Genomic DNA, 55300 nt, shown 5'->3' on the forward strand with positions numbered 1-55300 from the left:
CCGGCCGAGCCGATCGGCTCGGCCGGGAACCGGCGCGCCGCACCGGCGGGTCGCGCCGCCACGTGTGTGGGTCCACGTCGACCGAGGGCGCGGTCGGTCGTGGGGCCGGGGTGGATCAGGCGAAGTCGGCGACGTGGTCGGCCGCCCAGCGGGCGTATGTGCGGGGGGTGGTGCCCGTGAGGCGGGTCAGGGCGGGGGTGATCTCGGGGCGTGTGTCGACGGTCTCCTCCATCAGGTCGAACAGGGCGTGGACGAAGTCGGCGTCCATGAACGCGGCCATCCCCTCGCGCACCGAGGCGGCGTCGGCCTCCTCGAGGACGAGCCGTCGGCCGAGCGCCTCCCCGAGCAGGCGCACCTGGTCGGTCTGGGTCAGCGCCTCGGGGCCGGTCAACAGGTAGGTGCGGCCCGCGTGTCCCTCGTCGGTGAGGACCCGGACGGCGGCGTCGGCGACATCGCGCTCGTGTACCGGCGCGGTGGTCGCGCCCGCGTAGGGGGCCTGCACCACGTCGCCGTGTGCCAACTGCATCGCGAATGCCAGCGAGTTGATCGCCGGGAAGAACAGCCGCAGGAACGTGTGCGCGATCCCGGTCGCGGCCACCGCCTGCTCGACCCGGGCGTGGTAGGCGGCGATCACGTTCGGCTGGACGGGCGCGCCGTCGACCACCGCGCCCGAGGACAGGAACACGATGCGGCGCACCCCGGCCCCGCGGGCGGCGTCGAGCAACGCGTCCGGGGCGGTTCCGTACGGCAGCGTCAGGAACAGCGCGGTCACCCCGTCGAACGCCTCGGTGAGCGTGGCGGGATCGGTGAAGTCGCCGCGGACCACCTCGGCCTCCGCCGGCAGCCCGGCCCGCTCGGGGTCGCGGCTCAGGGCGCGCACCGGGACCTTCGCCGCGGCCAGCGCCTCGACGGTCTGCCGGCCGAAGTGTCCGGTGGCTCCGGTGACCAGGATCATCGTCGTTCCCCTTTCGTGACGGGCGAGGACCTCGTTGGGGTCCTCGTCCCGCTCGACACCGAAGGTAGGACGCCATTAGGAACATTACGTTCCGCATGGTGCCGCCCGTCCCTCGCGGGCCTCCGGATCCCGGGGATGAAGCGCGCGCCCGCGGGGCACGCGACTTCGCGCCCGAGGACCTCGGCGGATGTCACACTCCCGAGGCGTCCGCGGTGCCCCGGGATCCCGGATCCTCCGGGTCGAGGTCGTCGGGTCGGTGGCGGGCTCTGATGTGGATGCGTTCGCCCTGGGGGCCGAGGATGCTCAGGAATTCGACGGAGTGTTCGTCGGCGTTGCCGAACCAGTGCGGGAGGTGGGTGTCGAATTCGGCGACCTCCCCGTCGGTGAGCACGAAGTCCCGGTCGCCGAGGACGATGCGCAGGCGGCCCCGCAACACGTAGAGCCAGTGGTAGCCCTCGTGGGAACGGGCGTCGGGTTCGCGGCCGTCGGTCAGGCCGGCGGGCAGGATCTGCTTGAACGCCTGCAGTCCGCCGGGTTTGCGGGTCAGCGGTACGACGGTCATGCCGTTGTGGGTGAGGGGCCGCGGATACACGCGGGGGTCGACGTCGTCCGGTGCGCCGATCAACGCGTCGACGGGCACCCGGTGGGCCCGGGCCAGGGGCAGCAGGAGTTCCAGGCCCGGTTTGCGGTGTCCGGACTCCAGGCGGGACAGCGTGCTGATCGGGATGCCGGTGGTCTCCGACAGGGCGGCCAGCGTGACGCCGCGACGCCGGCGCAGCGCGCGCAGCCGGGGTCCGACCGCGGCCAGGACCGCGTCGAAGTCTTCGCTCATGAGACCACTGTCTCCGCGCTTTGCGGTTTCCGCAAAGAACGTTGCTCGATTGCCGTCCCGGGCGCACCTTGGCTTCGTCAGCGAGGAGCAACGAGAGGACCGGGCGCCATGGACGCGAAACGCTGGGACGAGATGTATCGCGGCCGCGAGCGGGTGTTCAGCGGCAACCCCAACGGGGTGCTCGTCGCCGAGACCGTCGACCTGTCGCCGGGGCGGGCGCTCGACGTCGGGTGCGGCGAAGGAGCCGACGCGCTGTGGTTGGCGCGGCGGGGGTGGCGGGTCGAGGCGGTCGACGTCTCCGAGGTCGCCCTGCGACGTGCCGCAGGTGGCGACGGCGACGGTCGGGTGACCTGGGTGCGGGCCGATGTCACCGCCGTGCCACCTCGGGTGGGGGCGTTCGACCTCGTGTCCGTCCAGTACTTCCCGCTTCGTCGCGGACCGGGCCACGCGGCGCTGCGTGGCCTGCTGGATGCCGTCGCCCCCGGTGGCACGCTGCTCTTCGCCACCCACGCTCCGGTGGATCTCGTCGCGGACGGGAAGGGCTTCGACCCCGCCGACTACTACCAGCCGGACGATGTCGCCCGGCTGCTCGATCCGGGCTGGGACGTCCTGATCAACGAGACCCGTCCCCGCGACGCCGCGACGCCCGCCGGTACACACCACACCCGCGACTCCGTCCTGCGGGCGGTGCGCGTTTCGTGAGCGGCGGAGGGCGACGACGCCGAAGCGGGCCGCACCGGCGTCCGCCGCCGGAGGGCCCGGTGTCACCGTACGTGCCGGTGCCCTCGCGGCGCGGGCGGGGCCGTGGTGGGGGTCAGAGGACTTCCCGCAGGCGGGTGGTGAACCCGGCGGGGTCGTCGACGAAGCCGGTGTGGTCGCCCGGGAAGAGCACGGGTTCGCTGCCGAGCGCGGAGGCGAGGGCTCGGGAGGTGCGGTCGCAGAGTTGTCCGGTGGAGCCCTCGCCGATGCCGACGATGACGCGCGTGGCCACCGTACGCAGTGCGGCGAGGTCCGGTCGCCAGTGTGTGGTGGCGCGCAACTCGTGCGCGAACCAACGAAGTTCGTCGGCCTCCTCGCGCGGGGTGCGGTCCGCGCCGAACATCGTCTCGAGCACGCCGTCGGGCAACACGATGTCGGCCTGGGCCAGGAACTTGGCCCAGGCGCCGGTGACATCGCCGCGCAGGCGGGTGGCGATGATGTCGTCGGTGCCGGCGTGCAGGCGCTCGCGGTCGTCCAGGAGTTCGACCAGCGGGGGTTCGTGGGCGACGACGGTGTGTACGCGGTCGGGCCGGGTCCGGGCCAGGGCCAGGGCGGTGACGGCTCCGCCGCTGGAGCCCAGGACGGTCGCCGGTCCGAGGTCGAGCCGGTCGATGAGCCGGGCCAGGTCGGCGGCGCGCAGATCCGGGGTGGAGTCCTGGTCGGGATCGTCGACGGGGCTGCGGTTGATGCCCCTGGGGTCGGCGGTGAGCACGGTGTGATCGGCGGCGAGCAGGTCGGCCAGTGGCGCGAAGGCGTCCGCGTCCATCGGGGCGCCGACGAGCGCGATCAGGGGGCCGGTGCCGCGTACCTCGTAATACAGGCGGGCGTCGGGGACCTCGAGGGTGCCGGTGGTGACGGAAACGTTCGTGGTCATGAGTCCTCCTCGGGCGGCGAGGCGGTCGTTCCGCCTCCTCACCATGACGACGAACGGGAACGGGCCCGATCGACACGGGCGTCGAGAATTCTTCCGCAGCGGGGTCTTCGGGCGTGCCGGCCGGGGTGCGCGTGCCGGCAGTCCGGCGGGTCCGCGAATCGTTCGAACGACACCGGTCCGCCCTAGGGACGGCGGGCCAGCAGGTGGGTGTCGAGGAAGCCTCGTTCGGAGGCCGGGTCGTGGAGCAGGCGGGCGAACGGGACGAGGCCGGCCTCGGCCAGCAGCCCGGCGAAGCGGTCCGCCGGCCAGCTGTAGGCGGGTGCCACCTTGTGGTCGAAGCGGATCGGCTCCGGCCCGTCGGTCCCGAAGAACGAGACCAGGAGCAGACCGCCCGGTGCCAGGACCCGTACCTGCTCGGCGAGCAGCGCGGGTAGTTCGCCGGGCGGGGTGTGGATCATCGAGTAGTGGGCCAGTATGCCGCCGAGCGCGGCGTCCTCGACCGGCAGCGCCTCCATCCGCGCCTCGTCGAACCGCAGCGTCGGATGCGCTCGCCGGGCGTGCTCGACCATGCCCGGGGAGAGGTCGAGCCCGAAGGCGTCCAGTCCCAGCTCGTGCAGCATGGCCGTCAGATGTCCGGGCCCGCACCCGACGTCGGCCGCCCGAGGGTTGCCCGTCCCGCGCACCAACTCGGCGAAGGTGCCGATCATGTTCCGCGAGAACGGCTGTGTCTCCAACCGATCGGCGAACATCGACGCGTACAACTCGACGACGCCGTCGTAGGCCGTCCTGGTCTCGTCCTGGTGCCCCGTCACGGAAAGGCAAGCTAGCATCCCCGCACGCCGCTCCGGACGAAGGGACAACGAGGACACGGCGGTTGGGCGCGCACGGGCGGTTCCGCCGGCTCGGCGGGGGTGGAAGGTCGACTCGGAACTGCCGGGTACGGCCCGCTTCGCGGGCGCGACGCGGTTCGTGCGTCCGCGACCGGGCCCGCGACGGGCCGCTCCCGGCGCCGCGCGAGCCGTGCACCGCGCTTCGGTGGTTTTGCCCGGAGTGGAATCGCGATCGCGGGGAAGCAGTCGACCGCGACGCCGACGTCCGGGGCCGCGTGAGCATCCGCCCGGTGACTCGAGTCGCCCGGGGAGCGCGCCCCCCGCGTCCCCCGGGCGACTCGTTCGGGCGGGGCCACGAAACCGGAGGGTGAGGAGCCCGGCGGGGATCGCGCCGTCGAGTGGGGCCGGCTGCGGTTAGGATCCGGCGGGAAGGGCGGTGGGGCTTTCGTGGCGATGGTCTATGCGGACGGGGTGCTCCGGGTCGAGCGGGTGGGGCCGCCCTCGGTGGTGCGGTTGGCGGGGGAGGTCGACGCGGACAACTGTGTGCACGTGCGTTCCGTGTTGGACGCCCAGCGGGTCGGCTGCGCGGGGGATGTATGTGTGGACGCGGCGTTCCTGGAGTTCATCGACGTGGCGGGTGTACGGACCCTGGTGGAGACGGCGGGGCGCATGCCGTCGGGTCTGTCGGTGGTCGTGCGCTCGGCCCCGGTGGAGTTGTGCGACCTGGTGTCGCTCGCGGGTTGGGACGGGGCGCCCGGGCTGGTGCTCGAGAGGACGGTGCGGCGATGACCGTTTCCGGACCGGACACCTTCCGTGACACATTCCGACACGATGCCCTTCTCTATGCCGGTCTCGACGACTTCGTCGACCGCACGGCCGCGTTCGTCCGCGCGGGTCTCGAAGCGGACGAGGCCGTCGCCGTCGCGGTGATCGAGCCCCGCGCCGGTGCCCTGCGCAAGGAACTGGCCGCCGACGCCGAGCACATCACCTGGATCGACATGGAACGTGTGGGCCGCAACCCCGCGCGGATCATCCCTGCCTGGCGCCAATGGACCCACGACCAGGGCCCCCGGGCGTTCCGCGGGATCGGCGAACCCGTCTGGGCGGGCCGCTCCGAGGCCGAACTCGTCGAGTGCCGCCACCACGAATCCCTGCTCAACCTGGCGTTCGACGGCGTGCCGTGGCGACTCCTGTGTCCGTACGACGTCACCACCCTCGACCCCTCGGTCATCGACGCCGTCCGACACTCCCACCCCCGGGTCCTGGACGCCGGAGCCGAGTACCGGCACGCCCACCCGGGTTCGGACCACTACGCCGCCACACTGAGCGGGCCGCCGCTTCCGGACGTCCCCGAGCACGCCGAACACCTCGCCTTCGCGGCCGGGGAACTGGCCCGCGTACGCGCCTTCGTCCGCGGTCGACTGGGCGAGGCTCCTCGGGCGTACGTCGGGCACGTCCTGTTGGTCGTCACCGAGATCGCCGGCAACAGCATCGTCCACGGCGGCGGACACGGCGAGGTCGACCTGTGGGACGAGGGCACGACCCTGGTCTGCGAGATCCGCGACACGGGCAGGGTCGACGACCCGCTGGCCGGACGCCACATCCCGCACCCGGACGTCGAGGGCGGACGCGGCCTGTGGATCGCCAACCAACTCTGCGACCTGGTCCAGATCCGCTCCACCGACTCCGGTACGACCGTGCGGCTGCGCCTGAACCACGACCGGTAGCGGGCGCGCCCGGGCGGGGGGCGTGACCTCCGACACACTCGAATGGGTGTACCAGTCAACGATCCGGGTAGGGGGCCCGTGCCGCATTCGACAACCCCTGGGAGCCGAGATGACCTTGTCCACGGTGAGCGTGTCGACCTCCGCCGACTCCGCGAGTGCCGCGCCGGAGGGTGGGGCGGTCGACGGTCTCCCGAGGATCGAGGACCCGACGGCGGTGGGCGCGGTCGACGCGCGCGCGATGTCGAAGGTGTTGTTCGTGCGGCTGAGGGCGCTGGAGGAGGGCACGCACGAATACCAATACGTGCGCAACACCCTGGTCGAGCTGAACCTGCCGCTCGTGCGGTACGTCGCCGGTCGGTTCCGGTCGCGTTCCGAGACCACCGAGGAGATGGTCCAGACCGGGACGATCGGACTGATCAAGGCCATCGACCGGTTCGATCCCGCACGGGGGGTCGAGTTCCCCACCTTCGCGATCCCGACCATCTCCGGCGAGATCAAGCGCTTCTTCCGCGACACGTCGTGGTCGGTCCACGTGCCGCGCCGGCTCCAGGAACTGCGCCTGGAACTGGCCCGGGCCCGCGAGGCGTTCACGACCGAACACGACCGCGAGCCCGGCCCCGCCGAACTCGCGGAGCGGCTGGGCGTGAGCGTGGAGGAGGTCGACGAGGGCCTGATCGCCTCCGCCGCCTACTCGACCGTGTCCCTCGACGCCCCCGCTCCCGACGACGAGGGGTCCACGCCGGCCCTGGCCGCCCGGGCGGTGTTCGTCGAGCCCGGCTATGGGATGACGGAGAACCTGGTCGCCCTGAAGCCGCTGATCGCCGCGCTCGGCCCGCGCGATCGGGAGATCCTGTCCCTGCGCTTCGGCGAGGAGTTGACCCAGTCCGAGATCGGCGAGCGCCTCGGCATCTCCCAGATGCACGTCTCCCGGCTGATCAGCCGCACCGTCGCGACCCTGCGCGCCCAACTCCTGGCCGACTAGGTCGACCGACGCCCGCACCGTTGCCGACCGGCCGCGGTCCCGGCGTATTCCAGGGGTCGGTGGGTGGGTCAGAGGTGTGTGGCCGTGTGGATCAGGCCGGCGAGGGCGAGTGAGCGGCTGTGGGCCGGCCAGGCGATGTGGGTGACGACCGGGGGCGCGTCGACCAGCGGGACGGCGGTGTGCTCGGCCCACAACCAGGCGCGGGCGGATTCGGGGAAGACGGCGACGGTGCGGCCGAGGGCGATCAGCTGGGCCAGTTGCGTCTGGTCGCGGATCTCCGGGCCCGGGCCGGGCGCGTACGTGCCGTGCCGGGGCCAGCGGGCGAGCGGGAGGTCGGGGATGTCGCCGACGTCGGCCAGGGACAGGGACTTGCGCGCGGCGAGGGGGTGTCCGGCGGGCAGGATGGCGATCTGCCCCTCGGTCATCAGCTCCTCGCTGTCGAACCCGGCCAGGGAGTTGAACGGCGCGTGCATCAGCGCCACGTCGGCGCGGCCGTCGCGCAGCAGCTCCGCCTGCTCGCACAGCCCGCTCGGCAAGACCTCGATCTCGGCGGCGTCCGGCTCGGCCGCGTAGGCGTCGAGGAGCTTGTGCAGCAACTCGTGGGACGCGCCGGCCTTCACCGCCAGCACCAGCCGGTTGCGCCGGCCGCCCGGCCGGTCGGCGCCACCGGCACGCCGCGTGCGGCGCGCGGCGGCGGTGGTCGCGTCGAGGGCGGCGCGGCCCTCGTGCAGCAACATCTCGCCGGCTCCGGTCAGCGCGACGCCCCGGCGGTTGCGCTGCAACAGACGGACGCCGAGGCGCCGTTCGAGCTGCTGGATGGCCCGGGACAGCGGCGGCTGGGCCATCCCGAGGCGTTCGGCGGCGCGGCCGAAGTGCAGTTCCTCCGCGACCGCGACGAAATACCTCAGCTCGCGGGTCTCCAGGGTGTCCATGGTCCCAACGTACCTCGGTGATACCCACCGGGTATGACAGGGCACTGGATCGGTATTGGCCGCGCCACCGGCCCACGAGCGAGCATCGACGGCATGAGCGAAACCACCAAGACCCCCTCCCCGACACTGCCCGGCGGTACGTGGACCCTCGGCGATCTCACCGTCGGCCGCTTCGGCTACGGCGCCATGCAGCTCGCCGGCCCCGGCGTGATGGGCCCGCCCGCCGACCACGCGGGCGCGCTCGCCGTCCTGCGCGAGGCGGCCGCCCTCGGGATCACCCACATCGACACGGCCGGCGCCTACGGACCGCGGGTCACCAACCGGCTGATCCGTGCGGCGCTGCACCCCTATGCCGAATCCCTGCACATCGTGACCAAGGTCGGCGCGGTCCGCGACGAGCAGGGCGGCTGGCCCCCGGCCCGTCGGCCCGAGGAGCTGCGCCGCGCCGTCCACGAAAACCTCGAGGACCTCGGCCTCGACACGCTCGACGTGGTCCTCCTCCGGCTCGGCGACGCCCAGGGCCCGCGCCCCGGCTCGCTCGCCGAGCCCTTCGCGACCCTGATCGAACTCCGACGCCAGGGCCTGATCCGCCACCTCGGAGTAAGCAACGCGACGCCGGAACAGGTCGCCGAGGCGCGGGCGATGGCCCCGATCGTGGCCGTGCAGAACATGTACAACCTCGCCCACCGCCAGGACGACGCGCTGATCGACGAACTCGCCGACCAGGGCATCGCCTACGTGCCCTTCTTCCCCCTCGGCGGCTTCACCCCACTACAGTCCACGACGCTGTCCACCGTGGCCGACGCCCTGAACACGACCCCCACGTCGATCGCCCTCGCCTGGCTGCTGCGACGCTCACCGAACATCCTCCTCATCCCCGGCACCTCCTCGCTGCCCCACCTCCACGAGAACATCACGGGCGCGGCCCTCACCCTCTCCGCCGAAGACCTCACCGAACTGGACGGGATCGACCGCCGCCGGTGACGACGGCCCGATTCCTCGGCGGCGGGAGTGGGGAATCGGCCGGGTGGGGTGGCTATTGTCGGTGGCATGGGTGACTTGGTGGGGGCGCGGGTCGAGGTCGACGGGCGGGCCACGACGGTGGATCGGCTGCACGCCGTTGCCGTGGGGGGCTATGGGCACTTCACCGCGATGCAGGTGCGTGGTGGGCGGGTGCGTGGGCTGGCGGATCACCTTCGGCGGCTCGACGCGGCCAATCGGGAGTTGTTCGGCAGCGCCCTGGACGGGGATCTGGTTCGGCGGTACATCCGGCACGCGCTGGCCGACGACGTTCTCGACGCGTCGGTGCGGGTGCACGTGTTCGCCGCGGACGAGGACGGGGCGGTCGCGGTGCTGGTCACCGTGCGCCCGCCGGGGGACATGTCGGGCGCGCCGCAGGCGTTGCGGTCCGTTCCGTACCTGCGGTCCGTGGCGCACATCAAGCGGGTCGGGGACTTCGGGCAGGCCCACTATCGGCGACTGGTCGCCCGCGAGGGCTTCGACGAGGCGCTCCTGACCGGTCCGGACGGGGTCGTCGCGGAGGGCGCGATCACCAACATCGTCTTCCACGACGGCACTTCGCTGGTCTGGCCGAACGCGCCGGTCCTGGAGGGCATCACCATGCAGTTGCTCGAACGGGCGCTCTCCACAGGTCCGTTGCCCTCCCGGCGCGGCCCGGTCCATCTGTCCGAGGTGGGTTCGTTCCGGGCCGCGTTCGTGACGAACTCGCGCGGCATCGCGCCGGTCCGGCTGATCGACGACGTGCGGATCCCGGTCGACACCGCGCTGACGGCGACGCTGGCCGAACTGTACGGGTCGGTCGGGTGGGACCGGATCTGACCACCCGTCGGCGGTTGGACTACTCCCAGACCGTGGCTTCGAAGGTGACCGCGGAGCGGGTGGGCACACTGGTGATGCGCAGGTAGGCGGTGTGGCCTTCGTCGGTCTGGAAGCACAGGCGCGTGCCCTGGGACAGTTCGCCGCTCGTGTAGGTGCCGCGTTTGGCGATCGCCTGGGCGCAGTCGTCCCTGGTCGGTTCGGGGCCGTCGGGCGAGACGATGGCCACGACGTTGCCCGACTTGATCGGGCCGAGGGCCAGGTCCGGGAGGTTGAACCCGACCCACGCGTCGGCACCCTTCGATCCGGGTTGGCCGAACGGCGACGAGGTGTCCAGGTCGACGTTCTCGGCGCCCGGCTTGAGGGTGACCTTCATCGGTCCGGCGAGCTTCTTCGCGGGCGCGTTCGCCGCGGGCGCGGTCGCCGGGTCGGTCGCGGGTTTGCCCGCGGGCGACCCGTTCCCGCCGCTCGACGCGGGGGTGTTGATCGGGGCGCTGTTGTTCGTCGACCGCGACTTGTCGTCGTCGGAATCCGATTTCGTGGCCACTTGGACCGTCACGATGATCCCCACCACGGGGATCACGATCCCCACGACCCACCAGGCCCACTTCGGCTGATCGCTCACAATACCCCCGTATGTACGTCGTCCGAGCGCGGCGAGCCTACCATCGGCTTTCGGCCGAGGGGCCGGCCCGAACGCGCGGGGTGCGAAGCGGCCGGCGCGACACGCGGCCCACATCCTCATGCAACCAATGGTTGCGTATTTCCGGAGGCGTCGGCTAAGCTGACGTGCAACCAAACGTTGCAGAAGGTGGCGGACATGGAATTCGGAACGATCGAGCGGGAGATCCACATCGACGCCTCACCCGAGGTCGTCTTCGACGTGGTGAGCAGCCCCGAGCACCTGCGCGAGTGGTGGCCGGACGAGGCGGAGTTCCCGGCCGTGCCCGGGGGAGAGGGGCGGATCGGCTTCGGGAACTGCGCGGAGGGCGACGGCACCTGGATGCGGTTCACGGTCGTGGAGGCCGTGCCGCCGCGGCTGTTCTCCTTCCGGTGGACCCACCCGGAAGGGGAGCCGGCCGCCTCGGGCAACTCGAACCTGGTCGTCTTCGCCCTCGAACCCGCCGGCACGGGGACGCTCCTGCGGATGACCGAGAGCGGCTTCCGCGAGCGCGGCTGGGACGAGGCGAAGATCGCCGCCGAGTACGCCGAACACACCACCGGCTGGGACCACTACCTGCCCCGGCTGCCGACGTATGCCGCGAAAGTCGGAGCGGGCGCATGAGCGTGGTGGTGGACGACGACCTCTGGTCGGCGGTCGGCGACCCGATCCGGCGCCGCATGCTCGACCTGTTGCTGAACGATGGCGGCGGGACGGCGACCAGCCTGAGCGAGCACCTCCCGGTGACCCGCCAGGCGGTGGCCAAGCACCTCGTCGTCCTCGACCGGGTCGGCCTGGTACACGCCACCACCGCGGGCCGCGAGCGGCTGTTCCGCGTCGATCAGGCCCAACTCGCCCGCGCCGTTGCCCAACTCGCCGATGTCGGCGCCGGCTGGGACGCCCGCCTGCGGCGCATCAAGCGCATCGCCGAGACGATCCGGCGCGCCGGGGAATCGACCGACAAGACCGGAAAGCAGTAGAGAGGAACACCGACATGGCAGACATCCTTCACCGCATCGGCGTCGAGCACGCCTCGCCGGAGCAGGTGTACGAGGCGCTCACCACAGTGGCCGGCCTGTCCGGCTGGTGGACCGAGAAGACATCGGGGGAGACCGACCTCGGCGGCGTGATCGAATTCCGCTTCGGGCCGGGCGGATTCGACATGAAGGTCGTCGAACTCGACCCGGGACGGCTCGTGCGCTGGGAGGTCGTCGACGGGCCGGAGGAGTGGGTCGGCACCTTTGTGGAGTGGAACCTCCGCAAGGAAGGCGACTTCACCATCGTGCTGTTCAGGCACGAGGGCTGGCGTGAGCCGGTCGAGTTCATGCACCACTGCGGCACCAAGTGGGCCGTCTTCCTGATGAGCCTCAAGCAACTCCTGGAGACCGGGGAGGGTGCCCCCGAGCCGCGCGACGTGCGGATCGGCGACTGGCACTGACCGACCGGTCGGCGCCGGCCCCGCTCCGGACCCGGGCCGGCGCCGATCACGGCGCCGGCCCGGCGAATCAGCCGGCGACCGTCGCGACCGCCTTGTCCACCGGCACGTTCCCGCCGATCAGTTCCAGCGTCAGCCCGGCCGTTTCGGGGGTGTCGAGCAGGGCGGCGAGTACGGCCGCCACGTCGTCGCGGGTGACGGGCCCGCGCCCGGTGGACGCGGCCAGTGCCACCGTGCCGGTGCCCGGTTCGTCGGTCAGCCGTCCCGGCCGCAGGACCGTCCAGTCGAGTCCGGCCCGCGACCGTACATCGGCGTCCGCCGCGCCCTTGGCCCGCAGGTAGGCGGCGAAGACCGGGTCGGTGCCCTCCGGGGGTTCCCCGTCCGTGCCCATGGCGGACACGACGACGAAGCGCCGTACGCCGGCCGCCTCGGCCGCGTCCGCGAACAGCGCGCACGCCGCACGGTCGACCGTGTCCTTGCGGGCCGCCCCGCTGCCCGGCCCCGCTCCGGCGGCGAATACGGCCGCGTCCGCGCCCGCCAGGTGCCCGGCGACGTCGGCGACCGGCGCCGACTCCAGGTCGCACACGACGGGCTCGGCACCCGCCGCCGACACGTCGCCCGCCTGCTCCGGCCGGCGAATGATCCCCGCGACCTCGTCTCCACGCCCGTGCAGCAGCCGGGCGAGCCGCAGCGCGATTCGGCCGTGACCACCCGCGATGACAATACGCATGAGCACGACCATACGCCCCGGCGACGATCGGCACGCGGCACCACGCGCCGCCGCCCGCGCCCCGTGCGGATCGGCGGGGTCGTACCCCTTCGCCGTCACGCCGGCGGGGCCCGGACCGGTCGCCCCCGGCACCTGCGGACCCGAAGCAGGGCATAGGGTCGCGAATGCGAGCCGGCAGCGGCTCCACACTCGTCGTCCCACGTCATCGAGGAGCCGGCCGGCCATGAGCCCGAAACCGCCGACCCCGCCACCGGCCGACCGCGGCGAACTGCCCCCGGGGCAGCGGCGGGTGCGCGGTTGGCCGGTCTCCCACTACGGCCCGGTCCTGGTGTTCCGCCCCGACCGCTGGGACCTGCGGATCTTCGGCGCCACCGCCGACGGTCGCGAACGGGCCTGGAACTGGGCGGAGTTCATCGCCCACCCGGCGCTGCCGCGGATCACCGTGGTCGCGGATCTGCACTGCGCCCAAGGCGTCACCTCGACCGACCACGAGTGGTTCGGCATCCCCGCGGCGAGCCTGCTGGAGCTGGTCCCGCCCGCGGCGGCGGTCACCCACGTGATGGCGTGGGCGGAGTACGGTTACAGCGCCAACCTGCGCCTGGCCGACTTCGCCGCGCCCACCACGGTGTTGGCCACCCATCGCGGCGGCGAGGCCCTGACCGCCGAACACGGCTTCCCGTTGCGGCTGGTGGTGCCGCACCTGTACGGCTACAAGAGCGCGAAGTGGCTCCGAGCCGTCGAGTATCCGACCGAGGAGCGCCGCGGCTTCTGGGAGGAACGCGGTTACCACACCCTCGGGGACCCCTGGCGCGAGCAGCGGTACGCCCACCAGGAGGCCGGGTCGAACGAGGGCCCCGACCACGGCGGCTGACGCCCGCGAGCCCCGGTGCCCGGCGGCGCCGGCCCGTCGGGTTCAGTCCCTGCGCCACAGTTCGTCGTAGCGCTCCGCCGAGGGCGGCCGGCCGGGGAGCGGGAAGTCGGTGTTGTCCGGGCGGGCGCGCAGGCCGTCGAGGACCAGGGCGACCAGCCGCTCCCGGGCGTGGGCGTCCGCCGGCGTCGGTACGGGCGGGCGTCGGGAGAACTGCTCGATCACCAGGAAGACGTCGATGGTGGTGGCGTCGGCCCGCAGTACGCCCGCGGCGTGGGCGCGGGCCACGACCTCGTCGGCCAACCGGTCCGAGACGCGGCCCGCCTCGGCCATCTCCGGGGTGAAGCGGACCGTCCCGGCGATCGGCGCGAGCGAACCCGGGCCGAAATCGACACACTCGCGTACATAACCGGCCAGTCCCTCCCAGGGGTCCTCGGCGGCGAGCGCGGTCCGCGCGGCCTCCGAATACTGCTCGGCCGCCGACACCGTGAGTTTCTGGAGCAGTTCCTCCTTGGTGCCGTACCGCCGGTACAGCGTGGCGATGCCCACGCCCGCCCGCTCGGCGACGGCGGACACCGGGGCGTCGGCGCCCTGGCTCGTGAAGACCTCGCGCGCCGCGGCCAGCAGCCGCCGGTCGTTGCGCGCCGCCTCGGCCTGGCGGCCACGCTTGCGCGGCCGTTCGCTCGTGCTCATGGTCACCAGGATATCCATTGCGGAGTGGATCGCTCCGTTATAGTTTAACGGAGCATTCCACTCCGTTATTTTTCCCGGCGGCCGGTCCACGCCCCGTGCGTGGTCCGTCCCGCCGTTTCGGTCGCCGAGGAGGCGGAACCATGAAGGCCGCAATCGCCAGGGAGTTCGGCGGACCCGAGGTCCTGCACATCGCCGAGATCCCCACCCCGCACGCGGGGCCGGGCCGGGTGCGCGTCAGGGTGCGCGCGGCCGGCGTCATGCCCTTCGACACCGCCCTGCGCGCCGGGCGGTTCCCGCCCGCGATGACGCCCGGGTTCCCGGCCGAACCGATCGTGCCCGGCAACGAGTTCGCGGGCGTGGTCGACGAGGTCGGCGAGGGGGTCGCGGGGCTCCCACCCGGAACGGAGGTGCTCGGCTTCGCGACCACGGGGGCGTACGCCGAGTTCATCGTCGTCCCCGCCGACCAGGTCACCCGCAAGCCTCCCGGCATGCCCTGGGAGATCGCCGCGGGACTGTCCGGCAACGGGCAGGGCGCGCACCTGGCGCTGCGGCAACTCTCGGTCGGGCCGGGGGACATCGTGCTGATCAACGGGGCCGCGGGCGGTCTCGGCACCATCGCCGTGCAACTCGCGAAGGCGTGGGGAGCCGCGACCGTCATCGGCACGGCGAGCGAGCCGAACCACGACTATCTGCGCTCCCTGGGCGCGGTCCCGGTGACCTACGGCCCGGGCCTGGTCGAGCGGGTACGGGCGATCGCCCCGGACGGCGTCGACGCGGCACTCGACGCGGCGGGTCCCGAAGCGCTCCGCGACTCCGTCGAACTCACCGGGGACCGCGACCGGGTGCTCACCATGATCTCCGACGAGGCCGCCCGCGAACTCGGCCTGCGCGAGTGGAGCGGCGCGCGCAGCGGCGAACTGCTCGGCGAACTGGCCGACGCGTGGAGCGGGGGCGGGTTCGTCGTGCACCTGCGCGCGACGTACGCGCTGGCCGACGCGGCGCGGGCGCATCGCGCCGTCGAGACCGGCCACGGCCGCGGCAAGGTCGTACTCGCGGTGGACCTGCCGTGACGACGGTGCGCGACGCGGCGCCGGAGGGCGGGACGCGCGGTCGTGACCTCTTCGACGACCGGCGGTTCCGACTCCTCTTCCTGGCGCGCTCGATCTCCGTACTGGCCGCCGCCTTCGGCCCCGTGGCGCTGGCCTTCGGTGTCCTGGACCTGCCGGGCGCGAGTGCCACGACGCTGACGGTCGTGCTGACCGCGCAGACGGTGCCGCAGATCGCCCTGATGTTGTTCGGCGGGGTCGTCGCCGACCGGATCTCCCGCACCCGGCTGATGCTGACGGCGGAACTGGCCTCCGCCGCGGCGTTCTTCGGCCTCGCGACGATGTTCGTCACCGGACACGCGCCGGTGTGGGGCATCGCGCTCCTCGCCGCCGCCACCGGCATCGCACTCGCGCTCTACTACCCGGCGCTCACCGGCGTGGTGCCCGAGATCGTCCGGGACGAGCACCTTCAGACGGCGAACGGCGTGCTGCGCCTGGGCGTCAACAGCGCGCGCCTGCTGGGCATGGCGGCGGCGGGCGGCGCGGTGGCGCTGCTGGGGGCCGGGTGGGCGTTGGCGGTGAACGGTGTCGGGCTCGTGGTGTCCGCGGCACTGCTCGCCGCCCTGCGCCCGACCCCCGGGACGGGTCGGAGGCGGACCTCCATGATGAGCGATCTCCGGGAGGGCCGACGGGAGTTCGCGTCCCGCCGCTGGTTGTGGGTGATCGTCCTCCAGTTCTCCTTCGTGATCGCCGCGATGCAGGCCGCCTTCGGTGTCCTCGGTCCTGTGGTCGCGAAGGCCGATCTCGGCGGAGCCCCGGCCTGGTCGGCGATCCTGGTCGGACAGGGCCTCGGCACACTCGCGGGTGTCTTCCTGGCCATCCGTCTCCGTCCCCGCCGCCCCCTGCTGGTGGCCACGTCGATGGTCTTCGCGGTGGCCCTGCCGATCACCCTTCTGGGCATCGGCGCCCCGGTATACGTCGTCGCCCTCGGCGCGTTCGTCACCGGCGCGGCCTTCGACGTCTTCGGCGTGATGTGGGAGACCACGATGCAGCGGGAGATACCGCGCGAGGCGCTGTCGCGCGTGGCGGCGTACGACGGGCTCGGCTCGTTCATGTTCGGGCCGCTGGGCCTCGTCGCCGCCGCCCCCCTCGCGGACGCCGTCGGCGCGCATCACGCGCTGCTGCTGTGCGCGGCGCTGATCGTGCTGGTGACGGTGGGAGCACTGGCCGTCCCCGAGGTGCGAAACCTCCGCGCCCCGACACATGTGGTCGACAGCCGGGCCCTCACGTCGGGGTGACCAGGACCTTCAGGGCGCTGCGCTCGTCCATGGCCCGGTATCCGTCGGCGATCGATTCGAGCGTGATCGCGCTGTCGAACACCGGTGAGGGGTCGAGGGTGCCGTCGAGCACGCGCGGCAACAACTCGGGGATGTAGGACCGGACGGGCGCGATGCCGCCCCGCAGGGTGAGGTTGTTCATGAACAGCGCGCCGACGTCCAGTCCCTCGCCGCTGCCGTGCGGGGCGCCCACCCATCCGATCGCGCCGCCCGGGCGCGTGACGCCGACGGCGGTACGCATCGCCTCCGCGCTGCCGACGGCCTCGATCGCCGCGTGCACACCGTGCCCGCCCGTCGCCTCGCGCACCGCCGTCACGGCCGCCTCACCGCGTTCGGTGATCGTGTCGGCGGCGCCGAACTCGCGGGCGAGGCGCAGGCGGTCCGGGTGTCGGCCCAGCGCGATCACGTGCTCCGCGCCGAGCAGTCGGGCGGCCAGGACGGCGCACAGCCCGACCGCGCCGTCGCCGACCACGGCCACCGTCGCACCGGGTCGCGCGCCGGCGCTCACCGCCGCGTGGTGGCCGGTACCCATGACGTCGGTCAACGCCAGCAGGCCGCGCAGCAGTCGCTCGTCCGAGGCGGCCCCGGCGGGCACCTTGACCAGGGTCCCGTCGGCGAACGGCACCCGGACGCCCTCGCCCTGGCCGCCGTCGGACCCGACCGCGCCCCACATCCCGCCGTTCGTACAGGAGGTGGGCAGGCGCTCGGTACAGAACACGCAGGCCCCGTCGGACCAGGTGAACGGCGCGAGGACCAGATCGCCGGGGCGCACCGAGCGCACCCGGGAGCCGGTCGCCACGACGGTGCCGACGAATTCGTGCCCGATGCGCTGTCCGGGCACCCGGGCGGACTGCCCCCGGTAGGCCCACAGGTCGCTGCCGCACACGCATGCGCGCAGAACGTGGACCACGGCGTCGTCGGGCTGTTCCACGCGCGGGTCGGGTACGTCCTCGACCCGGATGTCATAGGGGCCGTGAATGGTGGTGGCGCGCATGTGTCGTGTCCTTGTCCCCGGCGTCGGTGGGCCGGTCGGCGGTGAGGGTGACGAGGTCGAAGTCGGCGACCGGTCGGGCGTTTTGGTTGACGATCTCGACATGCCAACGCACTTCGCCGTGCCGGGCACCGGGGCGGGGGGTGATCCGCCGGGCGGTCAGGGTGACGGTGAGTGCGTCGCCCGGGCGCACCGGGGCCAGGAAGCGCAGGTTCTCCAGGGCGCGGTTGGCCAGGACGGGTCCGGGTTCGGGTGGGACGAACATGCCGGCCGCGAGGGACAGCACCAGGTAGCCGTGCGCGACGATTCCGCGAAACAGCGGATGCCCGGCCGCGCCGGCCTCGTCGGTGTGCAGGTAGTAACGATCGCCGGTGAGTTCGGCGAAACGGTCGATGTCGTCCCGGGTGACCGTGCGCGGGCCGACCGTCACGGCGTCGCCGGCGCGCACCTCGCCGAGCCGGCGGCGCAGGGGGTGTGTGGGGCCGTACACGCGCGGGGCGCCCGGCTCCCATCGGTCGGTGACCGCCGCCAGGTGCCCGGGCGAGGCCAGGACGTGCGTTCCGCTCGGTCGGCGAAGGAACGCACCGAGGTCGTCCGGGTCGTACGGAGCGCTCGGCTCGGCGGACGGCGCGTGCGGGTCGACGATCTCGACGCGGCTGTGCGTCGGCGTCAGCGCGCGGACCAGGTCGCGGGCCGTCGCGGGATCCTCGGTGACCACCCACCCGTGCAGGTCGCGACCGCCGAGGGTGAGCACGTCGCGGATGTCGGCCGAGGAGCGGTACGGCAGCAGCGTGCCGACCGGCCCGAACGCCTCCACCTCGTGCACCTCGCGGCGTCCGGGGTCGTCGGCGACCAGCAGCACCGGCGGCAGGTAGGCGCCGAACCGCCCCTCGTCGGCCACCGCGGCGATCCGCCCCGGCGTGCCGCGAATCGTCCGGGTCGCCCCGCGCAGCCGGGCGACACCGACCAGGACACGCCGTCGATGCGAAGCGTCGATCAGCGGCCCCATGCCCGCCCCGGGCGTGTCCGGGTCACCCGGTCGCACCTCGTCCAGGGCGGCGGCCACCGCCTCGGCCACCACGTCCACCAGCGGCGCCGGCACGAAGGCCCGCCGCACCGCCGCCCTCGTCTGCCCCGTGTACGCCGTTATCGCGGCCACCAGCCGATCCACGAACACCGCGAAGGCCGCCGTGCCCGGTACCCCGTCGACGCCGAGGACCGCGCAGTCCAGGGCGTCGGTGGCGAAGTCCTCGCGCGGCGCGGCCCGGAGCGTCGCGAGCCGACCGCGCACCCGCCGGGCGGTGGCCGACGTCCCGGTGAAGCCGAGCAGGTCGTGCGCGGTGAGATGGTCGGCCAGGCGGGTCGGCCCGGATACGAACTGGAGCGCCCCGTCCGGGATTTCCCCACTCTCGACGATCCCTCGGACCAGGTGGGCCACCACCTGCGCGGTGCGGTGCGACGGCCGGACGACGACCGGCACGCCCGCGACGAACGTGTCGGCGAAGGCGCCGAGCAGGCCGGTCGCGGGCAGGCTGAAGCCGCCGATCCGCACCGCGACACCGGGCGGCGCGTCGAGCACCGACCGGCTCGCCGAACCCCGTGCCCCGGGGCCGTCGTCCACCAGGAGCCGCCCGTCCGCCGTGGCACCGCCGTCGGCCAGTCGTCGGGTGATCGCCGCGGCGCGCCGCCGCATCGCCTCCAGCCCGCCGTCGATGTCCCGTACGGCGTCGGCCGACGAGGTGCCCAGGTGGGCGAGGAGGCGTACGAACTCCTCCCGCCGGCCCGCGAGAAGGCGGGCCAGTCGGTGCAGCGACCGGGCCCGCTCGGCGAAGTCGGTGCCGCGCAGCGCGGGGATGCCCACCGTCCGGGCGTACGCGAAGGCCGGGGCGGCGTCGATCCCGGTCGTGGTGACCCGGAAGACCTCGTGTCCGTGCACCGCGTGTCGGCGCGCGATCCCGCGGTCGGCGGGCGGCTGCCGGCGGCCGCACAGGTAGTGCGGCACCGGGCCGCTCATGATCGGCCCCCTTCGCCGGGCGCGCACAGGGCGGGTCGCCGTGCCGCGGGATCCGCCGGTTCGGGCGCTCCGACGTCGTTCGGCGTGAATCCGGCCCGCGCCGCAGATCGGAACACGGAAGGTGACAGCGAGTAGGTCGCCTTGAAAGTGCGCTGGAAATGACTGAGGTCCCGATAACCGACCCGCAGGCAGATGTCGGCCACCGGCAGATCGCTTTCCAGCAGGAGTGAACGCGCGAGTTCCATCCGGAGTTCCGTGACGAAATCGATGAATCTGTGACCGGTTCGTTTCTTGAAGGTCCGCGAGAAGTGGTATTTGCTCATGTGCGCGGCCCGGGCGGCCAGTCCGAGGGTCAGTTCGTTGTCGGCGAATTTCTCCCGGATGAAGGACACGGCGGAGTCGACCTGTTCCGCCACCGGGTCGGCCGCGGGGAGTTCGGCGGCGGGTGTGTTCGGCGCGTCCGCACGCAACCGGCCGGTGAACCAGAGCAGTTCCTCGACGAAGCCGCTCAGCGTGCCGGGCGGCGGCTCGGCCCGTGCCGCACGCCGCCGCGGGACGGCGGCCGGAGGGCCGGGTACGGTCAGCGCGCTGGGGATGACCACCGCGTCCAACGCGGCCAGCACGACCCGGAGATGGTCCACCGCGTGGGTCCCGCGCGCGGCACCCACCGAGACCAGGCCCACCGGTTTGCGCCGCACCGGGCCGCCGGCCAGGTGGTCGAGGGCGAGTTTGATCTCGCCGGAAAAGGAGTTGTTGCGTACGGCGGTCAACAACACCAGCGCGTGGGCGCCGGCCGCCGAGGCGCGAAGTCGCTCGCGGGGTACGGCGTCACGGCCGGCCGGCCCGACCCGAAGCCACTCGGGTCGACGGCCGGCGACCGTGCCGATCATGGTGTCCAGGCCCGGAAGGAGCCGTGTTCCGTCGAAGGAATGCTCCGGAGTGTCACTGACGATGAGAACGGCAGGAGGAATCGTTAATGCGAACCGCTGAACCATGATCGAGCTCCCCGTGGATCGTGTCTCGAGAAGACTAGGGAGACGCGCGTCAAGGCCGTGTGAGCGTTGTCCGCGGCCCAGTCGGTTGTTCCTTACGCCGACGATACGAATCGGCCGGTCGGCGCGTCGGTCGAATGGGCGGGACGGGAAACGGCCGAAATCCCGATCGTTGCCGAAAATTCGGTGGACCGTCATGCCGGGAATCGTGGTGCGGCGGCCGGCAGGAAACCCACCGACTCGAAGTAGTCGAGATGGGCGTCGATCAGCCCGCCGTCGAGCGGCGGGCACCCGACGCCGGTCTCGTCCGCCTCGGCCGGATCGCCCCGCGGGTCGGCGACGGGCGGTCGAGCGGTTCCGTCGAGCAGCGCCCGGTACGACGTCAGCAGCAGGCTCGCCCGGGTGAGCGCGCCGTCGTGCCCGTGCCGCGCGTCCCACAGCCGCGCGCACCACTCGTCGGGCGGTACCACGGCGAGGGGGAAGCGCCGCGCCACGTGTTCGAGCAGCGTGCGCAGCGGCATCGCGGCGGAGTTGAGCAGATAACGCACGGGTGCGCCGGACGGGATGTCGGGGTGCCGACGCACGATGGCACGCGCCACATGGTCCACGGGTGTGAAGGACACCCGGGAGGCGGCGGCGTCGGGCACCGCCCCCAGGAGCACCACCGCGCGTACGAGATTCCAGATGGCGTCGTCGAGTTGGCACGCGCCCGTGACCGAGTGGCCGCCGATCCGCCCGGGGCGGTACACGGCGACCGGCACACCCCGCTCGCCGGCCTGGTGCACCAGCCGCTCCGCGACCCATTTGCTCGTGACGTAGCCGGTCGCTCCCGGCCCGGACGGCGGGGGTCGCCCGGCGGGATCGGCCGGGTCGCCGGACAGCGCGGCGGTGGAGACGAAGTGCACCGGCTTGACGTGGTCCGCACAGGCCAGCCGCAACACCTCGGCGGTACCGCGCACATTGGCGTCCCGCAACGGCGCGTAGCCCGCGACGTGCCCGACCCGCGCCCCGCAGTGCTGCACGACGTCGACACGTTCGGCGAGTCTGGACCACGATCGTGGGGCCAGACCCAGGCGCGGCCGGGTCAGGTCGCCCGCGACCGGGACGATCCGGGCGGCCGTGTCGGTGTCCCACAGCAGGTAGCGCCGCATCGTCTCCTGGAGGCGTCGGCGCGCGTGTTGCGGGCTGTCGGCGCGGACCAGGCACCACACGTCGTCGTCGGTGCGGTCCAGGAGTTCGCGCAGGAGGAAGGCGCCGAGGAAGCCGGTCCCGCCGGTGAGCAGGACCCGGCGGTCGGACGTGGGCCGTCGCGGGGCGGACGGGGCGGTCGGGACGATGTCCGGGTCCAGCAGCGCGTCCGCGCGCGGATCCGCGCCGCGTGCCGCCGGGCCGGTTCGGGTGGGGTCGGGGACGGCGTCGCGGATCACGCGAGGCCGCCCGCGCGTTCGCGGCGGTCGGCCGGATTCGGCGCCGTCGAGCCCGCGGCCGCTTCGCCGACGCCGACGAAGGGCATCGTGCGATCCCGGCGGCCGAGTCGGAGCAGGGTGTCCCCGGGGCCCGCGTCGATCAGTCCGGGCACGCCCAACTCGCGCACCGTGCGCAGCGCCTCGTGCCAGCGGACCGGCAACACCAGTCCCCGCGCCAGCCGTTCGCGCACCTCGTCCGGGTCGGTGTGCGCCCGTGCGTCGATCGCCGAGACGAACCGCGCGGTGCCCGGGCGAAAACGCACGGCCGCCAGCCGGGCGCGCCAATCCGGGACCGCGTCCATCATGAGCGGACTGTGGAAACCCCCGGCGATGGGCAACGGCTCCGCGCGCAGGCACAGTTCGGCGGCCAGCCGCACCGTCTCGCGCACGGCCGCCGGGTCGCCGGACAACACCACCTGGCGCGCGCTGTTCAGGCCGGCGATCTCCAGGAGGCCGCCGCGCTCGGCCAGTACGCGGCGGCGCAGCCACTCGATGTCGGCCGGCCCGGCGCCCACCACGGCGACCATGGCGCCCGGCCGGCGGAGGTTCTGCGCCCGGCACAGCGCGCCCCGTGCGAGCGCCAGGTCGAACGCGTCGCGGGTGTCCAGGAATCCGGCGCACGCGGCGGCGGTCAGTTCGCCGAGGCTGTGTCCGACCGTCACCGCCGGCCGGGCGGCCGGTCCGAAGGCGGCCTCGACGGCGGCGATGCCCGCGGCGCACATGGCCGGCTGGTTGACGGCCGTGTCGGCCAGGTCCAAGGCGCCCGGGTCGGCCGCGTCGAAGGTGTCGAGCAGCCGGGCCACGAGCGGGTGCCGGCGGTGCGTGCGCAGGGCCCCGGCGAGGACGGCGGCCTTGCCGCCCTGGCCGGGGAAGGCGATGCCGAAAGTGGTGGTCACGCGGATACCCGCCCCTCTTGGAGTACGTCCGTCGGATCCGGCGCGGGCCCGGCCGCCCGGTCCAGGAACAGCCGGGTCAGCGCCGGGTCGTCGGCGATCGCGGCCAGCCGTTCCCGCCCTCGATCGGGGCGCAGCCGGGCGAGCGCGAGGGCGTCGGCGTAGCGGTCGGCGAGCAACCGGTCCCGGTGCCGGGCGAAGCGCCGCAACGCCGCCCGCAGGAGCGGTTCGTCCCGCAGGTCGGCGCCCACGCAGGCGGCGAGCAGGGCGGCCTGCCGAAAGGCCGAGGTGATGCCGTCGGCGGTGATCGAGTCCTTGTGGTGGCCGGCGTCGCCGACCAGGGCCCAGCCCGGTCCGGACGCGCCGCGGAAGAAGTTGAGTTGGGTGCCGCAGCCGAAGAGCCGCTCCACCCGGGTACCGGCCCGGGCCCGTTCGGACAACTCGGGCGCGGCCGCGGCGAGGCCGGCGAGGTAGCCGGCCTCGGGGCGGGCCCGCAGGGACGCGTACGCGGCCTGCGGGCGGTAGACGCCGATCAGCGTGCGACCGTCGTTGGTCGGCACGCAGCCCACCCAGTGTCCGCGCACGGCGTACGCCTCGAACCGGTCCGCGGGCACCCCCTCCCAGTAGCCGTAGTAGACGCAACTGAGCACGGGGTTCTCCCGGGTCACCGGGGCCCGGACCGCGTCCGCCACGACGGACCGCATGCCGTCCGCGCCGACGACGAGCGCGGCGGCGTCGGTGCCGGTGTTCGCCCCGGCGCGCCAGCGCACGCCGACGGCCCGGTCGCCGTCGAAGAGCACGTCCGTCACCGCGCAGTGCTCGCGGAACTCCACGCCCGCGGCGATCGCGGCCTCGGCGAGCACGGTGTCGAGCAGATACCGGCGCGGTGCGTAGGCCGCGTCGATGCCCCGGATCGGGGTCGGCGCGCCCGCCAGGGTCACCTCTCCCAGGCGGTGCGTCGCGGCCGTGATCGGCGGGCAGCCGGTGGCCGTGACCCGATCGAGTACACCCCACGCGTCGAGCAGGGCCACGCCCGGCTGGTGGATGTACAGGGTGGACAGGGTGTCGCGCGGAAACCGGGCCCGTTCCAGCATCAGGACGCGGTATCCGGCGCGGGCGAACAGCATGGCCGTCGGCGCGCCCGCGCAGCGGGCACCGACGACGATCACGTCGTACATCGCGAACTCCTCGCTCCCGAACGCCACGTGTCGGGCCGCTCGGGGGTCGGGTGGGCGGTCACAGGAGCAACCCGCCGTCCACCCCGATCACTTGGCCGTTGATGTAGCGGGCCCGGTCCGAGGCCAGGAACGAGACCAGGTCGGCGACCTCCTCGGGGGTGCCCGGGCGACGCAGCGGGACGCGGTCGACGATGGATGCCCGGGCGGCGTCCGGCAGTTCGGCGGTCAGGTCGGTGCCGATCAGGCCGGGGGCGACCACGTTGGAGCGCACGCCGAAGCGGCCGAGTTCCCGGGCCAGCGAGGTGGTGAAGCCGACGATGCCCGCCTTGGACGCGGCGTAGTTGCTCTGTCCGGCGCTGCCGTGCGCGGCGGCGATCGAGGACAGCGTGAGGATGCAGCCGGCGCCGTGCCGCATCAGCGCGAGGGCGGCGGCGCGGCAGACGTGATAGGTGCCGTCCAGGTTGGTGCGGATCACCTCGTCCCAGTCGTCGTCGGACATCCGCGCCAGCGGCCCGTCGCGCACGATGCCGGCACACGTGACCAGGGTCGACAGCGGTCCCGGGAGCGCGTCGGCGACGGCGACGAGGGCGCGGGCCTCGTGCGGGTCGCGGACGTCGGCCCGGTGGGCCACGACGGTGGCGCCGGCCGCGCCGGCCTCGGCGACGACCTCCGCCGCGGCGTCCGGTCGGGATCGGTGGCAGAAGACGACGTCGAAGCCGTCCTCGGCCAACCGCTTCACCACGGCCCGGCCGATGCCGCGTGATCCGCCGGTCACCACCGCGACCGGTCGGGTGGTGCGCGCCATGTCAGGCCGTCCCGAGTCGGGCCGACAGGACCGCGTGTACGGCGTTCACCGAGGTGAGTTCGGCGAATTCGGCCTCGGCGAGCCGGACCCCGTAGCGCTTCTCCAACTGCACCACGAGTTCCATGGTGGTGAGCGAGTCGATGCCCAGGTCGACGGCGAACTCGGCGTCGTAGGGCAGTAGTTCGTCGGTGAGTTCGAGTTCTTCGACGAAGAAGTCGCGCAGTTCCTCGCGGGTGGGCGCGGGCTTGGTCATGGTCGGTGTCCCTTCGTGGTGGTCGATGTCGTGGGGGTGTGGACCGGGAGCGGGCGGCGCCCGGGGTCGCCGGCGGGGGTGACGAGGGTGACGGACAGGTGGCCGTGGGCGGAGGCGGCGACGACCGCGGTGCGTTCGCCACGGCCGTCGGGCGCGGCGAGTCGGCCGACGACGCGGCGCACCGGCGTGAGGCAACCGCCGCCGCTCGCCGCGGGTACGGCCGTGATCCCGCCGCCCCGGGCGTGTTCGGGCAACCCCGCGGCGACGGCCGCGCCGATCGCGGAGTCGTCGAGCACGGCGTCGATGTGGCGCGGCGGCGGGCCGTCGTGGACGAGTTCCCGCCACAGCGCCGCCAGTACGGTCCGCACGTGGTCGGGGCCGGGCACGAACGCGCTGTGCGTCGCGCAGTATCCGTGCACGGTCGCGCCGTCGACCGGTGCGTCCTCGGGTTCGCAGACCAGGATCGCGGCGCCGATGTCGGCCGGGGCGAAGGCGGTCGGGGTGCTCGATCGTTGTGCGGGCGAGGGCGGTTCCTCCACCGCGCCGGCCAGGACGACCGACGCGCGGCCCGCGGCGAGCGCGCGTGCGGCGCTCTGGAGGGCGTCCAGCCCCGCCACGGCCGGTGAGTTGGTGGTCAGGTCGAAGCCGCGCAATCGGTGCTCGGGTGCCAGGCGGGCGGCGAACATGCTCATCGCCATGTACGGGACATGGGCGGGGGACAGTTCCGCGGCGCCGAGGTCGATGATCGTGCGGTCGAACTCCTCGATCAGCGCCGCCCCGGCGTTGTTGGTTCCCACCATCGCCGCCCTGCGGTCCGCGGGCGTCCCGGTGAACGACGCACCGGTGTCGATCGCCGCCGCTCGGGCGGCGGCGAGCAGGTAGAGGCAACCGGCGGGCAACCGGCGATAGCCGCGTCCGGGAAGGGCGTCGGCGACCCGGAACCACCCCGGTGCGGGGACGGGTCGTGGCCCCAGCGCCCGATCGGGCCGGTCCACGCCGGGCGCGATCATCCCCAGGCCGGTGACGCGCATCCTCGCCGGGCCGCTCATGTCGTCCCTCCCGGTCCGGTGAGCGCGAAGGAGGAGTTGTTGCCGCCGAAGGCACACGTGTTCGCCAATACGGCGGGCCGTTCGAGCCGCAGTGGGCCCTCCAGGGGGAGCCACACCGCGCAGTCCGGGTCCTGCTCCAGCGGGGCGTTCGCGGGGATCCGCGCCCGGGACACCACCAGCGCGGCGGTCAGGCACGCGAAGATCCCGGCGGCGGCGGAGGTGTGCCCGATCATCGCCTTGAGCGCGAACAGCGGGAGGCGGTCGGTTCCGGGCCCGAACACCTGCCGCAGTGCGCGGCTTTCCACCGCGTCGTTGAGCGCGGTGCCGGTGGCGTGCGGCAGGACGCAGCCCACCTGGTCCGGGCGCAGACCCGCGTCGGCCAGGGCCTCGCGCATCGCGCGGACGAGTTGCGCCGCGTCCGGGTCGGGCGCGGTCGGGTGCCGGGCGTCGCAACTCCACGCCACCCCGGCGAGTTCGGCGTAGGCGCGGGCCCCGCGCCGCCGGGCGTGGGTCGTCGATTCCAGTACGACCATCGCGGCGCCGTCGCCGAACATGGTGCCCGCCCGATCCCGGGCGAAGGGACGGCAGCGCTGCGGGTCGGCCGCGCCGAGCCGGTCGAAGCCGCCCATGCCGACCCGGGTGACCCCGTCCGCGGCGCCGACCAGGACCACCGAGGCCTCACCCGAGCGGATCAGGTCCGAGGCGATGCCTAGCGCGTAGCCGCCCGCCGAACAGGCGTTGCCCACCCCGATATTGCCCCGCCGCGAGCCGATGGCCGTGCCCACCGCGGCGCCGGCGACCGCGAGCGGCGTCCACCTCGGCCGGCCGGCCCCGCCGGCGCCGCGCCGCTCCTCCTGCACGCTCGCGTTGCCCATCTCGGAGCCCATCACCACGGCCACGTCGGCACGGTCGGGCCCGGCGATCCCGGCGTCGTCGAGCGCTTCGAGCGCGGCGGCCACCGCCATCCGAGGCACCGCCCCGAGCGGGACGCCCGCATGCCGTCGCGGGTGCTCGGGGACGGCGGCGCCGGGTACCCGGTACATCCGGGTCGCCCGCATGTTCAGGTGCGGCAGGTCGACCTCGCGGGGCGCGGCGCCGCCGGCGAGCAGCGCGTTCCAGTACGGGCCGACGCCGGCGCCCAGGCAGGAGACGGCGCCGAGGCCGGTCAGCACGGGCCGGCGCCCGTCAGACCCGGATGTCATGCCGATCACCTCCCGGGTGACCCGATTCCGGGCGGGTGAGCAGGAGGGCCGCCACGCCGCCGGGATCGCCCTCGGTCCGCGCACCGGTGTGCTCGTCGCCCGCGACGGCCTGCACCGCGTCGTCCGCCGACCGGTCGAACCGGGCCGCCGCGGCCGCGCATTGCAGCACGCCCAGCGCGCCGGAGCACCGGCCGAGCCGGGCGGTCAGGTCGAGCCCCCCGGGTCCGGGGGCGACCCACAGTCCGAGCGGGCGGTCGTACGCCTTCGTCGCCTGCCGGACCGCGTCGTCGCGGCGGGCCGCCCGCCCGTAGCCGGTGATCACCGCGCGCGGTCGTACCCCCCGGGCGCGGGCGTGTTCGGGCTTCTCGACGATCAGGCAGGCCGCGCCGTCCAGCCACGATCGGGCGCCGTGTTCGCGGTGCAGTCGGGCCACCGGGGCGGTGTCGGGTTCCACGCCGACCACGACGGCGGCCTCGGCGCGGCCGGCGGCGAGCAGCGTCGCGGCCCAGAACACCGCGTCCAGGCCGCTCGTCGTGCCACTGCACAGGGTGATGTTGGGTCCGCGCAGGCTGTGTTCGAGGGCCACCCAGCCGGCGGTGACGTTGCTCGACATGTGCGGGACCCGGATCGGGCTCAGGCCGGTCACGGTCTCCGCGGCGATGGTGTCGGTGAAGTCGCAGACGGTGTCCAGGTTGCCGAAGTTGCTGCTGACGACGACGGCGGTGGCCGCCGGGTCGGGGAGCGCCGCGCCGGCCAGGGCTCGGCGGACCGCGTGCAGGGCCAGGCGGGAGGCGCGGTCCTTGTGCCGCATGCCCGGACCGGCGCGCCCGGCGTCCGGATCGTGCTCGGCGCCGGTCGCGGTCGGCTCCAGCAGGTCGTACTCGTCGCGCAGGCCGGAGACCGCGAGGCCGCAACCGGTGATCACGGGTGACGTCTCGGGGGGCGTGCCGTCGGGCGGCACGGCCCATCGCCCCGCCGGCGTGCCGGGCATCACGTCGCCTTCCCCACGACGGCGACGGCGTTGATCCCGCCGAGGCCGATCGCGTGGATCTGGGCGGTGGTGAAGTCGCCGAGGGCCGGCCCGCCCGCGACCAGGCGCAGGTCCCGGGCCTCGGGGATCGGCCGGCGCAGGTCGGTGATCGGCGGAAGTACTCCCGATTGCAGGGCGAGCACCGCGACGACCAGGCTCATCAGCCCGGAGCCGCCGCAGGTGTGTCCGAGGCCGGACTTGATCGAGGTGACCAGTGGACCGGGCCGCACCGGCCCGAACACCTCGCCCAGGACCCGGGACTCGACCACGTCGTTGTGGTGGGTACCGCTGCCGTGCACGACGACCAGGTCGACGTCCTCGGGTCGGATCGCGGCCCGCCGGTGGGCCTCGCGCACGGCCGAGGTCACGCTCGCCGGGTCGGGCACCGTCGGATGGGTGGCGTCGCAGTTCATCGCGACGCCGCGCACCCGGGCGTGCGCGGGTCGGTGGTGGGTACCGGCACGGCGTACGACGACGGCCACCGCGCCCTCGCCCATGACCATGCCCCGGCGGTCCCGATCGAACGGGCGCACCGACCGCGGCGCCGGGTGCTGCACGCGGTCGAGCCCACCGAAGGCGCTCTCGGTGAGCGAGTCGGTGCCGGCCACCACGACGGTCTCGGCCGCGCCGAGCGCGATCAGGTCGGTGGCCATGCCCAGGGCGTACAGGGAGGCGGCGCACGCGCTCGCCACGGTGTGGGTTCGGACGGTGCCGAACGCGTCGCGCATGATCCGGGCGAAGTGCAGGTCGGCGGGCCGGAGTTCGCTGCCGTCGCGCCACCACAGCTCGGCCGAGCGCGACTCGCGCAGGGTGGTGCCGACAAGCACCGGGATGTCCGCGATCCCGCCGAATCGCGAGCCGCCCGGATCCCCGTCCGTATCCGCCGCATCGGCCGGTCCCGCATCGGCCGGTCCCGCATCGGCCAGTCCCGCGTCCGCGAGCGCCGCGGCCACCGCCGCGCGCAGCCAGCGGCTCGCCCGGCCGGGCTCGTCGCGGCCCGGCACGGCCCGATCGTCGATCTCGTACGCGTTCTGCACCCGGAACGCGGCGCGGTCGAAGGCGCGCAGCGGAGCGACCCCGCTCTCGCCGCGGCACAGTGCCTCGTGGATCGCCCGAGGTTCGTCCGCCAGGCAGGACACCGCGCCCATGCCGACGATGTCCCAGGTCATCGTGCCTCCTCGGGGGTGCGCAGTCGATGGCGGGCGAGTTTGCCGGTGGAGGTGGTCGGGAGCGTGTCGATCGGTTCGATCCGCGAGGGGCGCCGGTGCGGCGGCAAGCCGTCGCGGATGGCGCGCAGGGCACTTCGGCGCACCTCCTCCGGCGCGGCGCCGGGTAGCGAAACGACGTAGGCGACGGCCTGTTGCAGACCGGCCGGGTCGCGGTCGGCGACGACGGCGCAGTCGGCGATGCCGTCGGTCGCCTTCAGCAGCGCCTCGATCTCCGCCGGCGCGACCTTGTGGCCGCCGATGTTGAGCAGGTCGTCCGTACGGCATACGTGCCGGAAGTCCCCGTCGGGCGTGCGGTACACGACGTCCCCCGGGTAGACACCGCCGTCGGCGAACGTGCCCGCCTGGGCCTCGGGTCGATCGATGTAGCCGAGCGCGGCGGACGCGGACACGATGTGCAGCCGGCCGTGCGTCCCGGTCGGCACCGGTCGCCCGTGGTCGTCCCGGACGGTCGCCGTCACGCCCGACACCGGGACACCGGTGGAGTCGCGCGGCGGGGCGCCGGCCGCGGTGGCCAGCACGATGTGCAGGACCTCGGTCGCGCCGAAGCCGTTGACCAGCGGGAACCCGAAGCCCTCGGTCGCCCGGCGGGCGAGATCGGCGGGCAGGTGCTCGCCGGCGGCGACCGCGAGGCGGACGCGGGAGGTGTCCGGCGCGGCTCCTCGCGTGGCGACCGCGCTCAGCAGGGATTCGTACACCCTCGGCACGGCGCACAACACGGTCGGCCGGTACCGGTGGATCGCGGTGATCACGGTGAACGCGTCGACCGGACCGGCGAGCAGCGCCGAGCAGGCGCCCGCCGCGAGGGGGAACAGCAGCGAATTGCCGAAGCCGTAGCCGAAGGAGAGCTTCGCGGTGGACAGTACGGTGTCCGCCTCGGTCAGTGCGAGCACGCCGCCGAATCCGGTCAGCACGGCGCGAATCCCGCTCATGGAGTGCCGGACGCCACGCGGGCGGCCGGTGCTGCCCGAGGTGTACTGCACCAGTACCTCGGATCCCTCCGCGAATGCCGCCGGAGCACCGGGCTCGACGAACTCGGCGGCACTGTCGCGCAGTTCATGGCGGAGGGCGACGGGACCCAGGGCCGCCGACAGTGCGTCGCGGCGTTCGCGCGAAAGGTCGAGGTCCGCGTATTCGGCGGCGCAGTCCCGGGCGATGAACGCGAGTTCGGCGTCACGGAGCATCGGGCCGAGCACGACCGGCACACATCCGTGCCACCACAGGCCCAGGACGGCCACGACCGCGTCCGCCGTGTCGTCGGAGACCACCAGCGCTCGGGCACCCGGGCGGATCCCGCCGGCGGCCAGCGTGCCGGCGTATTCGCTCGCCGCCTCGGCCAGTTCGGTGTAGGTCATGGTGCCGGCGCGGTCGACGAGGCTTGTGCGGTCGCCTCGGCCGGCGGCGATGTGCCGTAGCAGGAGCAGGTCGACGGGGTTCATCGGGAGGCTCCCCGGTCGGTGTGCGGGCCGGTGCGCGGGTCGGCGCCGGTGGCGATGCCATGGCCGACGCCGTGTCGTCGCAGTGCGGCGAGCACGTCGGTCAGACAGTCCAGTTCGGCCGCCTCCTCGACGGCGAACCGCACCCCGAAGGCGCGTTCGACGCGCGCGACGAATTCGGTCTTCCGGAGCGAGTCCATCTCCAACCGCGCGTGGAAGGCCGCGTCGGGCGCGATGAGTTCGGGCTCCGCCTCCAGGACGGTGGCGGCGATCGCGCGTACGGTCGCCTCGGGGGTGCTCGGGTGGGTCATGGGATCCTCCTGCGGGGGGCCGCTCGACGGCCGGACGACGGCCTGCGGCGCCTGTGGTGCGTGGGTCGACCGGTTCGGCAAGTCGCGGTATTTCTCCCGTAGTTGCCGTTTCAGCACCTTCCCCGTCACGCCGACGGGCAGGTCCGCGTCGTCGGTCGCGATGTCCAGGAAGGCCAGGTCGGGTTGGCCGGCCGCGGCAAGCGCGGTGTTGGCCCGGGCGAGCAGTGCGGCCGGGTCCGCGCCGTCCTCGCGCAGCCGGACCACCGCCACCGGCACGCTCGCGTCGTGATCGCCTCCCGCCACCACGGCGCAGTCGGCCGCCTCGGGCAGGGCGAGCAGGATCACCTCCTCCATCAGGACCGAGTGGCCCGGCGATTCGCGGGTGTGGATGGTGTCGACGACACGATCGACGTGGAAGTAGTGGTTCTCCGCGGTGCGGCGCACCAGGTCCCCGGAGAGGAACCAGCCGCCGAGGAAGCTGCGATGGTAGGTGTCCGAGTCGTTCCAATAGCCGGTGGTCACCGACTCGCCGCGGACACCGAGCAGGCCCACCTCGCCCACGTCCGCGTGGCTGCCGTCCGCCCGCAGGACGGCCACCTTCATCGCGGAGCCGGGCCTGCCGAGGTGGCGCGGGGACGACGGCGTGTCGCGTGTCGTGGAGCGGCGCAGTGCCGCCCAGCCCAGTTCGGACGAGCCGAGGATGTCGTTGAAGACCGAGCCCGGTACGGCGTTGCCCCCGATCGTGCGCCCGCCCATCCGGACCAGGCGACGCACGTGCGCCTCGTGCGCGGAGTCGCCCACGTTCACCCAGTCCGTCACGGACGCGAAGTTCGCCGGGTCCGGCTCCGAGACCGCGAGTTCGGCCAGCGTGTGGTTGAAGGCGAAGATCGTCGTCGGCCGGTGCGCGGCGGCGGCGCGGGCCAGTCCGGCCGCGCCGCGATCGGCGGAGGCGACCATCGGCAGACCGGCCGCCAGCGCGAAGAAGGTGATCGCGATCGCGGCCCCGTGGCTGAGCGGGGCCGCGCACAGCAGCAGCGAATCGTCGGGTTCGGGCTGGTTGGCGAGTCGGAACCGGGTGCCCGCGACGCTCTGCCGGTGGGTCCAGGTGACCAGCTTGGGCCGGCCGGTGGTACCCGACGAATGGCACAGGAACACCGGGTCGTTGTCGCCGTGCCGGAACCTCGCTCCGTCCGGCAGGGTGGAGTTGCCGGGGCCGGGTACGTCGGCGCGGGTGAACGTCCAGCGCAGGCCGCTCAGTTCCCGATGGCGGCCGGCGAGGAGGTCCAGGTGCGCGGGGTCGGTGTACAGGCCGACCGGGTCGGCGCGATCCAGCAGACCGAGCGCGAGCTCGGGCGGCATCCGGCCGTTGACGACGACCGCGATGGCGCCGATCCGGGCCAGGGCGGCCAGGTGTACGTGGTCCTCGAAGGAGTCGTCGAGGTAGACGGCGACCCGGTCGCGCGGTCGTACGCCTCGATCGAGGTAGTGGCACGCCCACGCCTCGGCGAGGGCGTCGAGTGCGGCGATGCCGAACTCCCGTTGGGGTGTTCCGTCGCCGACCACGAGCGGCGGATCCGATACGAGCAGGGGCGCGTCGGGGGCCCGGCTGTGCTCCAGCGCGATGCGCCAGAGGTTGCCACCCCCGAGGCGGGGGTCCCGGGCCAGGGCGATACGGGCCGGTCGTGGGAGCAGGGTGTGTCGGGCGGACAACAAGAGGATCCCCGATTCGCGGTGGGAGGACGGGAAGTACGCACGCACGCCGACCGGACGGGCGGGGCGGCGGTGCGGGAACGGGTCCAGTGCACCCGCGGTGTGCGGCCGGGGGCAACGGGTTGCGCCTGTGGGACGGGGGGTTGAGCAACATCCACCGCATGTGGGGGAGCGGCCTTCCGGTTGCGCAATCCAGCCGATGGCCACGGCGGTTCACCGGCGCGTGTGATGGACGCGCCGATGGTGCGCGGCCCGGTGGTCGGGCCGATGAGTGGCATGGAAACCGGCCCGGTCGGCGGACCGCGCGGCGCGCCCGCCCGGTCGGCACACCGCGGCACGTACCTGCCCGGTCGGCACAAACCGCGACACGAAGGGGCTTCGCCATGGGGATGCCGGAAATGTTCGCCGTCGGGACCGCCGACACCGCCCGGGAGTCGTCCTGGCTCGTGCCGAGCGGCATCCGGGTGCGCCGATCGTCGATGTACGCGGGACCCGCGCGCCCCGCGCTCGCGGCGCTGGAGGAACGGCTCGATCGGCGTCGCGGCCTGCTCGCCCACATCGGGGACGGAACGGTCGTGGGCTACGCCGACCCGCCGATCGAGGTGACCGCCCGCGGTTCCCGGCTGGCCGTACGGGCGCTGAACGCCCGCGGCCGGGTGCTGCTCCCCGCGCTGTCCCGGGCGACGGCCGGCCTCCTGCACGATCGGGAGGTCCGCGCGGACGGGGTGTACGGGATCGTGCCGAGTCCGGACGAGGCGACCGCCGAGGAGGACCGCACCCGCCGGGCCGGCGTCTTCACCGTGCTCCGGGCCCTGGTGGACACGATGCGCTCGCCCGCCGACCCGTGCCTGGGCCTGTACGGCGCCTTCGGCTACGACCTGATCCTGGGCATCGAGGGCATCACCGTCGCACACCAGCGCGATCCCGCCGACCGCGTGCTCGTCCTGCACCTCCCGGACGAGGTACTCGTGGTGGACGCGCGCAACGGCTCGGCGATCCGGCACCGGTACGAGTTCCAGGACGGTCGCGCGCACACCGACGGACTGCCCCGGACCACCCCCGACGCCGCCTTCCGACCCGGCGGCCCGGTCGCCGAGGACGACCACGCTCCCGGCGAGTACGCCCGGGTCGTCGAGCGGGCCCGGGCGGCCTTTCACGCCGGGGACCTGTTCGAGGTCGTACCCGGCCGGGAGTTCCGCCGCCCCGCGACCGCGCCGCCGTCCGCGGTGTACCGGCGGCTGTACGCCCGCAATCCGGCCCCGTACGCGCTGTTGATGAATCTCGGCGAGCGCGAGCACCTGATCGGGGCGTCACCCGAGCGGTTCGTCGCGGTCCACGAGGGAGGCGACACCGCGCACGGCCGGCACCTCGTCGTGGAGTCCGCCCCGATCAGCGGCACGATCGCGCGCGGCCGCGACGCGCTGGAGGACGCGGTCCGGGTCCGCCGGCTCCTGGAATCCGAGAAGGAGGAGTCCGAACTCACCATGTGCACCGACGTGGACCGCAACGACAAGGCGAAGGTGTGCGTACCCGGGAGCATCAGGGTCACCGCGCGGCGCCGCGTCGAGTTCCACGCCACGCTGATCCACACCGTCGACCGGGTCGAGGGCCGGTTGAGACCCGAACTCGACGCCCTGGACGCGTTCCTGGCCCACCTGTGGGCGGTCACCGTCACCGGCGCGCCGAAGCGGGCCGCGGTGCAATACCTCGAACGCGCGGAGAGGTCGCCTCGGCGCTGGTACGGCGGAGCCGTCGGCCGGATCCGCTTCGACGGCGGGCTGGACACCGCGCTCACCCTGCGCACGATCCAGATCCGTCGCGGAACCGCCGTCGTCCGCACCGGAGCGACGCTGCTGTGCGCGTCCGACCCCCGGGCGGAGGAGGCCGAGACCGAACTCAAGGCCCGAGCGCTGCTGGCCGTCCTGGACGAGGAGCGGCCCGAGGTTCCGGACGGGGAGCGGACACTCGAGGCTCGGCTTCCCGCCGCGGTACCGGTCCCGCCGGCTCCCCGGCCCAGGGTCCTGATGGTCGACCACCAGGACTCGTTCGTGCACTGCCTGGCCGACTACTTCCGCCAGTGCGGCGCCGACGTGGCCACGTTCAGGCCGCCGCACCACCTCGCCGTCCTGGAGCGCACCCGGCCGGACCTGCTGGTGTTGTCGCCCGGTCCGGGGCGTCCGGGCGACTTCGGCATCGGCGAGACCCTGGCCGCGGCCGAGGCGTTCGACACCCCGGTCTTCGGGGTGTGTCTCGGACTGCAGGGCCTCGTCGAATACCTGGGCGGCACGCTCGACGTCCTGGACCGCCCCGCCCACGGGCGATCCTCGCGCGTGCGGGTCACCGATCCCGGCAGCAGGCTGCTCGCCGGCCTCCCGGACACGTTCGAAGTCGGCCGCTACCACTCCCTGTACGCGGCGGCGAGGAACCCGCCGCCGCGACTGCGGGTCTGCGCCACCACGGACGACGGCATCGCGATGGTCGTCGAGCACACCGAACGCCCGCTCGCCGCCGTGCAGTTCCACCCCGAATCGATCATGACGGCCCAGGCCGCCGTCGGCCGCACCGTCATCGCCAACGCCCTGACCCACCTGGCCCGCCGGCCGAACCGCGCCACCGCCCCGACCGCGCCCACACCCATCCGCATCCGCCCGACCGGCTGAACCACGACCCGACCACCGAGACTCGATCCGCATCACGATCGGCGGAAGAATCACCGATTGCCGGTTCCGTAGCGTGAAGACCTGTTACAGAATGCAAGGCGTCGCCCGTTCGCCGGCCCGGCGACGTGGGGAAGACGAGGTGGCCGGAACCGGACACCGGAAGGAACGAAGCCCCCGATGACACCGCTGATCCTCGGTCGCCGCGCCGCACCCCCGGCCCGCGCGGCGGATCCGCTGCCCGAGCACCACTACGACGACGCCGTCTGCGCGAACGTCGTGCCCGACGGCCGACTCCTGATCCACGTCGTCGACGCGCGCACGATCGCCGCGTACAGCGAGACGCGGGAACCCCTCGGGCGGAAGAAGGACGACTGACCCGTCCCGGGCCGCCGACCCCGAGAACGAAAGTGTCACCGCGGACCCGCTACCGCGCCGCGCGGGACCGGGGGACCCGGCGGGGCCGGCCCCGCCGGAGAGTGGAGGCCGTGCGCCGAATCGGGCACGACTCGGGCTCGTCGAGGTCGGCGGTGAAGTCGCCGTCGGGGTCGCGGATTTCGCCGATGGTGGTGTCCGTTCCCGGTTTCGGGTGTGCGCTTCGCGGTCGAAGTGGTGACTTTGGTACGACTGAGTGATCGTCGATGCGGGTACACGCCGTCGACCGGCAGTCGGGGGCGCGTCCGGTCCGGTGCGGGCGCGGTCCGGCCGGTTTTCCACCTGCAGGGAGAGAGTCGTGACGTTCACACCCGACCCCGAATCACCGACCCCGGCCCATCACGAACCCGCCGTGCCCACCGCGCACTTCGAGACATGGGCGCCGCCCCCCGCGCCGCCCGCGCTGCCACCGCGAAACACCTCGCGGGCCAACCGGTCGAGGCGGGACCCGACTCCGCGGCAGGCCGCCCCGATGCCCGGGTACCCGATGCCGGACACCGGGATGCCGGCGGTGGGGGCACCCGGCGCCGCGGTCGAAGACCTGCTCCACGAACCCGTGCAGGGGCCTCCGGCCGACGCGGCGGAGCGGCTGTTGCGGCTGGTGGCGACCCATCGGTCGGTTCCCGACGTCGCCCGGATGGTCGCGATCCTGAGGGACTACTCGGAGGCCGCCGCCGACGACGCGTTGCGCGAAGCGGCGATGACGCGGCCGGTGCGCGATCTGGTGATGCTGGCCGATCTGCTGCGGGATCCCGCCCACACCGTGCGGACCGGGCGCCCCGTCACGTAACCCGAACGTCGTTGAGGCGTCGCCGATTCGCCGGGCGGAGATCGAGGCGAGGCGTTGTCGCGGCCGACCGGCGCAGTGCAACGGATGCCCGCCACGACCGGACTCGAACCGGCCGTGACGGGCATCGGGCCGTCGGGCGACCCGGGCGGTCGAGGCGCCCCGGGCGGCCCGGAAGCTCTCCGGGGGTCAGCCGAGCATGCGGGTGGTGCTCGACGGGCGGTTCTCCAGCATCGTGGCCTCCCACGGCTCGAAGGCGACCTGCTGCCCGGGTCGCCGGGCGTTCGGCAGGTCGATCCGTCGGGCGAGGAACGCCGCCGCGCACAGGGTGGTGACCGAGCCCGCGCCCAGGGCGATCAGGCCCGACGTCTCGAGCCACGCGGCGGCGTGCCGCCCCGCGGTCAGCTGCGGTACCACGGCGGTGGCGATGGTGGCGCATCCCGCTGCCAGGGCCGCGAGACGCGCGCCCCAGGCGGCGCGTACGGAGGTCAGTCCGGCCAGGAACAGACAGGTCAGAGCCACCGCCGCCAACCACGCCGCCGTGTACGGAGGCGTGCGGAACGTCGCGGGAATCGCGCTGCCCAACGCCACCCCGGAGACGGCCAGGCCCACCGCCGTGACCCACCGCAGGCCCGCCCCGCCGGCGGCGGACGAGGGCCGCGTCGCGGATTCGGGCGCGGACGCGGAGGTGCCTCCCGGCGCGTGCGGGTCGTACCGCGCGGCGGGGTGTCCGTCCCGCGCGGCGCGGGTGGGGTTCCGCAACAGGTCCGTCAGCAGTACCAGATCGCTCACCGGCCGGGTCAGCGCCGCTTCCCGCAACGCGTCGTCGGCGGCCGTTCCCGAACCGTCCGCCAGGATCGTGATCATCCGGGCGAGATCCGGGACCGACCGATGCGTCGCCGCGATGCGGAGGAGCTTGTCCGCCGACTCGGTGTGGACCCCCTGCGCGTGGCCGGACGGTTCCTCGATCGGGTCGCCCGGTGCGGGGCGGTGTGCGACGGGCGGCGCCGAGCGTTCCGCGGCCGGGACCGGGGCCGGCGCGGAGGCGGGCCACGCGGGCGCCGGATCCTTCGGACCCGCCTCCGGGCGGGACGGAGGTTCGGTGGGCCGCGGCGGTGTGGCGGGGGCACCGGGTGGGGTGGCCCACGTCCCGAGACGCCCGGTGGGCGAGGCAGGTTCGTGATGCGTCGGTGTCGGTGTCGGTGATTCGGGATCGAATGGAAACATCACGACTCTCCTGAACGTGGAACCGGCGGAGCACGCCCGTACCGGACACGTCCCGGTGCCGGGCAACGGCGTGTACCCGCACCGGCGCCCGTTCAGACGCACGGTCCGCCGCCTCGAACCCCCGTGCGACGACGGTGCTCCACGCCGTCCCGCCGGCGATGAAGTGCCGGGAAGTCCCTCTCCTTTGCCGGGACGGGGCGGATAGCTTGCCGGGGCTCGTCAAGTGCCCGTCCTGTTCCGGAGGTTGCGCCATGTCCCACCCGCCCGTCGACCCGCGGCGCGGCAGCCCGTCGCGACGTCCCCCGCAGTACCGCTCGGGCGTCACCACGGTCGCGGGCACGCTCTGCATCCTGTACGGACTGATCGTGGGCGGCGCCGGCGCGGCCGGGACGGCCTGGGGGCTGAGCGACTTCGCCGACTGGGGGTGGGTGGCCCTGTTCGGCCCGTTCGTCATGGCGCTGGGCGTGGGCCTGGTGCGCAATGGACGGAAGTTCCTGGCGGGTGACCTCGACGCGGATTCCCGGTTGACCCGGTTGCTCATGATGCCCACGACCCTGGCCGGTATCGCGATCGGCGGCATGGTGGCCCAGGCCGACCTGTCCACCGGCGCGGCGCAGCGGCAACTGGCGGGCTTCGTCACGACTTTCGTGCTTTCGGTCGTGACGATCGTGCTGGTCGAAGCGGGGTAGGGCGCGTCGGCGGCCCTTCCCCGTCGGGGACGTGGCCTCCCGAGACGGACCCGAGTTCCCGTGGGCCGGTCCCGGGCGGCCGGCTCCGGACCCGGTCGGCGTGGTTCAGCGTGTGGTGTTCGGGGTCCAGCGGAGGGTCATGTCGGGCAGGTTCTCCATGTTGCGCGCACCGTCGTCGGTGTCGAGCACGGTGAAGCCGTGGCGCTCGTAGAACGCGCGGGCGTCGGTGTTCTGCCGAAAGACGTGCAGGGACACCCCCTCGGGACTGTGCCGTCGGACCTCGTCGAGCAGGAGGGTGCCGACGCCTCGGCGACGGATGTCCGGGCGGAGGTAGAGGTGTTCGAGCATGTCACCGTCCAGGGCCGCGTAGCCGGTGATCTCGTCGTCCCGGACCGCGACCCAGACGCGGCACTGCCGGAGCAGGACCTCCCGGACCCACCGGGTCACCTGTTCGTGACCGCGCTTTTGCGCGGGGAGATAGGGCATGGTCGCCGCGCGGGAGGCCATGTGGACGCGCGCGATCACCGCCGCATCCGCCTCGTCCGCGCATCGGATTCGAGTCTCGCCGTCGGCACTCACGCCGGGACCCTACCGGGCGAACCGAGAGCGTCGTAGCGGGTGTCAGCGCGGTACGCCGAGGCCGTCGAGGACGATGCCGACGGCCCGGTCGAACGCCTCGCCCTCGCCGAGGTTCGCGGCGTGGGCCAGGGCGCGCAGGAGGAGCGAGACGTCGTCGCCGGTGACCCCGGGGCGTGCGGCGCCGACGGCCTGGGCGCGGCGAAGCGCGCCGTCGAGAGCCGCGCGGAAGGCGTCGGCCGCCTCGGTGACGGGCCGGGACAGGCCCTTCCCGTCGTCGTCGTGCGGAGGCAGCAGGTCCATCAGGGTCATCTTCACCGGGCCGGCCGCCGCGAGGGTCTTCATCAGGGAGGCGAACGCCGGGCCCGGGTCCCGGTCGTCGGCGAGCCGCGACGCCTCGGCGGTCAACTTCTCCAGGTAGCGCACCGCGGTGGCCTCGATCAGGTCCTGCTTGGTGGCGAAGTTCCGGAAGACGGTGGCGATGCTGACCCCGGCCCGCCTGGCGACCTCGTCGGTGGCGGCGGCGGCCCCCTGCTCGGCGAACACCTGCTCGGCGGCCAGCAGGACCTTCTCCCTGTTGGCGGCTCCATCGCGGCGCATACCGGACCCCTTTGCAAGCGTAGTGAGCACTACGTATGATCCGTAGTGAAGACTTCGCTTAAGCGTATGTCGCCGTGCCCCGCACGCCAAACGCGCGTAGCGGGCCGCGTGAGGCGGCACGCCCGGAACCAGACGGCACCAAGGAGCACCATCCATGTCCATTACGGACGAGAACACCACTGTCGTGATCGTGGGCGCGGGTGTCGCCGGCCTCGCTCTCGGCAACTTCCTCCTGCGCGGCGGGATCGACTGCGTCGTACTGGAGCGGCACGGCCGCGAGTACGTCGAGCGGCGCCAACGCGCGGGGGTCGTCGACTCCCGGGCGGTGCGCGTGTTCCGCGAGTGGGGCCTGGCGGACCGGGTCGTCGGCGGCGTCCCCTTCGAGCCCGTGCTGAACTTCCGTATCGACGGCGAGACGCGCCCCTTCGAGTACATGACCGACGACCACGGCGACGGGCGCTTCTGCCCACAGCAGGTGCTCGTGCGCAACCTCGTCGACGTGTTCGTCGGCGACGGCGGCGACCTCCGCTTCGAAGCCGAGGACGTGCGGCTCGAAAACGTCACCGGCCCCCGACCACGCGTGCGCTACCGCGACAACGCGGGCGTGACCCGCACCATCGCCTGCGATTTCATCGCCGGCTGCGACGGAGACCGCGGCGTCAGCCGGGCGAGCATCCCCGAGGAGGAACTGACCCGCCACTCCCACGAGTACGGGTATGCCTGGCTGACCGTGCTGGCCGACGCCCCCGCCAACCACCAGTCCATGATGGCGATCCACGACCGGGGATTCGCCGGACAGTTCGCCCGCGGCCCGCAGGCGAGCCGCTTCTATCTCCAGTGCCCCCTGGACACCTCCGTCGAGGAATGGACGGACGACCGGGTCTGGGAGGAGATCGAGGCGCGTTTCGGCGAACCGGTCGCCGTGAAGGGACGCATCTCGAGCAAGACGCTGGTGCCGCTGCGCAGCGTGGTCCACGACCCGATGAGCCACGGGCGCCTGTACCTCCTCGGCGACGCCGCGCACATCGTGCCGCCCATGAGTGCCAAGGGCATGAACCTGGCCCTGCACGACGCCGACGTGTTCGCCGCGGCCGTCCTGAAGCAGGTCGAGGAACAGGACGAGAGCCTGTTGGCGGCGTACTCCACCACCTGCCTGAAGCACGTCTGGAACTACCAGGCGTTCGCCGCGTGGTTCACGGACCTCATGCACGACGCGGGAGACGCCTCATACCACGGCCACTTCCGCCGTCACCTGGCTCGCGCCGAGTTCGACCGCCTGTACAGCTCGGCGACCGCCAACCACCTCTTCACCGAATTCCTCACCGGCCTGAACTGAGCCCGCCATCGGCCCGGGTGGGTGGTGGCGCTCGGGGTGTGCCGAAATGGCGTGGGATTCGCCCGGGGGTGCGCGATCATGCTCGGATGGACGTTCGATTTCTCGGGATCGGTGATCTGGGCGAAGTTCCGTCCGTGGCGGTCGTGGTCGATGTCATGCGTGCGTTCACCGTGGCCGGCTGGGCCTTTGCCCGGGGGGCGGATCGGATCGTGCTCGCGGAGTCCGCGGACGAGGCTCTGGCGCTCAAGGCGCGTCATCCGGATTGGGTGGCGCTCAAGGATGGACCGCCCGCGCCCGGGTTCGACGTCGTCAACTCGCCGGGGCTGCTGCGGTCGGTCGACCTCGGCGGGCGGACCGTTGTGCAGAAGACCACGGCGGGGACGGTCGGGGCCCTCGCGGTCAAGGAGGCGTCGTTGGTGTTGTGCGCCGGGTTCGTGGTGGCGGAGGCAACGGCTCGGCTCCTGCGGGCACGCGGGAGCGACGATGTCACGTTCGTGGTCACGGGTGAGGATGGGCGGGCCGATGAGGATTTGGCGTGTGCCCAATACATCGCTCGGAGACTCGTCGAGGACGACACGGATGCCGGCGAGTTCCTTCGCCGCGCCGGGGAGTCGCGCGCCGCCGCCGAGCTGACGGAGGGTGTGCGTCGAGGAGTCCATCCCGATGACGTCGCGCTCTGTCTCGAACTCGACCGGTTCCCCTTCGCCATGGTGGCGGCCTCGGAGGACTCGCTCATGGTGCTGCGTCCCCATGGCATGGGGGACCGGTCGTCGTAGGTCGCGCGCCCCGTGGGCCCGCCCCTGTTCGGGACGGGTCCACGGTCGGGGTGGGGTCAGTCCGTACCGAGTTCCATCGCCGCGCGGTCGAGGAGTTGGTCGTCGTCGGACACCTCGCCGCGGGAGGCGATGGCTTCGGCGCCGCCTTCCGGCATCTCTTCGATCAGGGCGGTCGTCGGGGCCTGGAGGGCGCCGATGAGTGCCGGGTGGGTGGTGCCGACGATGCCGAGGCCGGCGTACTGCTCCAGCTTGGCGCGCGAGTCGGCGATGTCGAGGTTGCGCATGGTGAGTTGGCCGATCCGGTCCACCGGGCCGAACGCCGAGTCCTCGGTGCGCTCCATCGACAACTTGTCCGGGTGGTAGCTGAAGGCGGGCCCGGTGGTGTCGAGGATCGAGTAGTCCTCGCCGCGCCGCAGCCGCAGGGTCACCTCGCCCGTCACCGCGGAGCCGACCCAGCGCTGCAGCGCCTCGCGGATCATCAGCGCCTGCGGGTCCAGCCACCGACCCTCGTACATCAGCCGGCCCAGTCGGCGGCCCTCGTACTGGTAGTGCGCGAGGGTGTCCTCGTTGTGGATGGCGTTGACGAGGCGCTCGTACGCGATGTGCAGCAGCGCCATGCCCGGCGCCTCGTAGATGCCGCGGCTCTTCGCCTCGATGATCCGGTTCTCGATCTGGTCCGACATGCCCAGGCCGTGCCGGCCACCGGTGGCGTTGGCCTCCGTCACCAGGTCGACGGCGGAGGCGAACCGCTTGCCGTTGATGCTGACGGGGCGGCCCTGGTCGAACCCGATCGTGACGTCTTCGGGGGCGATCTCCACGGTCGGGTCCCAGAACCGCACGCCCATGATCGGCTCGACGGTCTCGACGCCGGTGTCCAGGTGCTCGAGCGTCTTGGCCTCGTGGGTGGCGCCCCAGATGTTGGCGTCGGTCGAGTAGGCCTTCTCGGCGCTGTCGCGGTAGGGCAGCCCGTGGGCCACCAGCCACTCCGACATCTCCTTGCGGCCGCCCAGCTCGGAGACGAAGTCGGCGTCGAGCCACGGCTTGTAGATGCGCAGGTGCGGGTTGGCGAGCAGACCGTAGCGGTAGAACCGCTCGATGTCGTTGCCCTTGAACGTCGACCCGTCGCCCCAGATCTGGACGTCGTCCTCCAGCATCGCCCGCACCAGGAGGGTGCCGGTGACGGCGCGGCCGAGCGGGGTGGTGTTGAAGTAGGCGCGCCCGCCGGAGCGGATGTGGAACGCGCCGCAGGCCAGCGCGGCCAGGCCCTCCTCGACCAGCGCCGCCCGGCAGTCGACCAGGCGGGCGATCTCCGCGCCGTAGGTCCGCGCGCGGCCGGGCACCGAGGCGATGTCGGGCTCGTCGTACTGGCCGATGTCGGCGGTGTAGGTGCACGGAACGGCACCCTTGTCGCGCATCCACGCGACGGCGACGGACGTGTCGAGGCCGCCGGAGAAGGCGATACCGACGCGTTCGCCGGTGGGCAGGGAGGTGAGAACCTTGGACATGGGAAAGATATACAGGATCCCGCATGACTATGCAATTCGATGTCGCGTCGACCACTGTCGACGGTCGTTCGTGCGCGCGGGCGGCGTGTCGCATGTGACGCCGGTCACAGGAACTGCCGCGTGGCTCCGGACAGGTCCAAGAACATGACGACGAAATTGCGGTCGCGCATTCGCGACGGGGACGACGACGCTTTCGCGGAGTTGTTCGACCTGTACGCGCGGTCCGTCTACAACCACGCGTTCCGGCTGACGGGCGACTGGTCGACGGCCGAGGACGTCGTGTCGCTGACCTTCTTCGAGGCGTGGCGACTGCGTCGACGCCTGGACGCCGAAGGCGGATCGTTGCGGCCGTGGCTGCTGGGGATCGCCACCAACATCGTGCGCAACATCAGACGCGCCACCCGCCGGCACGCCGCGGCGATGTCGCGCCTGCCACCGGGGGGCGTGCTGGAGGACTTCTCCGACGAGGTCGCGAGTCGGATCGACGACGCCGACATGTTGGCCGCCGTCCGACTCGCGTTGGACACGCTGCGCCGCACCGAGCGGGAAGTACTGGCGCTGTGCGTGTGGTCGGGTTGCGACTACCCGACCGCGGCCCGGGCGTTGGGCATTCCGGTGGGCACGGTGCGCTCGCGGCTGTCCCGGGCCAGACGCAAACTCGCCGCCGCCGCGGAAAACCGGGAACCGCTCCGCCGCCCGGGACAGGTGAGAGAGCGACAGCCGTACCCGAGCAAGCCCCTGCGGGAAGGAAACGAATGAACGACACCGCGCGACTCCCCGAGAAGGACCTTCCCCCGGGCCGCCACCAGCAGCTCAAGCAGCACCTGATGCGCGAGATCCGGGACATCCCCATCCCGGCCGACACCCGCTCTCGCCGCCCCGCGTGGTCGCGGCCCGTGGTCGCCGTGCCGGTCGCGGCCGGCGCGCTGGCCCTCGCGGTGCTCGCCGGCGTCGCCCTGACCGACACGAACGATTCCGTGACGCGGGTCGGTCGCGACGGACCGGCGACGTCCGTCTTCGCGCCGCGGGTCAACGGCGACACCGTCGACGGCGCCGTGCAGTTGCTCGACCGCATCGCCGCGGTCGCGGCCCGGTCGCGGGCGGCCGAGCCGATTCGGGACGACCAATACGTGTACGTGCGCAGCCGGGTCGCCTTCGCGACGGTCGGCGAGGGTGTACCCACCACGCTCGCCCCCCTGCACACGCGTGAGGCGTGGAAGGCGGTGGACGGGGCTCGTCCGGGCCTGGCCCGAGAGCCCGGCCAACCGCGTCGCGCCGACGAGGAACCGATCGAGCCGGACGCGCGCCCCGGCGAACTCGGCTACGACCGCAGCACCAACTATCGGCATCTGTCCACCCTGCCCACCGACCCCGACGCGATGTACCGCTGGCTGCGGGCCCAGGCCGACAACGACGCCGACGACCGCAACCCCGATCAGGACGACTTCGTTCTGGTGACCGAACTGCTCAACGAATCCCTGATGCCACCGCAGGTGGGGGCCGCGCTCTATCGTGCCGCCGCCAGGATCCCGGGGGTGCTCGTCGTACCGGACGCGGTCGACGCCGCCGACCGCCACGGCGTCGCCATCGTGCGCTACGACTCCTACAACCCCGGTGTCCGTGACGAACTCATCTTCGACAAGGACACCTTGCGGTACATCGGTTCGCGCAGGGTCGCGACGAAGGCGACCGACAGTATCGAGGCGGGACAGGTCCTCGGCACCTCGGCGGTATTGGAGACCGCGGTCGTGGACGGGCCGGGCGTTCGCCCGTAACCGCCCGGCGACAGCCCCCGGGCCCGTTTCCGGTATCCGCCACTACGGTGGGGCGATGGCATCGATCAAGAAGTTCCAAGTCACCTTCGACTGCGCGGACCCCGAGCGCGTCGCCCGTTTCTGGTGCGAGGTGTTGGGGTACGTCGTACCGCCGCCGCCGGGCGGGTTCGACACCTGGGACGACTACACCCGCTCGCTGCCGCCCGAGCGCCAGGGTGCGGGGTTCGTCTGCGCGGATCCCACGGGCGAGGGCCCGCGCATGTACTTCCAGCGGGTTCCCGAAGGCAAGGTCGTCAAGAACCGGGTGCATCTCGACGTGCGGGTCGGCACCGGGCTCGTGGGCGAGGAGCGCCTTGCCGCGCTCCAGGCCGAGCGTGTGCGACTGGAGGCGCTCGGCGCGATATGCGACCGGGTCCTGATCGCCGACGACTTCAACGAGTCGTGCATCGGGATGCGGGACATCGAGGGCAACGAGTTCTGTCTCGACTGAGCCCGACCGGGGCGGGTTCCCCGTTCCGCCCCCATGGGTCGGGGCGGGGAACCCGCCGCGCGGGGGCGGGCCGGCCCCACCCGATACGTACGAGCCGAGCCCCCGCCGCCGACACCGACTCGGCCCCGGAGTGGAGCCTTCCGTAGGCCGAAGTCGCGGTCCCCGGCGAGCACTTCCCCGTTCCGGAGCAACCCGCCCACACGGCCGCGCTCGCCCTCCACGGCCGGCTCGTCGGCCGAGCCCGAGAAGGCCCACGGCGGCACGCGGGCAGTCGCGGGCCGCAAAAGCCTCATCGCACGCCCGCGCCCGAGCCTCGGCCGCCGCCTCCGCTCCGAGCTCGCGCCTCGCACTCCACCCCACCTCACTGCTCCGGCGGTCCTCCCACCCCCGCCCCGCGCGCCGCGGGCGGCGGTGGTGCGGGGCACTGTGCACACCTCTAGCAATTCACCGTGGCTATCTCATAGGCTAGGTGCGTTGCTAGTAGGGGTGATGGGAGTTCGCATGCGTACATATCGGATCGCGGCGATCCCCGGCGACGGCATCGGTCGTGAGACCGTGCCGGCCGCTCGGCGGGTCCTCGACGTGCTGTCCGCGGCACACGGGTTCGAACTGTTGTGGACGGAGCATCCCTGGGGCTGCGCGTTCCACGCCGAGACCGGTGCGATGATGCCGAGCGACGGGATCGAACAACTGGGCGAGGCCGACGCGATCCTGCTCGGGGCGGTCGGTACGCCGGAGGTTCCCGATCACGTGTCGCTGTGGGGGCTGCTGATTCCCATCAGGCGGGAGTTCGACCAGTTCGTCTCGCTGCGCCCGGTGCGTTCGCTGCCCGGGATCCGTGGGCCGCTGCGCGACGAACGACCGTTCGACCTGGTGGTGGTGCGGGAGAACACCGAGGGTGAGTACGGCGAGGTCGGTGGCCGGTTGTACCGCGGCCGGCCCCACGAACTCGCGGTGCAGGAAGCCGTGTTCACCCGCATGGGCGTCGAGCGCATCGCCCGCTACGCCTTCGGGCTGGCCCGTACCCGCTCGGGCCGGGTGGCCTCCGCGACCAAGTCGAACGGCATCGTGCACACCATGCCGTTCTGGGACGAGGTGGTGGCCGAGGTCGCCGCCGACTTCCCCGACGTCGAGTTGACCTCGTACCACGTCGACGCCCTCGCCGCGCTGCTCGTGCTGGACCCGACACGCTTCGACGTGATCGTCGCCTCCAACCTGTTCGGCGACATCCTCAGCGACCTGACCGCCGCGCTCGCCGGAAGCATCGGCGTCGCCCCCTGCGGCAACATCGACCCCACCGGCCGCGGCCCCTCGATGTTCGAGCCCATCCACGGCTCCGCGCCGGACATCGTCGGCACCGGATCGGCCGACCCGATCGGCCAGATCTGGTCCGGCGCGCTGATGCTGGAGCACCTCGGCGAGAAGGAGGCGGCCGACCGCCTGGTCCGGGCGCTGGATCGGGTCGTCGCGGCCGGCACGGTCACCCCCGACCTCGGCGGCACGCTGTCCACGAACGAGGTGTGCGACGCCTTCATCGAGGAATTGCGCCGCTCCGGGACGGCCGCATGACCACGTACCACCCGCCGCCCGGCCTGCGCCGGGTCGAGTCCTCCCGCGACGGAGTCCGGATCAACGCCCTCGTCGGCGGCGACGGCCCCCCGATCCTGCTGCTCCACGGCTACCCGCAGACCTCGGCCATGTGGCACCGGGTCGCCCCGGAGTTGATCGCGGCCGGCCACACCGTCGTGCTGGCGGACCTGCGCGGCTACGGGGACAGCGACAAACCCGCCGACACGCCCTCCCATACGACCTATGGGAAGCGCGTCATGGCCGCCGACCAGGTCGCGCTCATGCGGTCCCTGGGCTTCGCGCGCTTCGCGGTCGTGGGCCACGACCGGGGCGCCCGCGTCGCCCACCGGATGGCGCTCGACTCGCCCGAGCGGGTGCGGTGCGTCGCCGTGCTGGACGTGGTGCCGACGCTGCACATGTTCGACAACGTCGATCGGGCGATGGCCTCCAGCTACTTCCACTGGTTCTTCCTCGCGCTGGAGTCCGACCTGCCCGAGCGGCTGATCCTCGCCGACACCGACGCCTGGTTGCGCAGTCGCTTCGCCGGCCGGCACGCCGGCGGAGCGCCGTTCGACGAGGGGGCGATGGCCGAATACGTGCGCTGCTTCGACCCGGCCACGGTGCGCGCGTCGTGCGCCGACTACCGGGCCGCGGCCGGCATCGACCTGGTGCACGACCGCGGGGACCGCGAACGGGGCCGCGTGATCGAGGCACCGCTGCTCGCGCTGTGGGGGACGCACAGCTACGTGGGGCGCTCCTTCGACGTGCCGGACGTCTGGCGGTCGTACGCGCGCCACGTCGACGCGGCGCCGATCGAGGCCGACCACTACCTGTGCGAGGAAGCGCCCCACGAGGTGGCGCGGGCCCTGGCGTCGTTCTGCCGGCCCACCGAATCGGGAGGCACCCGTTGACCACCACTTCCCACGACGTCGACGCCGCGCGTTCCCTGCGCCGATTGCGGCAACTGGTCGAGTTGGAGACGCCGTCCGGCCACGTTCCGGGGCTGGACCCGCTGTACGAATTGCTCGCCTCGTGGTCGAGCGGCCTGCTGGGCCGGGCCGAACGTGTGGTCAGCGACGGGGTGCCGCACCTGTACGTGCACGAGCGGGTCCCCGACCCGGCGCGGCCCCCGGTATTGCTGCTGGGCCACGCCGACACGGTCTGGCCGCTGGGTACCCTCGCCGAGCGCCCGTTCACCGCGGTGGACGGGCGGGCGACCGGGCCCGGGGTGTTCGACATGAAGGCGGGTCTCGTCACGGCGCTGGACGCGCTGGAGCTGACGGGAGGCGCCGACGACGTGCGGATGCTGGTCACCGGCGACGAGGAGCGCGGCTCGCTCACCTCGCGCGCGCTGGTCGAGGCGGCGGCGGCCGACTGCCGGGCGGTACTGGTGTTGGAGCCCGGTCAGGACGGGGCCTTGAAGACCGCCCGCAAGGGTGTGGCGCTGTATCGCCTGGCCGTACGCGGGCGCGCGGCGCATGCCGGACTGGAGCCGGAGTCGGGGGTCAACGCCCTGGTGGAGTTGGCGCACCAGGTATTGGCGATCGACGGCCTCGGCGACACCGGACGCGGCACGACGGTCACCCCCACCGTCGGCGCGGCCGGGACCACGACCAACACCGTGCCCGAGTCAGCCCATGTCGAGATCGACGTACGGGCCTGGGAGCGGCGGGAGTTGGAGCGGGTCGAGCGGGCGCTGAACGCACTGTGCGCACGGTTGCCCGAGGCCCGGGTCGAACTGGCCGGAGGCATCAACCGCCCCCCGTTGGAACGCGACATGTCCGTGCACCTGCTGTCGGCCGCCCGCCGCCTGGCCCGGGAGCAGGGGCTGGCCGCACTCGGGGAGGCCCGGGTCGGCGGTGCCTCCGACGGCAACTTCACCGCCGGACTGGGCATCCCCACGCTGGACGGCCTCGGACCCGCGGGCGCCGGCGCGCACGCCCGACACGAGTGGGTGGACCTGCGCTCCCTCCCGGAGCGGGCGAGGCTGGTGGCCGGACTGATCCGGGCGCCGGCGGTCACGGCGACCACCGGCTGACGGAGGACGCACCGGGCGCACGCCGACCGGATCGGCTCACTCCCCTTCCGGAGCGGCCCCCTCCTTCGCGGCCCTCGCCTCCCGGACCTGTGCCGCACGCGCCTCGATCGCGTCGAGGAACAGGTCCACGGCGGTGTCGAAGACCCGGGGGTCGCCGATGTCCCGGAGCCCCCCGCTCATCGCGGCGATGCGCGGGTATCGCTCGGCCGGCAGCCTGCGGTACTCCAACTGCCAGGCCAGCGTGTCGCCGTCGCGGGTCTCCGGGTCCAGGACGAGCATGCCCGCCTCCATGCTCGCCAGCGAGCGCACCACGTTGCCGAACACGCGCAGGTACATGGCCGCGTCCTCCTCGTCGAGGCCGGCGCGCAGCAGCGCGTCCAGGGCGAACTCGACGTTGGCGAACTCGGTGGGCCTGCGGGTGGTGCGCGCGGCCATCTGCACGGCGAACTGCGGGTAGCGCATCAGGTGTTCGTGCACGTAGTGGGCCAGCGTGCGCAGATCCTCGCGCCAGGAGTCGGTCGCCTCCAGACGGCCGCCGTAGGAGCGCGCCCGGAGGTCGTCGATCAGCTCCAGGACCAACTGGTCCTTGTCGCGAAAGTGCCGATAGAGCGAGGTCGGGTGGGCATTCACCTCCTTGGCCAGCGACTGGAAGGTGAAGGCGTCCAGTCCGTCCCGTGCGGCGACCCGCTCGGCGGCCTCCAGGATCACCTGGCGGCTGAGGGTGTCCCGGGGGAGTCGACGGCGCCTGGGGCCGGCGGTTTTCGCCGGCGCACCCGAGGGGTCATCGGCGTTCGGTGCGCTCATGTGCGGGGGTCCTTCCTGGGAGTCGGCGCCGGTGGGCGCCCGTTGTTCCGAGCCTGGCGGACCCATCGCCACATTTCAAGTCAATCTCATCGGCTAACTACTAGCCTATGTGTATTGCTATGCCGTTCACGTCTCCTTACCCTTGATCCTCGAGTCCCGGGGACATCCCGTACAGGGAAGGTCGAACACCATGATTCCTGAACGAACCGGCCATCGGCCGCCCAGAGCCCGAAGACTGCGCAACCCCGTGGCCGGCGCCCTCGCGGCCTTGACCGTGCTCGTGGCGACCGCGTGCACCTCGGGTGCGCCGGCGCTGGCGCCGGGAACCAACTCCATCCGCAACGTCCCCGTCAAGGAGGGCGGAAGCCTGGTGATCGGCGCCGAACAGGAGCCGGACTGCGCGGACTGGATCTCCACCTGCGCCGGCTCCATCTGGGGCAGCTACCTCATGCAGGCGCAGACCATCCCGCAGGTCTTCACCGTCGTACAGCGGGGCAAGGACTGGGTGCCCGTCCCATCCTCGCTGATGGCCGGCACGCCCACCACCGAGGTGGCGGACGGGCGGCAGACGATCACCTACACGCTCAACCCCGCCGCGGTCTGGTCCGACGGGCAACCGATCACCTCGGCCGATCTGAAGTACACCGCGCTGCAGATCCGCGACGGCAAGGACATCTTCACCCAGACCGGCTACGACCTCATCGACACGATCGCCACCCCGGACGCGCGCACCGCGATCCTCACCCTCAAGTCCCCCTACGCCAACTGGCGGCAGCTGTTCGGCGCCGAGTACGGCGTACTGCCGGCGCACCTCCTCGAGGGCAAGGACCGCAACGAGGTGATGAAGAACGGCTACGGCTTCAGCGGCGGGCCGTGGAAGATCGCCTCCTGGATCAGGGGCACCTCGGTCACCCTGGTCCCCAACGAGCGCTACTGGGGCCCCAAACCCCATCTGAACAAGGTGACGTTCCAGTTCACCACCGACACCGCCGCCGAGTTCCAGGCCTTCGCCAGCGGCCAGCTCGACGCCCTCTACCCGACGCCGCAACTCGACGTGCTCTCCCAGATCAACTCGCTCGGCGGCAGCGCCGACATGCAGGTGGAGACCCGTACCGGCAACCTCCAGGCGTTGTGGATGAACAACGCCGCGTTCCCGTTCGACTCCAAGGCGGTCCGTGAGGCGTTCGCCTACTCGATCGACCGCGCCGCGATCGTCCGCAAACTCTTCGGCTCGCTGGGCGTGACCGCGCCCGCGCAGAGCTTCCTGTCCCCGCTGGTGTCCGCGTTCGCGGCCGAGGACTTCGCCGTCTACCAGCGCGATCTCACCAGGGTCGGGCAGATCATGACCGCCGCCGGGTGGGCGAAGAACGGCGACGGGATCTGGGCCAAGGACGGCCGCGCCGCACAGTTCACGATCGTCTCGCTCGCCGGCAACCAGAGCCGCGAACTCACCGAGCAGATCCTGCAATCGCAACTGCGTCAGGCCGGATTCAAGATGACCATCAAGAACACCAGCGCCGCGAACCTGTTCGGCAAGGTCGCCCCGGCCGGGGACTTCCAACTCGGGCTGTGGAACCTGACCGACACCTTCCCCGAACCCACCCTGGACGCCAGCTTCGGCTCGGGGTCCATCCCCAGCGACGCCAACGGCAACTCGGGCATCAACTTCGTCCGCGCGAACGTGCCCGGCCTGGACGCGCTGCTCGGCCGGGTCGGCAGCGACGTCGACGAGGCGTCCCGGCTGGAGGCGTCCCGCCGAAGCGAGAAGCTGCTCGCCGAATCCGTGCCGTCGCTGCCGCTCGGCGCGGTTCCCAACATCCTGCTGACCGGCAAGAAGGTCGGCGGCCCGATCAGCATCAACCCCGTCCAGGGCCCGTTCTGGAACCTCGCCGAATGGGGACTGGCGAAATGACCGGCGTCCGACCCCTCGCCGAGGACATCCCATGCTGAGATACACCCTGCGCCGACTGGCCTACTCGCTGCCCGTGCTGGTGATCGCCTCGTACATCCTGTTCTGGGCCGTCCGGGCGACCTTCGACCCGCTCGCCAAACTGCGCCAGTCCACCGACCCCGGCGCCGTACGCCGCCAGACCGAACTGCTCGGACTGGACCGCTCCGTGCCCGAGCAGTACCTGCTGTGGATGAAAGCCTTCGTCACCGGCGACTGGGGCACCAGCACCCGTACCAGCGGATCCGTCATGCCGATGATCGGCTCCGCGCTCGAAGTCACCTTGCAACTGATGTTCTGGGGCGTGCTGTTCGCCGCCGTGATCGCCCTCGCCATCGGGATCTACTCGGCGGCCCGCCAGTACTCGGCCGGCGACTACGTGCTCACCGGGCTGTCCTACGTCGGCATCGCGATGCCCGCCTTCTGGCTCGGCCTGGTGCTCATCCAGGTCCTGGCGGTGTGGCCCAGGCAGCAGTTCGGCCTGAGCGAACCCCCACTGTACTTCGTCGGACTGCACTCGGTCGGCGAGAGCGGGATCAACCTCGACTACTTCCGTCACCTGGCGCTTCCCGTGGTCACGCTGACCATCGGATTGGTCGCCAGCTGGTCCCGGTTCAGCCGCGCCTCGATGCTCGAAGCCCTCGGCAGCGACTACGTGCGCACGGCCCGGGCCAAGGGTGTCCCGCGCCGGCGCATCCTGTTCCGGCACGCCCTGCGCAACGCGCTCGCGCCCTTCGTCACCGTCGTGGCCCTGGACGCGGCCGTCCTGGTCGGCGGCCTGGTGGTCACCGAACAGATCTACGCGATCCCCGGCATGGGCCGGCTCTTCCTCAGCTCGATCCTGGCCGGCGACGTGTTCGTGCTGATCCCGTGGATGCTCGTGGTGGCCGTCGCCGTGATCGCCTTCAACCTGCTGGCGGACGTGGCCTACGCGCTCCTGGACCCGAGGGTGGCCCTGAGATGACCGACTCCGCCGCGGCCCGGATCGCCGCCTCCCAGGCACCGACCGCCCCGACCCCGGCATCGGGCGAACCCGCGCCGACCGCACCCGCGCGCAACGGGGACAAGCCCCGGTACCGGATCGTGCTGGCCCGATTCCTGCGCCACCGCCTGGCCGTCGTCGGCCTGTTCATCCTGACCGCCCTGGCCGTCGCCTGTTTCGGCGCCGACTGGATCGCCCCCTACGGGCACAACCACCAGGACCTCCTGCTGGGCGCCCAACAGCCGTCCTCGGGCCACTGGCTGGGCACCGACTCGCTCGGTCGCGACTACCTCAGCGAACTGTTGTTCGCCGGACAGGTCTCACTCGCGATCGGCATCTGCGTCGCGCTGCTGTCCACCGTCGTCGGCACCGCCGTCGGTGCGATCGCCGGATTCGCCGGCGGTTGGGCCGACGAGGTGATCATGCGGGTGACCGACCTGTTCCTGATCGTGCCCGCCATCGCCGTGCTGGCCCTGGCACTCCAGGCGGTGGGATCCTCCCCGTCGACCATCGTCCTGGTCCTGTCCGCCCTCGGCTGGACCATGATCGCCCGGGTGGTGCGCGCGCAGGTACTCACCCTGCGCAACAAGGAGTTCATCCAGGCCGCCCGGGTGATCGGCGCCTCGAACGCGCGCATCGTGGTGCGCCACCTGCTGCCCAACCTGACCGGCGTGATCGCCGTCAACGTGTCCCTGGCCGTCGCCTCGGCCATCATCCTCGAATCCACCACCAGCTTCCTCGGGTTCGGTATCCAACCGCCCCAGTCCAGCTGGGGCAACATGCTCAGCCAGGCCGCCGGACTGATCGGCACCTCGCAGGCATACCTGCTGTACGTACCGGGCCTGGCGATCCTGATCACCGTGCTCGCCGTCAACTTCGTCGGCGACGGCCTGCGCGACGCCTTCGACCCCCAAGGAAGGCAGTGATGATCACCGACCCGCCTCCCGCGACGAGCGGCGCCCCGGCCGCGACCCCGGCGCCGAGCGCCGACCCGGCGCCCGTGTTGTCCGTGCGCGACCTCACCGTCACCTACCGGACCGACTCCGGACCGGTGGTCGCGGTCGAACGCCTGTCGTTCGACGTGGCCCCCGGCGAGACCCTGGGCATCGTCGGCGAGTCCGGCTCCGGCAAAAGCGCCGCCACCATGGCGATCATGGGCCTGCTCCCGCGCAACGCCCGCGCCGAGGGATCGGTGCGCCTGCACGGCCGGGAACTGCTCGACCTCTCCGACCGGGAACTGCGCCCGATCCGCGGCAGGCAGATCGCGGTCGTCTTCCAGGACGCGCTCGCCGCGCTCAACCCGATGATGACCATCGGCGCACAGGTCGCCGAGGCCGTCGGCGTACACGACGCGAGCCAGGATCGCCGGGCCCTGCGCGAACGCACCGTCGACCTCCTCGACCTGGTCGGCATCGCCTCCCCGCGCGAGCGGGTGGACCGCTACCCGCACGAACTCTCCGGCGGCATGCGCCAGCGCGTCATGATCGCGATGGCCATCGCCAACGAGCCCGCCCTGCTGATCGCCGACGAGCCGACCACGGCCCTGGACGTGACCGTGCAGGCCCAGGTCCTCGACGTGATCGAACGGGTCCAGGACCGCACCCACACCTCCGTCCTGCTGATCACCCACGACCTGGGGGTGGTCGCCGGAATCGCCGACCGGGTGATGGTCATGTACTGCGGACGCAAACTCGAGGAAAGCCCGGTGGACCCGCTGTTCCACCAACCCGCCCACCCGTACACGACCGGCCTGCTCGGGTCGCTGCCGCGCATCGACCGGCGCGCCGAACGACTCGTGCAGATCCCCGGACGGCCCCCGCTGCCGAGCGAACGGCCGACCGGATGCCCCTTCCAGCCCCGCTGCGCGCACGCGGTGCCCGAGATCTGCGGCGCGCCCGACACGCCACTGCTGGCCGTCGACGCGACGCACACCACGGCCTGCGTGCGCCACCACGAGATCGGGAGCGTGAAGCGATGACCACGACCGCGGTGGACGTCACCGGACTGGTGGCCGAGTATCGCACCGGCCGCGGCCGCAACGCCGCCGTCGTCC

Annotated in this window: 56 protein-coding genes (1 of these 56 only partly in view); 29 read left to right on the forward strand and 27 right to left on the reverse strand. The window is 72.8% G+C overall.

All coding sequences use genetic code 11. From position 1 onward, the window contains the following. Nucleotides 1–115 precede the first annotated feature (115 nt). Both EMA17_RS16635 and EMA17_RS16640 read right to left on the reverse strand, forming a co-directional pair. Nucleotides 116–955 carry an SDR family oxidoreductase gene (locus EMA17_RS16635; RefSeq protein ID WP_126637803.1) on the reverse strand — a complete coding sequence of 280 codons (840 nt, stop codon included), beginning with the start codon at nt 953–955 and terminating at the stop codon, nt 116–118. 190 nt (nt 956–1145) lie between these two features. Continuing rightward, nucleotides 1146–1787 (reverse strand): helix-turn-helix domain-containing protein, encoded by a 642-nt coding sequence (locus tag EMA17_RS16640; RefSeq protein ID WP_126637804.1) that lies wholly within the window; start codon nt 1785–1787, stop codon nt 1146–1148. A gap of 108 nt (nt 1788–1895) precedes the next feature. Between EMA17_RS16640 and EMA17_RS16645 the strand changes: the two genes are divergently transcribed. Then, nucleotides 1896–2489 (forward strand): class I SAM-dependent methyltransferase, encoded by a 594-nt coding sequence (locus tag EMA17_RS16645; RefSeq protein WP_126637805.1) that lies wholly within the window; start codon nt 1896–1898, stop codon nt 2487–2489. Nucleotides 2490–2601: 112 nt separating this feature from the next. Here the strand turns inward: EMA17_RS16645 and EMA17_RS16650 are convergent, their stop codons facing one another. Next, nucleotides 2602–3420, reverse strand: a complete 819-nt coding sequence (locus EMA17_RS16650; RefSeq protein WP_126637806.1) for an alpha/beta fold hydrolase — start codon at nt 3418–3420, stop codon at nt 2602–2604. Between the two features lie 182 nt (nt 3421–3602). Beyond that, a complete protein-coding gene (locus tag EMA17_RS16655) occupies nt 3603–4232 on the reverse strand; it encodes a class I SAM-dependent methyltransferase (protein WP_126637807.1) in 630 nt (209 codons plus the stop codon). Nucleotides 4233–4703: 471 nt separating this feature from the next. On the opposite strand from EMA17_RS16655, the gene EMA17_RS16660 reads away from it, so the two are divergent. The 3 genes from EMA17_RS16660 to EMA17_RS16670 all read left to right on the forward strand — a co-directional run bounded on the left by EMA17_RS16660 (nt 4704) and on the right by EMA17_RS16670 (nt 6959). Next, nucleotides 4704–5039, forward strand: coding sequence for an STAS domain-containing protein (locus EMA17_RS16660; RefSeq protein WP_246126728.1), 336 nt, complete (start codon nt 4704–4706; stop codon nt 5037–5039). Further along, nucleotides 5036–5977 carry an anti-sigma factor RsbA family regulatory protein gene (locus EMA17_RS16665; RefSeq protein WP_126637809.1) on the forward strand — a complete coding sequence of 314 codons (942 nt, stop codon included), beginning with the start codon at nt 5036–5038 and terminating at the stop codon, nt 5975–5977. The genes EMA17_RS16660 and EMA17_RS16665 overlap by 4 nt, the downstream gene beginning before the upstream one ends. A 109-nt stretch (nt 5978–6086) precedes the next feature. Next, nucleotides 6087–6959, forward strand: a complete 873-nt coding sequence (locus EMA17_RS16670) for an RNA polymerase sigma factor SigF (RefSeq protein ID WP_126637810.1) — start codon at nt 6087–6089, stop codon at nt 6957–6959. A gap of 68 nt (nt 6960–7027) precedes the next feature. Here the strand turns inward: EMA17_RS16670 and EMA17_RS16675 are convergent, their stop codons facing one another. Further along, a complete protein-coding gene (locus EMA17_RS16675) occupies nt 7028–7891 on the reverse strand; it encodes a LysR family transcriptional regulator (protein WP_126637811.1) in 864 nt (287 codons plus the stop codon). Nucleotides 7892–7984: 93 nt separating this feature from the next. On the opposite strand from EMA17_RS16675, the gene EMA17_RS16680 reads away from it, so the two are divergent. Next, the gene (locus EMA17_RS16680) at nt 7985–8875 is read left to right on the forward strand and encodes an aldo/keto reductase family oxidoreductase (protein WP_126637812.1); all 891 of its coding nucleotides are present in this window, start codon (nt 7985–7987) and stop codon (nt 8873–8875) included. A 66-nt stretch (nt 8876–8941) separates the two neighbouring features. Beyond that, the gene (locus EMA17_RS16685; RefSeq protein WP_126637813.1) at nt 8942–9730 is read left to right on the forward strand and encodes an aminotransferase class IV; all 789 of its coding nucleotides are present in this window, start codon (nt 8942–8944) and stop codon (nt 9728–9730) included. A gap of 19 nt (nt 9731–9749) precedes the next feature. On the opposite strand, the gene EMA17_RS51780 is transcribed toward EMA17_RS16685, so the two are convergent. Beyond that, a complete protein-coding gene (locus EMA17_RS51780; RefSeq protein ID WP_160161428.1) occupies nt 9750–10352 on the reverse strand; it encodes a hypothetical protein in 603 nt (200 codons plus the stop codon). Between the two features lie 195 nt (nt 10353–10547). Here EMA17_RS51780 and EMA17_RS16695 point away from each other — a divergent pair, with 195 nt between their 5' ends. The 3 genes from EMA17_RS16695 to EMA17_RS16705 are packed head-to-tail and all read left to right on the forward strand — an operon-like array spanning nt 10548 to nt 11826. Continuing rightward, nucleotides 10548–11012, forward strand: a complete 465-nt coding sequence (locus tag EMA17_RS16695) for an SRPBCC domain-containing protein (RefSeq protein WP_126637814.1) — start codon at nt 10548–10550, stop codon at nt 11010–11012. Further along, complete coding sequence (locus tag EMA17_RS16700) at nt 11009–11368, forward strand: ArsR/SmtB family transcription factor (RefSeq protein WP_126637815.1); 360 nt, start codon at nt 11009–11011, stop codon at nt 11366–11368. The genes EMA17_RS16695 and EMA17_RS16700 overlap by 4 nt, the downstream gene beginning before the upstream one ends. 14 nt (nt 11369–11382) lie before the next feature. Next, on the forward strand, nt 11383–11826 hold the full coding sequence (locus EMA17_RS16705) for an SRPBCC family protein (protein ID WP_126637816.1): 444 nt from the start codon (nt 11383–11385) through the stop codon (nt 11824–11826). 67 nt (nt 11827–11893) lie between these two features. On the opposite strand, the gene EMA17_RS16710 is transcribed toward EMA17_RS16705, so the two are convergent. Then, nucleotides 11894–12553, reverse strand: coding sequence for an NAD(P)H-binding protein (locus EMA17_RS16710; RefSeq protein ID WP_126637817.1), 660 nt, complete (start codon nt 12551–12553; stop codon nt 11894–11896). A 223-nt stretch (nt 12554–12776) separates the two neighbouring features. Between EMA17_RS16710 and EMA17_RS16715 the strand changes: the two genes are divergently transcribed. Beyond that, complete coding sequence (locus EMA17_RS16715; RefSeq protein WP_126637818.1) at nt 12777–13424, forward strand: molybdopterin-dependent oxidoreductase; 648 nt, start codon at nt 12777–12779, stop codon at nt 13422–13424. Nucleotides 13425–13466: 42 nt separating this feature from the next. Here the strand turns inward: EMA17_RS16715 and EMA17_RS16720 are convergent, their stop codons facing one another. Next, nucleotides 13467–14114: a TetR/AcrR family transcriptional regulator gene (locus tag EMA17_RS16720; protein WP_174861377.1), complete on the reverse strand. Its 648-nt coding sequence runs from the start codon at nt 14112–14114 to the stop codon at nt 13467–13469. A 140-nt stretch (nt 14115–14254) separates the two neighbouring features. Between EMA17_RS16720 and EMA17_RS16725 the strand changes: the two genes are divergently transcribed. Then, nucleotides 14255–15184 (forward strand): NADP-dependent oxidoreductase, encoded by a 930-nt coding sequence (locus EMA17_RS16725; RefSeq protein ID WP_126637819.1) that lies wholly within the window; start codon nt 14255–14257, stop codon nt 15182–15184. Further along, nucleotides 15181–16458 carry an MFS transporter gene (locus tag EMA17_RS16730; RefSeq protein ID WP_218042860.1) on the forward strand — a complete coding sequence of 426 codons (1278 nt, stop codon included), beginning with the start codon at nt 15181–15183 and terminating at the stop codon, nt 16456–16458. The genes EMA17_RS16725 and EMA17_RS16730 overlap by 4 nt, the downstream gene beginning before the upstream one ends. Here EMA17_RS16730 and EMA17_RS16735 read toward each other — a convergent pair. The 14 genes from EMA17_RS16735 to EMA17_RS16800 form a co-directional block, all read right to left on the reverse strand. Beyond that, nucleotides 16445–17491: a zinc-dependent alcohol dehydrogenase family protein gene (locus EMA17_RS16735; RefSeq protein WP_126637820.1), complete on the reverse strand. Its 1047-nt coding sequence runs from the start codon at nt 17489–17491 to the stop codon at nt 16445–16447. The genes EMA17_RS16730 and EMA17_RS16735 overlap by 14 nt on opposite strands. Continuing rightward, nucleotides 17460–19502, reverse strand: a complete 2043-nt coding sequence (locus EMA17_RS16740; RefSeq protein WP_126637821.1) for an aldehyde dehydrogenase family protein — start codon at nt 19500–19502, stop codon at nt 17460–17462. The genes EMA17_RS16735 and EMA17_RS16740 overlap by 32 nt, the downstream gene beginning before the upstream one ends. Next, nucleotides 19499–20497: a helix-turn-helix transcriptional regulator gene (locus EMA17_RS16745; RefSeq protein ID WP_160161429.1), complete on the reverse strand. Its 999-nt coding sequence runs from the start codon at nt 20495–20497 to the stop codon at nt 19499–19501. The genes EMA17_RS16740 and EMA17_RS16745 overlap by 4 nt, the downstream gene beginning before the upstream one ends. 191 nt (nt 20498–20688) lie before the next feature. Further along, on the reverse strand, nt 20689–21921 hold the full coding sequence (locus EMA17_RS16750; protein WP_126637823.1) for an SDR family oxidoreductase: 1233 nt from the start codon (nt 21919–21921) through the stop codon (nt 20689–20691). Continuing rightward, nucleotides 21918–22856, reverse strand: a complete 939-nt coding sequence (locus tag EMA17_RS16755; RefSeq protein ID WP_126637824.1) for an ACP S-malonyltransferase — start codon at nt 22854–22856, stop codon at nt 21918–21920. The genes EMA17_RS16750 and EMA17_RS16755 overlap by 4 nt, the downstream gene beginning before the upstream one ends. Next, nucleotides 22853–24031, reverse strand: coding sequence for an NAD(P)/FAD-dependent oxidoreductase (locus tag EMA17_RS16760; RefSeq protein WP_126637825.1), 1179 nt, complete (start codon nt 24029–24031; stop codon nt 22853–22855). The genes EMA17_RS16755 and EMA17_RS16760 overlap by 4 nt, the downstream gene beginning before the upstream one ends. A 58-nt stretch (nt 24032–24089) precedes the next feature. Continuing rightward, complete coding sequence (locus EMA17_RS16765) at nt 24090–24836, reverse strand: SDR family oxidoreductase (RefSeq protein WP_126637826.1); 747 nt, start codon at nt 24834–24836, stop codon at nt 24090–24092. 1 nt (nt 24837) lies between these two features. After that, nucleotides 24838–25089: an acyl carrier protein gene (locus tag EMA17_RS16770; protein WP_126637827.1), complete on the reverse strand. Its 252-nt coding sequence runs from the start codon at nt 25087–25089 to the stop codon at nt 24838–24840. Next, a complete protein-coding gene (locus EMA17_RS16775; protein WP_126637828.1) occupies nt 25086–26138 on the reverse strand; it encodes a beta-ketoacyl synthase N-terminal-like domain-containing protein in 1053 nt (350 codons plus the stop codon). The genes EMA17_RS16770 and EMA17_RS16775 overlap by 4 nt, the downstream gene beginning before the upstream one ends. Next, nucleotides 26135–27340: a beta-ketoacyl-[acyl-carrier-protein] synthase family protein gene (locus EMA17_RS16780; protein WP_126637829.1), complete on the reverse strand. Its 1206-nt coding sequence runs from the start codon at nt 27338–27340 to the stop codon at nt 26135–26137. The genes EMA17_RS16775 and EMA17_RS16780 overlap by 4 nt, the downstream gene beginning before the upstream one ends. Next, nucleotides 27324–28331 carry a beta-ketoacyl synthase N-terminal-like domain-containing protein gene (locus EMA17_RS16785; RefSeq protein WP_126637830.1) on the reverse strand — a complete coding sequence of 336 codons (1008 nt, stop codon included), beginning with the start codon at nt 28329–28331 and terminating at the stop codon, nt 27324–27326. The genes EMA17_RS16780 and EMA17_RS16785 overlap by 17 nt, the downstream gene beginning before the upstream one ends. After that, entirely contained in the window at nt 28331–29539 is a 1209-nt protein-coding gene (locus EMA17_RS16790; RefSeq protein WP_126637831.1) for a beta-ketoacyl synthase N-terminal-like domain-containing protein, read from the reverse strand. Before EMA17_RS16790 ends, EMA17_RS16785 begins: the two co-directional genes overlap by 1 nt. Further along, nucleotides 29536–31035, reverse strand: a complete 1500-nt coding sequence (locus EMA17_RS16795) for an AMP-binding protein (RefSeq protein ID WP_126637832.1) — start codon at nt 31033–31035, stop codon at nt 29536–29538. The genes EMA17_RS16790 and EMA17_RS16795 overlap by 4 nt, the downstream gene beginning before the upstream one ends. Next, nucleotides 31032–33053 carry an AMP-binding protein gene (locus EMA17_RS16800; RefSeq protein WP_126637833.1) on the reverse strand — a complete coding sequence of 674 codons (2022 nt, stop codon included), beginning with the start codon at nt 33051–33053 and terminating at the stop codon, nt 31032–31034. Before EMA17_RS16800 ends, EMA17_RS16795 begins: the two co-directional genes overlap by 4 nt. Before the next feature lie 383 nt (nt 33054–33436). Between EMA17_RS16800 and EMA17_RS16805 the strand changes: the two genes are divergently transcribed. The 3 genes from EMA17_RS16805 (at nt 33437) to EMA17_RS16815 (ending at nt 36935) form a co-directional block, all read left to right on the forward strand. Next, the gene (locus EMA17_RS16805) at nt 33437–35713 is read left to right on the forward strand and encodes an anthranilate synthase component I (protein ID WP_218042862.1); all 2277 of its coding nucleotides are present in this window, start codon (nt 33437–33439) and stop codon (nt 35711–35713) included. 177 nt (nt 35714–35890) lie between these two features. Beyond that, nucleotides 35891–36088 (forward strand): hypothetical protein, encoded by a 198-nt coding sequence (locus tag EMA17_RS16810; protein ID WP_126637834.1) that lies wholly within the window; start codon nt 35891–35893, stop codon nt 36086–36088. Between the two features lie 355 nt (nt 36089–36443). Further along, on the forward strand, nt 36444–36935 hold the full coding sequence (locus EMA17_RS16815; RefSeq protein WP_126637835.1) for a hypothetical protein: 492 nt from the start codon (nt 36444–36446) through the stop codon (nt 36933–36935). A 186-nt stretch (nt 36936–37121) separates the two neighbouring features. On the opposite strand, the gene EMA17_RS16820 is transcribed toward EMA17_RS16815, so the two are convergent. Continuing rightward, complete coding sequence (locus EMA17_RS16820) at nt 37122–37799, reverse strand: hypothetical protein (RefSeq protein ID WP_126637836.1); 678 nt, start codon at nt 37797–37799, stop codon at nt 37122–37124. A 611-nt stretch (nt 37800–38410) separates the two neighbouring features. Here EMA17_RS16820 and EMA17_RS16830 point away from each other — a divergent pair. Continuing rightward, on the forward strand, nt 38411–38848 hold the full coding sequence (locus EMA17_RS16830) for a hypothetical protein (RefSeq protein WP_126637838.1): 438 nt from the start codon (nt 38411–38413) through the stop codon (nt 38846–38848). A 105-nt stretch (nt 38849–38953) separates the two neighbouring features. Here EMA17_RS16830 and EMA17_RS16835 read toward each other — a convergent pair whose 3' ends face one another. Both EMA17_RS16835 and EMA17_RS16840 read right to left on the reverse strand, forming a co-directional pair. Next, entirely contained in the window at nt 38954–39427 is a 474-nt protein-coding gene (locus EMA17_RS16835; protein WP_126637839.1) for a GNAT family N-acetyltransferase, read from the reverse strand. A gap of 42 nt (nt 39428–39469) precedes the next feature. After that, nucleotides 39470–40024 (reverse strand): TetR/AcrR family transcriptional regulator, encoded by a 555-nt coding sequence (locus tag EMA17_RS16840; protein WP_126637840.1) that lies wholly within the window; start codon nt 40022–40024, stop codon nt 39470–39472. Between the two features lie 154 nt (nt 40025–40178). Between EMA17_RS16840 and EMA17_RS16845 the strand changes: the two genes are divergently transcribed. Next, entirely contained in the window at nt 40179–41360 is a 1182-nt protein-coding gene (locus tag EMA17_RS16845; protein ID WP_126637841.1) for a 4-hydroxybenzoate 3-monooxygenase, read from the forward strand. Nucleotides 41361–41446: 86 nt separating this feature from the next. Then, nucleotides 41447–42136 (forward strand): 2-phosphosulfolactate phosphatase, encoded by a 690-nt coding sequence (locus tag EMA17_RS16850; protein ID WP_126637842.1) that lies wholly within the window; start codon nt 41447–41449, stop codon nt 42134–42136. A gap of 56 nt (nt 42137–42192) precedes the next feature. Here EMA17_RS16850 and argG read toward each other — a convergent pair whose 3' ends face one another. Continuing rightward, on the reverse strand, nt 42193–43641 hold the full coding sequence (gene argG / locus EMA17_RS16855) for an argininosuccinate synthase (RefSeq protein ID WP_126637843.1): 1449 nt from the start codon (nt 43639–43641) through the stop codon (nt 42193–42195). A gap of 144 nt (nt 43642–43785) precedes the next feature. On the opposite strand from argG, the gene EMA17_RS16860 reads away from it, so the two are divergent. The 6 genes from EMA17_RS16860 (at nt 43786) to EMA17_RS16885 (ending at nt 49513) form a co-directional block, all read left to right on the forward strand. Continuing rightward, a complete protein-coding gene (locus EMA17_RS16860; protein WP_174861378.1) occupies nt 43786–44400 on the forward strand; it encodes an RNA polymerase sigma factor in 615 nt (204 codons plus the stop codon). Beyond that, on the forward strand, nt 44397–45416 hold the full coding sequence (locus EMA17_RS16865) for a CU044_5270 family protein (protein WP_126637844.1): 1020 nt from the start codon (nt 44397–44399) through the stop codon (nt 45414–45416). Before EMA17_RS16860 ends, EMA17_RS16865 begins: the two co-directional genes overlap by 4 nt. A gap of 55 nt (nt 45417–45471) precedes the next feature. After that, on the forward strand, nt 45472–45906 hold the full coding sequence (locus tag EMA17_RS16870; protein WP_126637845.1) for a VOC family protein: 435 nt from the start codon (nt 45472–45474) through the stop codon (nt 45904–45906). Between the two features lie 501 nt (nt 45907–46407). Further along, on the forward strand, nt 46408–47475 hold the full coding sequence (locus tag EMA17_RS16875; RefSeq protein WP_126637846.1) for a tartrate dehydrogenase: 1068 nt from the start codon (nt 46408–46410) through the stop codon (nt 47473–47475). Continuing rightward, nucleotides 47472–48386, forward strand: a complete 915-nt coding sequence (locus tag EMA17_RS16880) for an alpha/beta fold hydrolase (protein WP_126637847.1) — start codon at nt 47472–47474, stop codon at nt 48384–48386. Before EMA17_RS16875 ends, EMA17_RS16880 begins: the two co-directional genes overlap by 4 nt. Next, entirely contained in the window at nt 48383–49513 is a 1131-nt protein-coding gene (locus tag EMA17_RS16885; protein WP_126637848.1) for a M20 family metallopeptidase, read from the forward strand. Before EMA17_RS16880 ends, EMA17_RS16885 begins: the two co-directional genes overlap by 4 nt. Nucleotides 49514–49549: 36 nt before the next feature. Here the strand turns inward: EMA17_RS16885 and EMA17_RS16890 are convergent, their stop codons facing one another. After that, entirely contained in the window at nt 49550–50317 is a 768-nt protein-coding gene (locus EMA17_RS16890; RefSeq protein ID WP_126637849.1) for a TetR/AcrR family transcriptional regulator, read from the reverse strand. A gap of 190 nt (nt 50318–50507) precedes the next feature. Here EMA17_RS16890 and EMA17_RS16895 point away from each other — a divergent pair, with 190 nt between their 5' ends. The 5 genes in view from EMA17_RS16895 to EMA17_RS16915 are tightly spaced (at most 31 nt apart) and all read left to right on the forward strand, a layout consistent with a single transcriptional unit that may run on beyond the window. Next, a complete protein-coding gene (locus EMA17_RS16895; protein ID WP_246126710.1) occupies nt 50508–52229 on the forward strand; it encodes a peptide ABC transporter substrate-binding protein in 1722 nt (573 codons plus the stop codon). A 31-nt stretch (nt 52230–52260) separates the two neighbouring features. After that, nucleotides 52261–53229 carry an ABC transporter permease gene (locus tag EMA17_RS16900; RefSeq protein ID WP_126637850.1) on the forward strand — a complete coding sequence of 323 codons (969 nt, stop codon included), beginning with the start codon at nt 52261–52263 and terminating at the stop codon, nt 53227–53229. Further along, on the forward strand, nt 53226–54173 hold the full coding sequence (locus EMA17_RS16905; protein WP_126637851.1) for an ABC transporter permease: 948 nt from the start codon (nt 53226–53228) through the stop codon (nt 54171–54173). The genes EMA17_RS16900 and EMA17_RS16905 overlap by 4 nt, the downstream gene beginning before the upstream one ends. After that, nucleotides 54173–55225 (forward strand): ABC transporter ATP-binding protein, encoded by a 1053-nt coding sequence (locus EMA17_RS16910; protein ID WP_126637852.1) that lies wholly within the window; start codon nt 54173–54175, stop codon nt 55223–55225. The genes EMA17_RS16905 and EMA17_RS16910 overlap by 1 nt, the downstream gene beginning before the upstream one ends. Further along, a protein-coding gene (locus tag EMA17_RS16915) for an ABC transporter ATP-binding protein (RefSeq protein WP_246126711.1) crosses the window boundary here: on the forward strand, nt 55222–55300 show its start. 1019 nt of this gene lie beyond the right edge of the window; the window shows 79 of its 1098 coding nt (coding positions 1–79); its start codon is at nt 55222–55224; its stop codon lies off the right edge, out of view. Before EMA17_RS16910 ends, EMA17_RS16915 begins: the two co-directional genes overlap by 4 nt.

Source organism: Embleya hyalina, from assembly GCF_003967355.1.
GTDB lineage: Bacteria > Actinomycetota > Actinomycetes > Streptomycetales > Streptomycetaceae > Embleya > Embleya hyalina.

Coding starts and splice junctions, on each gene's coding strand:
- EMA17_RS16635 (WP_126637803.1), bottom strand. CDS start 955: ATGATCCTGGTCACCGGAGCCACCGGACACTTCGGCCGGCAGACCGTC.
- EMA17_RS16640 (WP_126637804.1), bottom strand. CDS start 1,787: ATGAGCGAAGACTTCGACGCGGTCCTGGCCGCGGTCGGACCCCGGCTG.
- EMA17_RS16645 (WP_126637805.1), top strand. CDS start 1,896: ATGGACGCGAAACGCTGGGACGAGATGTATCGCGGCCGCGAGCGGGTG.
- EMA17_RS16650 (WP_126637806.1), bottom strand. CDS start 3,420: ATGACCACGAACGTTTCCGTCACCACCGGCACCCTCGAGGTCCCCGAC.
- EMA17_RS16660 (WP_246126728.1), top strand. CDS start 4,704: ATGGTCTATGCGGACGGGGTGCTCCGGGTCGAGCGGGTGGGGCCGCCC.
- EMA17_RS16665 (WP_126637809.1), top strand. CDS start 5,036: ATGACCGTTTCCGGACCGGACACCTTCCGTGACACATTCCGACACGAT.
- EMA17_RS16670 (WP_126637810.1), top strand. CDS start 6,087: ATGACCTTGTCCACGGTGAGCGTGTCGACCTCCGCCGACTCCGCGAGT.
- EMA17_RS16675 (WP_126637811.1), bottom strand. CDS start 7,891: ATGGACACCCTGGAGACCCGCGAGCTGAGGTATTTCGTCGCGGTCGCG.
- EMA17_RS16680 (WP_126637812.1), top strand. CDS start 7,985: ATGAGCGAAACCACCAAGACCCCCTCCCCGACACTGCCCGGCGGTACG.
- EMA17_RS16685 (WP_126637813.1), top strand. CDS start 8,942: ATGGGTGACTTGGTGGGGGCGCGGGTCGAGGTCGACGGGCGGGCCACG.
- EMA17_RS16695 (WP_126637814.1), top strand. CDS start 10,548: ATGGAATTCGGAACGATCGAGCGGGAGATCCACATCGACGCCTCACCC.
- EMA17_RS16700 (WP_126637815.1), top strand. CDS start 11,009: ATGAGCGTGGTGGTGGACGACGACCTCTGGTCGGCGGTCGGCGACCCG.
- EMA17_RS16705 (WP_126637816.1), top strand. CDS start 11,383: ATGGCAGACATCCTTCACCGCATCGGCGTCGAGCACGCCTCGCCGGAG.
- EMA17_RS16710 (WP_126637817.1), bottom strand. CDS start 12,553: ATGCGTATTGTCATCGCGGGTGGTCACGGCCGAATCGCGCTGCGGCTC.
- EMA17_RS16715 (WP_126637818.1), top strand. CDS start 12,777: ATGAGCCCGAAACCGCCGACCCCGCCACCGGCCGACCGCGGCGAACTG.
- EMA17_RS16720 (WP_174861377.1), bottom strand. CDS start 14,114: ATGAGCACGAGCGAACGGCCGCGCAAGCGTGGCCGCCAGGCCGAGGCG.
- EMA17_RS16725 (WP_126637819.1), top strand. CDS start 14,255: ATGAAGGCCGCAATCGCCAGGGAGTTCGGCGGACCCGAGGTCCTGCAC.
- EMA17_RS16735 (WP_126637820.1), bottom strand. CDS start 17,491: ATGCGCGCCACCACCATTCACGGCCCCTATGACATCCGGGTCGAGGAC.
- EMA17_RS16740 (WP_126637821.1), bottom strand. CDS start 19,502: ATGAGCGGCCCGGTGCCGCACTACCTGTGCGGCCGCCGGCAGCCGCCC.
- EMA17_RS16745 (WP_160161429.1), bottom strand. CDS start 20,497: ATGGTTCAGCGGTTCGCATTAACGATTCCTCCTGCCGTTCTCATCGTC.
- EMA17_RS16760 (WP_126637825.1), bottom strand. CDS start 24,031: ATGTACGACGTGATCGTCGTCGGTGCCCGCTGCGCGGGCGCGCCGACG.
- EMA17_RS16765 (WP_126637826.1), bottom strand. CDS start 24,836: ATGGCGCGCACCACCCGACCGGTCGCGGTGGTGACCGGCGGATCACGC.
- EMA17_RS16770 (WP_126637827.1), bottom strand. CDS start 25,089: ATGACCAAGCCCGCGCCCACCCGCGAGGAACTGCGCGACTTCTTCGTC.
- EMA17_RS16775 (WP_126637828.1), bottom strand. CDS start 26,138: ATGAGCGGCCCGGCGAGGATGCGCGTCACCGGCCTGGGGATGATCGCG.
- EMA17_RS16780 (WP_126637829.1), bottom strand. CDS start 27,340: ATGACATCCGGGTCTGACGGGCGCCGGCCCGTGCTGACCGGCCTCGGC.
- EMA17_RS16785 (WP_126637830.1), bottom strand. CDS start 28,331: ATGCCCGGCACGCCGGCGGGGCGATGGGCCGTGCCGCCCGACGGCACG.
- EMA17_RS16790 (WP_126637831.1), bottom strand. CDS start 29,539: ATGACCTGGGACATCGTCGGCATGGGCGCGGTGTCCTGCCTGGCGGAC.
- EMA17_RS16795 (WP_126637832.1), bottom strand. CDS start 31,035: ATGAACCCCGTCGACCTGCTCCTGCTACGGCACATCGCCGCCGGCCGA.
- EMA17_RS16805 (WP_218042862.1), top strand. CDS start 33,437: ATGGGGATGCCGGAAATGTTCGCCGTCGGGACCGCCGACACCGCCCGG.
- EMA17_RS16810 (WP_126637834.1), top strand. CDS start 35,891: ATGACACCGCTGATCCTCGGTCGCCGCGCCGCACCCCCGGCCCGCGCG.
- EMA17_RS16820 (WP_126637836.1), bottom strand. CDS start 37,799: ATGATCACGATCCTGGCGGACGGTTCGGGAACGGCCGCCGACGACGCG.
- EMA17_RS16830 (WP_126637838.1), top strand. CDS start 38,411: ATGTCCCACCCGCCCGTCGACCCGCGGCGCGGCAGCCCGTCGCGACGT.
- EMA17_RS16840 (WP_126637840.1), bottom strand. CDS start 40,024: ATGCGCCGCGATGGAGCCGCCAACAGGGAGAAGGTCCTGCTGGCCGCC.
- EMA17_RS16845 (WP_126637841.1), top strand. CDS start 40,179: ATGTCCATTACGGACGAGAACACCACTGTCGTGATCGTGGGCGCGGGT.
- EMA17_RS16850 (WP_126637842.1), top strand. CDS start 41,447: ATGGACGTTCGATTTCTCGGGATCGGTGATCTGGGCGAAGTTCCGTCC.
- argG (WP_126637843.1), bottom strand. CDS start 43,641: ATGTCCAAGGTTCTCACCTCCCTGCCCACCGGCGAACGCGTCGGTATC.
- EMA17_RS16860 (WP_174861378.1), top strand. CDS start 43,786: ATGACGACGAAATTGCGGTCGCGCATTCGCGACGGGGACGACGACGCT.
- EMA17_RS16865 (WP_126637844.1), top strand. CDS start 44,397: ATGAACGACACCGCGCGACTCCCCGAGAAGGACCTTCCCCCGGGCCGC.
- EMA17_RS16870 (WP_126637845.1), top strand. CDS start 45,472: ATGGCATCGATCAAGAAGTTCCAAGTCACCTTCGACTGCGCGGACCCC.
- EMA17_RS16875 (WP_126637846.1), top strand. CDS start 46,408: ATGCGTACATATCGGATCGCGGCGATCCCCGGCGACGGCATCGGTCGT.
- EMA17_RS16880 (WP_126637847.1), top strand. CDS start 47,472: ATGACCACGTACCACCCGCCGCCCGGCCTGCGCCGGGTCGAGTCCTCC.
- EMA17_RS16890 (WP_126637849.1), bottom strand. CDS start 50,317: ATGAGCGCACCGAACGCCGATGACCCCTCGGGTGCGCCGGCGAAAACC.
- EMA17_RS16895 (WP_246126710.1), top strand. CDS start 50,508: ATGATTCCTGAACGAACCGGCCATCGGCCGCCCAGAGCCCGAAGACTG.
- EMA17_RS16900 (WP_126637850.1), top strand. CDS start 52,261: ATGCTGAGATACACCCTGCGCCGACTGGCCTACTCGCTGCCCGTGCTG.
- EMA17_RS16905 (WP_126637851.1), top strand. CDS start 53,226: ATGACCGACTCCGCCGCGGCCCGGATCGCCGCCTCCCAGGCACCGACC.
- EMA17_RS16910 (WP_126637852.1), top strand. CDS start 54,173: ATGATCACCGACCCGCCTCCCGCGACGAGCGGCGCCCCGGCCGCGACC.